We start from the raw sequence: 55788 nt of genomic DNA, 5'->3' as shown, positions 1-55788 counted from the left end.
TCTGGTTCCTCAATGGCGACACCAACACCGCCTACCTGAAAGAGCACGGCGTCAGCATCTGGGACGAGTGGGCCGACGAGCACGGCGATCTGGGCCCTGTCTACGGTGCCCAGTGGCGCTCCTGGCCGGCGGCCGATGGCGCCGTCATCGACCAGATCCAGAAGGCGGTGGATGACATCAAGCACAACCCGGACTCGCGTCGCATCATAGTCTCCGCCTGGAACGTGGGTGAGCTGGACAAGATGGCGCTCGCCCCTTGTCACGCCTTCTTCCAGTTCTACGTGGCAGACGGCAAGCTCTCTTGCCAGCTCTATCAGCGCAGTTGCGACGTCTTCCTCGGCCTGCCGTTCAACATCGCGAGCTACGCCCTGCTGACCCACATGATGGCCCAGCAGTGCGATCTGGCGGTGGGGGACTTCGTCTGGACCGGTGGCGACGTGCACCTCTACTCCAACCACATGGAGCAAACGGCGCTGCAGCTCTCCCGCGAGCCGCGTCCCTTGCCGCAGCTGGTGATCAAGCGCAAGCCGGACTCCATCTTCGACTACAGGTTCGAGGACTTCGAGATCCAGGGTTATGATCCCCATCCGGGTATCAAGGCCCCTGTCGCCATCTGATCCCGTATCCGCCGTGATGGCGCGCGGCACTCGGCGGGATCTCCCGCGTGGCGGTATTACGTTATTCCATCTGTTCGAAAGGCGCCTGCGGGCGCCTTTTTCATGCCTGAAAAGAATAAATATGCAAAAAAAAGAATGCTCCGTGGGCTCATGAAGGCGGGGTAAAACGTGCTTATAGCAGGCATGATTCATTTTGCCTTCGGTTTTTCCGTTGTTATTGGCAGTTAGAAACGATTTTTCATTAACTCACTCGGCCCCTAGACTGAAAAAGTACAATTTTATGGATAGTTAGACCATGAGCGATGTGTTCAAGCGATTTCTCAAACTGGAGTCAGCCTCCGGAATAATTCTGATCCTGGCCGCCCTGGTGGCCATCGGTCTGGCCAACTCTGCCCTGGCGGAGCACTATCAGAGTTTCCTCAATACCCAGGTACAGGTGCGCATTGCCGCCCTCGACATCAACAAGCCGCTGCTGCTCTGGATCAACGACGGCTTCATGGCGATCTTCTTCCTGCTGGTCGGGCTGGAAGTAAAGCGTGAGATGCTGGAGGGGGCGCTCTCATCACGGGTGCAGGCCACCTTCCCGGCCATCGCCGCCGTGGGCGGCATGCTGGCCCCTGCGCTCATCTATGCCTTCTTCAACTACGAAGACGAAGTGACCCGGGCCGGCTGGGCCATTCCGGCCGCAACCGACATCGCCTTCGCCCTCGGGGTGATGGCGCTGCTTGGCAAGCGGGTACCGACCAGCCTCAAGGTATTCCTGCTGGCCCTGGCCATCATGGATGACCTTGGGGTCATCATCATCATCGCCCTCTTCTATACCCAGCAGCTGTCGCTGACCGCACTGGCGGTCGGCATAGTGGCGACCCTCACTCTGCTGTGGATGAATCGCCGCGGTGAGGACAGGATCGGCCTCTACATGCTGGTGGGTCTGGTGCTCTGGGTTGCAGTGCTCAAGTCCGGCGTCCATGCGACCCTGGCCGGCGTCATCGTTGGCTTCATGATCCCTATCTCCGGGAAGCGCTATGCCTCGCCGCTCAAGCATCTGGAGCATGTGCTGCACCCCTGGAGTGCGTACCTGATACTGCCGTTGTTTGCCTTTGCCAACGCCGGGGTCTCCCTCGACGGGATCCAGCTGTCGGATCTGCTCAGCCCGGTGCCCATGGGCATCATACTGGGGCTCTTCATCGGCAAACCCCTCGGCATCTTCACCATCAGCTGGCTGTCGGTGAAACTCGGCATCGCCCAGCTGCCGAGCGGCGTCAACTTCAAGCAGATCTTTGCGGTCAGCATCCTGTGTGGCATCGGCTTTACCATGTCGATGTTCATCGCATCGCTGGCATTCGAGCATGGCGGACTGGACTACGGCAGCTACTCACGCCTCGGGATCCTGGTGGGATCCACCCTGGCGGCCGTGATCGGTTTTATCGCCCTGCGGATATCGCTGCCCAATCGGGAGGCGAATCAAAGCACGGAGGGGTTATGAGAAGACTCGGATGGTTAGTCATGCTGGCGAGCCCGGCAGTCTGGGCGAATAGCCTGGCGGAGTGCCAGCAGGATGCGATGTCGGCCAGTTGCTCGGCCTATCTCAATGGGGTGGTGGACAGCGCCCTCATGCTGGGGGACAAGCAGGCCAAGGCCCGATTCGGTGAGACCTTCACCGAGCGGGCCCTCAGCAGCCGGGCCGGCGAGCGAGTCAAGCAGTCGAACAAGCGTTATTGCGGGGAGCGGATGCCGGATCCGGCCCGCCTCAAGCTGACCCTGCAAGAGCAGTTCGGCGCAAACAAGGTTGACTCGATCAGCGACATGTATGACATTCTGGCGGTTGAACTCAGCTGCTACCGGAGCCCGCGCAGCGCGGGAACCCCATCGGATGTCACACCTTAATTACAACCATCTCTACTATTTTTGGATGACTCAGAAGAAGGGCTCCGTCACCCAGGCGGCGGAAGCCCTCTTCCTCACTCCCCAGACAGTCACCGGTCAGATCAAATTGCTGGAGCAGCGTCTCGGCGGCAAGCTATTGATTCGAAAGGGTCGTTCCCTCGAGGCCACCGAACTGGGCCAGCTGGTATTTCGCTATGCCGACAAGATGTTCAGCCTCTCCTACGAGATGCTGGATATCGTCAACTACCGCAAGGAGAGCCAGATCCTGTTCGACGTCGGCATCGCCGATGCACTCTCCAAGCGCCTCGCCAGCCGGGTGCTGCTCTCCGTCATCCCTAACGACGGCTCAATCCACCTGCGCTGTTTCGAGTCGACCCACGAGCTGCTGCTGGAGCAACTGAGCGAGCACAAGCTCGACATGATCCTCTCCGATTGCCCGGTGGATTCCAGCCAGCACGCCGGCCTGCTCTCCAAGCGGCTGGGGGGCTGCGGCGTCAGCTTCTTCTGCAAGGCACCGCTGCCCGAAAAGCCTTTTCCTGCCTGTCTCGAGGAGCGCAAACTGCTCATCCCTGGTCGTCGTACCGCCATGGGGCGCCAGCTGACCCAATGGTTCGAGCAGCAGGGCATCTCTCCCAGCATCCTGGGGGAATTCGACGATGCGGCCCTGATGAAGGCATTTGGCTTCTTCAATCAGGGGATCTTCATGGCGCCGACCATCTATCGGGAGGAGATCCTGGAGGGGGAGGAGGTGATGCTGATCGGGGAGACCCAGGATCTGATGGAGGAGTACTACGTCATCTTTGCCGAGCGGATGATCCAGCATCCGGCGGTGAAGCGGGTGTGCGAGAGTGATTTCTCCTTCCTCTTTGCCGGTCAGGAGGACTTCACCACCATTCAGCCGGCGACCCTGTCATTTTAAATCGACGGGGCAGGAGGTATGATTCCTGTCTTGCAGGGGAGGGAATGCGATGCAGTTGGAAGAGATGGAGGCGAATGCCGGACGTGCGGTCACCCTGCTCAAGGCGCTGGCCAATGAACGGCGCTTGTTCATTCTGTGCCAGTTATTGGAGAGAGAGCTGTCGGTGGGGGAACTCAACGAGGTGCTTGGACTGAGTCAATCGGCCCTGTCACAACACCTTGCTGTGCTGCGGCGCGATGAGCTGGTGGCGACGCGAAAAGAGGCCCAGACGGTCTACTATTCGCTGCGCAGCCATGAGGTACGCGAGATGATTGGATTGTTGCACAGGCTGTATTGCAGCGAACCAAAATAAAAAACCGGCACTAAGGCCGGTTTTTTAGCTTTGTTCAGCCAAAGCTGATTAAGCCATAGCTTTGATCTGGGCAGACAGGCGGCTCTTGTGACGAGCAGCTTTGTTCTTGTGGATCAGGCCTTTGGTCGCCATACGATCCATGATCGGCTGAGCAACAGCGAAAGCGGCAGTGGCAGCAGCTTTGTCGCCAGAAGCGATGGCAGCAATTACTTTCTTCAGATAGGTACGGGTCATTGAACGACGGCTGGCGTTGTGTTGACGACGTTTCTCTGACTGAATCGCGCGCTTCTTAGCAGATTTGATATTAGCCAAGGTAAAACTCCTAAAACTGTCTTAGCGAGTGTATTGAAAAGGCCCGGAAATATGCCTTCTCAACCACATATTGTCAAATGATTTGTGCAAATAAACACCGCCCCCCGGTGGTGTGTCAGTTGGGAGGCGGTTAAACTGTCGGCCGATTCTAGCAGCATTCTTTCCATTCTGACAGTTCCAGAGGCCTCGTCTTGAGTAAGAAATTGATCAAATCCGGCATGATAGTGTCCGCAATGACGCTGGTGTCCCGTGTGATGGGCTTGGTGCGCGATGTGGTCATCGCCAATCTGCTCGGTGCCGGGGTGGCCGCAGACGTCTTCTTCTTCGCCAACCGCATTCCCAACTTCTTGCGCCGGCTGTTCGCCGAAGGGGCTTTCAACCAGGCCTTCGTGCCGGTGATGACGGAGTACAAGAAAAACGGTGACGAGCAGGCCGTGCGTGAACTGCTGGCCGCGGTGGCGGGCACCCTTGGGGGCATAGTCACCATAGTCACCCTGCTCGGTGTGCTGGGCTCGGGGGTGCTGACGGCCCTGTTTGGCTGGGGGTGGTTCTGGGACTGGCTGCACGGCGGCCCGGCGGCCGAGAAGTTCGAGCTGGCCAGCCTGATGCTCAAGATTACCTTCCCCTATCTCTGGTTCATCACCTTCACCGCCATGGCCGGGGCTATTCTCAACACCTTTGGTCGCTTCGCCGTCTCCTCCTTCACGCCGGTGTTCCTCAACCTCACCATGATAGCGGCGGCCTGGTGGATAGCCCCGTTGCTGGAGCGGCCCGAGATCGCGCTGGCGATCGGCGTCTTCCTCGGCGGCTTGGTGCAGTTTCTGTTCCAGTACCCCTTCCTGCGCCAGATCAACATGCTGGTGTGGCCCAAGTGGGGTTGGCACCATCCTGGTGTGGTGAAGATCCGCACCCTGATGATACCGGCGCTGTTCGGCGTCTCGGTCAGCCAGATCAATCTGCTGATCAACACCATGCTGGCCTCCTTCCTGGCGACCGGTGCCATCAGCTATCTCTACTACTCGGATCGCCTGCTGGAGTTCCCCCTCGGCCTGTTCGCGGTCGCCATCAGCACAGTGATCCTGCCGGCGCTGGCCAAGAAGCATGTGGATGCGGATCCGGCCGACTTCTCCCGTACCATGGACTGGGGGGTGCGCATGGTGATGCTGCTCGGCCTGCCCGCCATGGTGGGGATTGCCGTATTGCGCGAGCCCATACTGCGGGTGCTCTTCATGCGCGGTGAGTTCGGCATGCACGAGGTGGCAATGTCCAGCGCCAGCCTGCTGGCATCCACCACAGGGCTGCTCTCCCTGATGCTGATCAAGGTGCTGGCCCCCGGCTACTATGCCCGCCAGGACACCAGGACCCCGGTACGGATCGGCATCATGGCCATGGTGGCCAACATGGTGTGCAACCTCATCTTCATCTATCCGCTTGGCTATGTGGGGCTGGCGCTCGCCACCGCCTGCTCCGGCACCCTGAATGCGGCCCTGCTGTTCAAGGGGTTGTATCAGCAGGCGGTCTATCGCCCTTCCCGCAACACGGGCGTGTTCTGCCTCAAGCTGCTGGTGGCGACTGTGCTGATGGGGGGCGTGCTTGGCTATCTGTCACCGGATCTCGCCCAGTGGGGGGACTGGAGCATGGGCAAAGCCAGTCTGGAGCTGACCTTGCTGCTCTGCCTGGGGGGCGCCTTGTATGGAATAGTCCTGTTGGTGCTGGGGGTCAGGCCAAGACACCTGAAATCGGGCCAGCAATGAGGCTGATGATGCCCGGGTTCCGGGTCAGATACCTGAAATCGGCTCAACAGCAGGGCTGACCCTGCCTGCTGCCTGATATATAATCCGCCGATTTCCATGGCAGCAACGCACAAGGCACTGATGGAACTCATTCGCGGCATTCACAATATCAAGCCCCGTCATCGGGGCTGCGTATTGACCATAGGCAACTTCGATGGGGTTCATCAGGGCCACCATGCGGTGCTGGCCCGACTGCAGGAGAAAGCCGCCCAGCTTGGCCTGCCCGCCTGCGTCATGCTGTTCGAGCCACAGCCCCTTGAGCTGTTTGCGGGGGACGCCGCTCCTGCCCGTCTCAGCCGTTGGCGGGAGAAGTACGAAGCCCTCAAGGGGATGCAGATAGATCGCATGCTCTGTGTACGGTTTACACACCGCTTCGCCGAGCAGGCCGCCAGCAGCTTCATCGAGCAGTTGCTGGTGGAGAAACTCGGCGTGCACTACCTGGTGGTGGGCGATGATTTTCGCTTCGGCAAGGGGCGGGAGGGGGACTTCCACCTGCTGGAGGAGGCGGGTCATCGCTTCGGTTTCGAGGTGATCAGCACCCAGAGCTTCCAGGTCGAGCGCCAGCGGGTCAGCAGCACGCTAGTGCGCGAGGCCTTGAAGGCGGGGCGTATGGCCGAGGTGGAGCTGATGCTCGGCCGTCCCTATGCCATCAGTGGTCGGGTGGCCCACGGCGACAAGCTGGGGCGTACCATAGGTTTTCCTACCGCCAATCTCGCGCTCAAACGGCAGGTGATCCCGGTCGGTGGCGTGTTCGCGGTGGAAGTGTTATGTTCCGGCAAGACCTTCCCCGGTGTCGCCAATGTGGGTGTACGGCCGACCTTGAGCGGTACACAAGCCAGATTGGAAGTACATCTATTTGATTTTTCTGGTGATCTATACGGTCAGCAGGTCAAGGTGCTGCTTCGCCACAAGCTGCGCGAAGAGCAGAAGTTTGCCTCTTTCACCGCCTTGAAAGAGCAGATCGAACGAGATGCCCTGGCGGCCCGAGCCTGGTTCGGGCTGCCACCATTCAATTTACCCAGCACTCTTTTAGAAAAGAAGGGAACCCAGGACTGATGAGCGACTATAAACACACCCTGAATCTGCCGGAAACCGAGTTTCCGATGCGTGGCGATCTGGCCAAGCGCGAACCCAACATGCTCAAGCGTTGGTACGATCAGGATCTTTACGGCGCCATTCGCCGCGCCAAAGCGGGCAAGCCTTCTTTCATTCTGCATGATGGCCCCCCCTACGCGAACGGCAGCATTCACATCGGTCACTCGGTCAACAAGATCCTCAAAGACATCATCATCAAGTCCAAGGGCCTCTCCGGCTTCGATTCCCCCTATGTGCCGGGCTGGGATTGCCACGGTCTGCCCATAGAGCTGAAGGTGGAAGGCATGGTCGGCAAGCCGGGGGAGAAGGTTTCCGCCGCCGAGTTCCGCGCCGAGTGCCGCAAATACGCCAAGACCCAGATCGAAGCGCAGAAGACCGACTTCATCCGTCTGGGCGTGCTGGGTGACTGGGAACACCCCTACCTGACCATGGACTTTGGCACCGAAGCCAACATCATCCGCTCCATGGCCAAGATCGTCGCCAATGGTCACCTGCACAAGGGTTCCAAGCCGGTACATTGGTGTACCGACTGCGGCTCCGCCCTGGCGGAAGCCGAAGTGGAGTACTACGACAAGAATTCCCCCTCCATCGATGTGCGCTTCAAGGCCGTCGACGAGGCGACAGTGGCAGCCAAGTTCGACTGCCCCGAAGGTCACACCGGCAAGGGCCCGCTCTCTGCCGTGATCTGGACCACCACCCCCTGGACCCTGCCGGCCAACCGTGCCATCGCCATGCACGCCGATCTGGACTACGCCCTGGTACAGGTGGAGGGTGACAACCCCGAGCGCCTGATCCTGGCCGCCGAGCTGGTCAAGGATGTGATGGACAGAGCCGGTATCGAGAAATTCCACAACCTGGGCTATGCCAAGGGTGCGGCGCTCGAGCTGCTGCGCTTCAACCATCCCTTCTACAGCTTCGACGTGCCTGTCGTACTGGGTGACCACGTCACCCTGGATGCCGGTACCGGCGCCGTGCACACAGCCCCTGGCCACGGTCAGGAAGACTTCGTGGTCGGTCAGAAGTACGGTCTGGAAGTGGCCAACCCGGTTGGCAGCAACGGCGTTTACCTGCCGGATACCGAGTTGTTTGCCGGCCAGCACGTGTTCAAGGCCAATGCGGCCGTGGTCGAGGTGCTGACCGAGCGCGGCGCCCTGCTGCATCACAAGGTGTTCAACCACTCCTACCCCCATTGCTGGCGTCACAAGACCCCGATCATCTTCCGTGCCACCCCCCAGTGGTTCATCAGCATGGAGCAGAAGGGGTTGCGCAAGCGCGCGCTGGAAGAGATAGAGCGCATCGAGAAAGATGGCATTGCCCAGCACGGCCAGAGCGGCTGGGTACCGGCATGGGGCAAGAACCGCATCCAGGCCATGGTCGAGAACCGTCCTGACTGGTGCATCTCCCGTCAGCGTACCTGGGGTGTGCCCATCTCCCTGTTCGTCCACAAGGAGACTCAGGCGCTGCACCCTGAATCCGTGCGCCTGATGGAAGAGGTGGCCAAGCGGGTCGAGCAGTCCGGCATTCAGGCCTGGTGGGATCTGGACAAGGCCGAGCTGCTGGGCAGCGACGCCGACATGTACGACAAGGTGCCCGACACCCTGGACGTCTGGTTCGACTCAGGATCGACCCACTCCTCAGTGGTCGATGCCCGTCCCGAGTTCAACGGCAACCCGGCCGACATGTATCTGGAAGGCTCTGACCAGCACCGCGGCTGGTTCATGTCCTCCCTGATGATCGGCGTGGCCATGAAAGACAAGGCTCCCTACAACCAGGTGCTGACTCACGGCTTCACCGTGGATGGTCAGGGCCGCAAGATGTCCAAGTCCATCGGCAACGTGGTCAGCCCGCAGGACGTGATGAACAAGCTGGGCGCCGACATCCTGCGTCTGTGGGTAGCGAGCACCGACTACACCGGCGAGATGACAGTCTCCGACGAGATCCTCAAGCGCTCCGCCGATGCCTATCGCCGTATCCGCAACACAGCCCGCTTCCTGCTGGCCAACCTGAACGGCTTCAATCCGGCGACCGATATGGTGGCGCCTGCCGACATGGTGGTGGTGGATCGTTGGGCCGTGGGCCGTGCCAAGGCGGTACAGGCCGAGATCATGGCGGCGTTCGATGAGTACAACTTCCACGGCGTGACCCAGAAGCTGATGCAGTTCTGCTCCATCGAGATGGGCTCCTTCTACCTGGATGTGATCAAGGACAGGCAGTACACCGCCAAGGCGGACAGCCTGGCTCGTCGCTCCTGCCAGACCGCCCTCTATCACATCGCCGAGGCCATGGTGCGCTGGATGGCGCCCATCATGAGCTTCACCGCCGACGAAATCTGGGCTCTGCTGCCGGGTGAGCGCGGTGAGTTCGTATTCACCGAAGAGTGGTACGACGGCCTGTTCGGTCTGGAAGCGGGCGAAGTGCTGAACGACGACTTCTGGGCCGAGATCCTCACAGTGCGTGGTGAAGTGAACAAGGCACTGGAAGCCGCCCGTGGCGAGAAGCGCATCGGTGGCTCCCTGCAGGCCGAACTGACCCTGTTCGCCAAGCCCGAGCTGGCTAAGCGTCTGAATGCTTTGGCCGATGAGCTGCGCTTCGTACTCCTCACCTCCAAGGCCAAGGTGGTGGTAGCTGACACAGCACCGGAAGGTGCCGTTGCGACCGAGCGCGATGATCTGTGGCTGAACGTGGCCCAGTCTGCTGCCGCCAAGTGCGACCGCTGCTGGCACCATGTGGAAGACGTGGGCACCATAGCCGGTCACGAAGAGATCTGTGGCCGCTGCGTCACCAACGTCGAGGGTGACGGCGAAACGCGTCAATTTGCCTGATGAACATGACCAATAACGCTCTTCATAACAAAACGGGCCTGCGTTGGCTGTGGCTGGCGGTGCTGGCTTTCGTACTGGACCAGGCGAGCAAGCTCGCCGTGGTCAAGTTGCTGCCGTTTGGCTATCCGGGGGTGGAGATCACCCCCTTCTTCAACCTGGTGCATGTCTACAACAAGGGCGCAGCGTTCAGCTTCCTGGCCGATCAGGGGGGCTGGCAGCGCTGGTTCTTCGCGGTCTTGGCGTTTGCCATCTGTGGGCTGCTGACGCACTGGTTGCGAAAGCAGTCGGTCACCCAGCGCTGGAGCGGCATCGCCTATTCCCTCATCATCGGCGGAGCCCTTGGCAACGTCTTTGATCGCCTGGTGTTGGGCCACGTGGTCGATTTTCTCGACTTCTACTGGCAGCGCTCCCATTGGCCTGCATTCAACCTGGCGGACAGCTTCATTTTCATCGGCGCAGCCATGATAGTGCTGGAAGGTTTTCGCTCCGAAAAACAGAAGGAGACGGCATGAGCCAGGCCATAGGCGCTGACAGCAGCGTACTGTTCCACTTCTCCATCAAGCTGGAAGATGGCTCGGTTGCCGATAGCACTGCGCTGCACGGCAAACCGGCCCGCCTGCGGATGGGGGACGGCAGCCTGACATCGAGCTTCGAGCAGTGTCTGCTGGGGCTGCAACAGGGGGAGGCCAAGAGCTTCACGCTGGCGCCTGAGCAGGCGTTCGGTCACTCCAATCCCGACAACATCTACCATCTGGACAGAGCCAAGTTCGGCGCCGAGGTGGAGCCCAAGGTCGGTACAATCATGATCTTCGATCAGCCCAATGGCAGCGAGCTGCCCGGCATCATACGGGCGGTGGAAGGGATGTCGGTGACGGTCGACTTCAACCACCCGCTGGCGGGTCACACCGTCACCTTCGAGGTGGAGATCCTGGGCGTGGATGACGAGGAAAAGGTGCACTGATGGATATTTTGCTGGCTAACCCACGTGGTTTCTGTCGTGTTGATGTCGATTGTGCCATCGGCATGAGTGAGGTGCTCTGATGGATATACTGCTGGCTAATCCTCGTGGTTTTTGCGCCGGTGTCGATCGTGCCATCAGCATAGTCGAGAGCGCGCTTGAGAAGTTCGGGGCCCCCATCTATGTCCGTCACGAGGTGGTACACAACCGCTATGTGGTGAACAAGCTGAAAGAGGCGGGGGCCGTGTTCGTCGAGGAGCTCGACGAGGTGCCGGACGACAGCATCGTCATCTTCTCCGCCCACGGCGTTGCCAAGACGGTGCGCGAGATGGCCAAGTCCCGTGCCCTCAAGGTGTTCGATGCCACCTGTCCGCTGGTGACCAAGGTGCACATGGAGGTCCATCGTGCCAGCCGCAAGGGATCCGAGGCCGTGCTCATCGGTCACGCCGGTCACCCCGAGGTGATTGGCACCATGGGGCAGTACGAGAATCCGGAAGGGGGTATGTATCTGGTGGAAACGCCGGAGGACGTGGCCAGGCTCAAGGTGAAGAACCCGGACGATCTCTGCTTCGTTACTCAGACTACGCTCAGCGTGGATGAGACCTCGGACGTTATCGATGCCTTGCGCCAACACTTCCCGAAAATTCAGGGACCGCGCAAGGATGACATCTGTTATGCCACCCAGAACCGTCAGGATGCGGTGCGGGAGATGGCGGGGCTGGTGGATGCCATGCTGGTAGTCGGTTCTCGCAACTCCTCCAACTCCAACCGCCTGCGAGAGCTGGCCGAGAAGGTGGGGGCGCGAGCCTACCTCATCGACGATGCCACCATGATCGAACCGGGCTGGCTGGACGGTGTTGAACGTATCGGGGTGACTGCGGGGGCCTCTGCTCCCGATGTGCTGGTTCAGAATGTCATCGCCCGTCTGCGTGAGCTGGGGGGCAAGATAGTGACCGAACACCCGGGTCGCGAAGAGAACGTGGTCTTCGAGGTGCCGCCAGAGCTTAGAATCATTTGAATGTGGCCAGGATGGCCTAAGAATAAAGAGTGATGTTCCTGATGCCGGATTTGTTGTTGCGACCTATCCGGCATTAGACTAACAAGACCGCCAGTCACCAAGGATGGGATATGATTGGGTTCTATCGAGGCTTTTCCCTCATTGAATTGATGATTGTCGTCGCCATAGTGGCGATTCTTGGCACCATTGCTTATCCCTCATATCAGCGCTATCTGCTGGCCAGCCACCGTATTGATGCCAAAAAGATGCTGTTGGATGCCGCCAACAGACAAGAAACCTATTTTATGGACTTCAATAGGTACGCCTCCTCCGCTGCCGACCTGAATATCACTGACAACTCCGAATCCGGCTTCTACCATCTGGTCATCTCTGCCGGCACCAATACGTTCATCCTGTTTGCCACGGCTTCTGGTGCACAAGGCTCCGATAGCGACTGCATCATCTTCTCCATCGATCAGGATGGCACCAGAAGCGCTACCCGACTCGGTGATACCGCCAACGACGCCTGCTGGGACTAGCGGATGAAACTTCAACGCCGTCGCCAGATGACCGGATTCAGCCTGCTGGAGGTGATGATAGCCGCAGTGGTGCTCTCCTTTGGTCTGCTGGGGCTGGTTGGCATGCAGGCCACGGCCAAATTCTCCGGCTATGAGGCTCGACAGCGCACCATTGCCAACTGGCTGGCAAATGACCTCGTTGAACGTGCCAGGATCAACCAGGACAGCTGGACTGCCCAGGGCACGACCGTCGTATCAGGCAACACTATCCTGAACATGCCGAGTTGTGCCAACAGCAATGGCACCATGTCGGATTGCAGCAGGACCGAACGGCAGGCGCTGGATCTCTTCTATTGGCAACAGTCCCTGCTGGGTTCTGCCGTGTCCGGTGCAGCCTCATCTCTGCAGGCTCCGGTCGGATGCGTGATCCGCGGGGCCAACAACAGCCTGACGGTGGGGATCTTCTGGCGCGGCCGGGAGTCTCTGTCTGATGGCGCCGATGCGGTTACCGCCGTGCGCAACAGCTGTGGACTTGGGAATGCCGCAGATCGGCAGAGGCGTCAGTTCGTGCTGACGACCACCCTATGAACGCCCGTGGCTTTACCCTGGTCGAGTGGCTGATCGCCATGCTGATCGGAGTATTTCTGATCGGTGGTGGCCTGAGTATCTTCGTAGCCTCTCGGGCCACCACTGAGGATGCCTTCGATCAGAGCGAGCTGCAGGAAAATGGCCGTATCGCCATGCGCCTGCTCACTCAGGACCTGAAATGGGCTGGCTTTTGGGGGGACTATACGGGTTCTCCCATGGCCGTGGGGCAGGGGGTTACGCTGAGTGCTGGGTCTAGTGTGCTTGCCGCAAATGATTGTCTGGACAATCTTGGGCGAGGCAGCCTGCCACCCAGTGTGGGAACAAATCGGGGGATCTGGGTCGCAGGGGTGGACAACAGCAGGGCGATTACGGGAGGGGCTTTTGCCTGTATCCCTGTGGCTTCGCGTGTCGCCAATTCGGATGTCATCAGCATCAAGCGGCTGATTGGTCTTCCGCTGGCGGATACCGCCGCGACTGGCAATCGCTTTTATCTCGCCACAACGACCCAGGCTGCCCAGATGTTCAAGGGGGGAGAAACGGTCCCCACCACGGCAGCCATGCCGGCACGTCAGCTCTGGGAGTATCAGCACTTTATCTATTACCTTTCTCCCAATGCAGCAGGCAACCCTGAATTGAGAAAGCGTTACCTGACCGCAAATGGCGGATCGGTATTGATCTCCGGCCCCATGGCCGAAGGAATTGAACGGATGACGGTGCTGTTTGGTGTCGACGACAGCCCGGTGCCGGATGGTGAAATTGACCGTTATGTTGCGACTGCGAATGTCACCGAACAGGAGTGGAGCGAAGGACGGGTCGTGGCGGCACGTATCTTTATTCTGGTTCGCTCACTGCAAGCGTCCAGCAGTTATGTAAATAACAACATCTATCAGGTTGGCAGCGTCAGTGTCCCAGGTAATGGAGATGGTTTCCGCCGTCTGTTACTGGAAACCAGTGTATCGCTGCGTAATCCTGCGGTAATAGTGGGAGGTGGAGCATGAGATCCCAGCGCGGTGTGGCTCTGATCGTCGCCCTGATCATTCTGCTGCCCCTTACCCTGATTGCCGTGGTGGTGATGCAATCTTCGGGGCAAGACCTCAAGATGGCTGGCTCGTCCGCCAGCTTCCGACAGGCGGAGCATCGGCTCGAAGGCATCATCGAAGCGGCGATGCAGAGCAACAACATATCGACTGTGATTGCCGGCATGGGCGCCACTCTGGGGGCCAGTGCGGCGATCAGCGTCAATAGCAGCAATGCTTCGGCGGCTGTCGCTCTTACTAATCGTATCGAAACCGTGTGCAAGCGAAAGATTGACGCCAGCAGCAGCAATGTGATTCCTGCGTGCAAGTATGTCGAGCTGCAGGCCAATGTGAATTATGGAAAATATGTTCGCCCGTTGACTTGGATTGCGGGTGTAGAACAACCACTGCTCACAGAATAGGAGCGAAGGATATGTGGCTACGACGACTTGGAGTGATTTTATGCTGGTGTAGCCTTGTGTTTGGCATTACATCGACGAGAGCCGATGACACCGAGCTGTTTATTTATGACTTCAACAAGGCGGGGGACTTTCGCCCCAAGGTGCTGCTGATATTCGATAACTCAGGCAGTATGGCTGATACCATGGAGCAGATCAAAGAGGTCTATAATCCTGCCACAGTGTATCCTGTATTGAGTAATGATCCGGACTCTAACAATAGTAAAAAGTACATTTACTTTTCAACTGATGGCAGTATTCCTGCTATCAACACCAGCAGGCGATTCTCCGACAAGCTGAATGCTTGTGCGACTTCAAAAACGCCATTGTCGAATATTGGTTATTTTCAGTCGCAAATGTGGAGTTATGAGGTTACGAATGGTAACCCACCAGGAAGAGGGCGGGGTGAATGGAATTCGCTCAGCGGTGATCAAGAGAACAATATCAATCTGGTAGATTGCAAGCAGGATATTACAGCAAGCAACCCGGCCAACCCCTACAGCGGAAGCTGGACGGTTGGGGCTGGTTATCCAGTAGATAAAGACAGTACTAGAAGCGGCGAGTGGTTTTATACGGCCAATAAAAATAATGCCGTCAATGCCAGTAATACTGCTGTGACCATTTATTCTGCCAATTATATTCGCTGGTATCATGGCCCAACCGGATATTCAGAGGAATCTCGACTCCGCATTGCCAAGGATGCAGTGAAAGGTTTGATATCATCCACACCTGGGGTGGACTTTGGTCTGGCGGTATTTAATAGAAACAATGACACTGATAATAATGGCGGGCGTATTGTCAGAGACATATTAGGCAGTGAGGTCACACTGGCAAATGGCAAGACGGGGGAGCAGGATCTGTTGGACCGGGTCGAAGCCCTGACTGCCAGTACCAATACCCCATTGTGTGAAACATTGAGAGAGGCATATCAATTCTTTGGGGGGAAGGCTGTTGTATATGGACTGCAAGGCAGCCCGCGTGATACTGCAGCCGAGAGCCCAGCTGGTACCTATGAGGCTCCCTATGATAATTGTTCAAACAACGGTTATGTTATTTATATCACCGATGGTGAGCCGACTCAGGATACCTCTTCAGATACCTTTGTGCAGGGGTTGATTAATACCCTGAGCACGGATGAAAAAGCGGCCTATGGGACTGTGGTTTCTTATGGTTCTGGAAGAAACAGAGAAAACAGCTATCTGGCTGCCTTGGCCGGTTATATGAAGCACAAGGATGTCAATGCTGTTTCACCAGGGACCCAGACTGTGACCACCTTTACTGTCGGATTCGGTGATGAGGCTATCTCGGGGGCGGGTAATCTGCTGGCGGAGACGGCCAGGCGGGGAGGTGGTGAGTATTACCCGGCGACCGATGCCTCAGCCTTGACCGATGCGCTAAAGGCCTCTTTGCTAGCGATCCTGCGCATCAATACCTCGTTGGTGTCCCCTGCCATTGCCAGCAACAATTTCGACCGGACCCGTAGTCTCAATAACATCTATTACGCCATGTTTGAGCCGGATGACGGACCCAGATGGCGAGGAAATCTGAAGAAATTGGTATTTTCCCCGGACGGTTATGTTGCGGATAGTCGAGGGCTGCCCGCTATCAAGTTTGATGGCACCATCATCGACAGCGCCCAGACCTTCTGGTCATCAGGTCGTGATGGCAACAAGGTGGCTGAAGGCGGTGCCCAAGAAATGCTGGCGGCAAAAAGCAATCGAAACCTCTATGTCATCAATAATGCCCAGAATCGGCTCGATGCGCTCACCAAGACAAATCTGGTGACGCAGGCGGGCAGTGAGGCGGCACTCATGACTTTCATGCAGGCAGGCAGTACGACAGAACTCGATTCCCTGATCGACTGGACCAAGGGGTTGGATGTCGACGACGAAGATTTTGATACGTCGACCCTGATACGCAGCCACATCATGGGAGACCCTCTGCATTCTCGGCCGCTGGTGTTGAACTATGGCCCTCAATCCGGCAACCCGGCCGATGCGCCTGATTTGCGGATCTTGTTTGGGACCAATGCGGGCTTCCTTCATATGTTCAAGGATATGGGCAGCACCATAGATGAGAGTTGGGCCGCCATTCCCTATGAGTTCTTGCCCAACCAGAGGGCATTGCGTATCAACGCCGAATCTGCGGACCATATTTATGGTGTTGACTCCTCTCCTGTCGCCCTCATCAAAGATGCCAATCGAAATGGGGTGTTGAAATCGTCCGAGAATGACTTCGTTTGGGTATTCACTGGATTGAGAAGCGGTGGAAAGGCCTATTACGCCTTTGATATCTCCAGCCCCAATACGCCGACGCTGAAATGGCGCCTGAACTCCCAAACGACGGGCTTCGGCGAGCTGGGTTTGACCTGGTCGGTGCCTGAGGTTGCCTTTGTGCCAGGGGTCACCACACCAGTCCTGATCTTTGCTGGCGGCTATGACGTGAACAAGAGTGCCCAGGGGCTGGGGGCGAATGACAGCATGGGTAGGGGGATCTATATCGTCAACGCCGAGACAGGGGCCCTGGTGTTCAGTGCGACCCCGGCAGCCACCTCAACCACCAATCTCCAGGTAACGGGGATGGCTGACAGCATGCCTGGCTCGGTGGCGACTCTGGATAGCGATGGTGATGGCAAGACCGACCGCATCTATGCAGGGGATACCGGAGGTAATATCTGGCGGATGGATCTCCCGAATGCCACCAAATCAGATTGGCGGGTATTCAAATTTGCCAGTCTGGGATCTGACAGCACTCAGGCCGCCGATCGCCGCTTCTTTACGCAACCTATAGTGGTGCGCACCATCAACAAGGAAGTGACACGTACAGTGGTGGGGGGAAATACAGTCTATTCCTACCAGGATCGCCCCTTTGATGCGGTGCTGATCGGCAGTGGTGATCGCAATCGGCCCTCCTCGGAAGCGACAGTCCGCAATGGTTATTTCATGTTGCGTGACTATGACGTCATGCCCCGTGCAACTACTGCGCAGGCCAGAAATCCCATCCTGATTACCGATCTCTACGACGTGACCTCAGACCCCCTGTCGGCACAGACGACCAGTGATGATGTTCTGGCGACCAAGGCGGGGATCACCACCGCCAAAGGTTGGGTCAACTGGTTGAACGAACCCGGCGAGAAGTCCATGGGGGCGGGTGTGGTGTTGCAGGGCAAACTTTACTTCACCTCGTTCCTGCCGCAGGTGCAGTCCTTCCAGCAATGCACCATTCAGTCTATAGGTGCGGCGCGTCAGTACATGGTGGACATGCACTATGGCAGCTCCTTCCGTTACGTGGTCGATCTCGATGGCAATGAAACGCCGGAACGCTACGTGGAAGTGCAAAACAAGGTGGCGGATGATCTGGTGGTGCATGCAGGGGATGATGCCAAGGTCCGTATCATCGGAGGAGGTGTTGGGGAAGAGGTGATTCTCAAGGACGAGGGTGACGGTGAGCCGGAGCGTTGTACTGGTGCCGGGGAGTGCAACCAGGGCGCGGAAGAGGCGGAAATGGACATGTCGCCCAAGAAAATTTACCTGTATGAAGGAGAGGCGCAATGAAACCACTGAGTACGGTGTTGGGCCTGAGCCTGTTGTTATCGGGAGCGGCGCAGGCGGAGGACATGAAGTGTTACGCCGAGCTGGCGAATGGACAGCGAGTCGTGTTGCATGGTCCTGTGACGGACAGTTCTCCTCAGGCTGTACACGAGAAATTCAAGAAGAGAGGGTATGAGGTCGACGGGGCAGTACAGCCGGTGAAGACACTGTTGGAGTGCCGCCCGCTGGGGGAGAAGTTTCAGTCAAAAGAGGGACAGCAGCAGGACGCAAGCCAGTTACGCTAGTGAGCCGACGTTTTCAGGGGCAGACGTTGGCCTGGGTTGACTGGCTGGAGCGCCCCGATTGGGCAATGACCAAGTTGACTTGGGCATTGCCTGAGCGGCAGAGGCTGATAGTGGCATTGCTGCCGAGGCTGGTGCCATCCGGGCTGAAGGTGGTGGAAATCCGGTTGTTGGAGATTGTCAATGTTCCGGCAAATGCAGCGGTTCTGGCCAGAAATTGATCGCTGTTATTCAAGATGTTGTCTGCCGGAGCATCATTATCGACGAATACAAGCAACTGAGTCGGGTTGGCAGTGACGCAGTTGTCGCTGGCATTGGCCAGGCAGGCGGTGACTGATTGCTGGTTGTCGATGGCTTGGCTGCGGGCAAAGCGCAGGTATTTCAGGAGCGTGCGTGATTCAAATCGCAAGCTGTTCTCACTGAGCAGGCTCGACATGGCCGGCGCCCCAATCCCGAGCAAGATGACCCCGAGACTGACCGCTATCATCAGTTCCAGCAGAGTGAATCCTTTCACATCCTTGATCATGGCAAATATCTCCCTCGATTAGTTACATCTTATCTCCAGACAGCCAGAACACCAGCGCAAAGGCCAAGTGTTGAGCTGGCACAGCCAGCCCCTTTTCTTTATCATTCCCCATCATTTTCGAATTCAAGATGCATCGCCATGGCAAAAGCCCTCTCTCTGATGCTTGCCCAGTTAAATCTGACGGTAGGCGCTATCGAAGATAACTGTGACAAGGTGCTGGCTGCCGCCGCAGAGGCCGACCAGCAAGGAGCCGATCTGCTGGTCTGCTCCGAGCTGGCGCTGACCGGCTACCCGCCTGAAGATCTGCTGCTGCGCAGCGATCTGATGATCCGTGTGGAGGCGGCCCTGGCTCGTGTCGCGGCCTGGCAGGGTCGTTGCGCCATTCTGGTGGGCCACCCCTGGCGTGAAGGAGAGGCGCTCTACAACGCAGCTTCCCTCTATGAGCAGGGCAAGCTCATCGCCCGCTACTTCAAGCAGGATCTGCCCAACTACGGGGTGTTCGACGAGAAGCGTTACTTCACCGCGGCGAGCGATACCTGCGTGGTGTCGTTCCGTGGCCACCAGTTGGGGCTGCTTATCTGCGAAGATCTGTGGCAACCGGGCCCGGCACTCGCGGCAAAGGCGGCCGGTGCCGAGCTGCTGCTCACCATCAATGCCTCCCCTTATGATCAGGAGAAACCCTGGATCCGCCGCGAGCTGATGGCCGAGCGCTGCGAGCAGACCGGTTTGCCACTGGTTTACCTCAATCAGGTCTGTGGTCAGGATGAACTGATCTTCGATGGTTGCTCCAAGGTGTTCAACGGTCAGAGCGAGCTTACTCACAAGCTGGCTCCCTTTGCCGAAGAGCTTGCTCTGGTGCGCTTTGTCGACGGCCAGCCGTTGAAAGAACGGGAACCCGCAGCGCCACTGGAGCCCTTGGCCGAGACCTATCAGGCGCTGGTGCTGGCGGTGCATGACTACGTCACCAAGAACGGCTTCCAGGGGGCAGTGCTGGGCCTCTCCGGTGGCATAGACTCCGCTCTGACGCTCGCTATCGCGGCCGATGCCATAGGTGCGGACAAGGTGCAGGCTGTGATGATGCCGTTCCGCTACACAGCCCAGATGAGCGTGGAGGATGCCAAGGAGCAGGCTGAACGGATGGGGGTCGAGTTCAACATCATCTCCATCGAACCCATGTTCGAAGGTTTCATGACCCAGCTGGCGCCGCTGTTTGAAGGGACGGCCCGGGATACCACCGAAGAGAACCTGCAGGCTCGCTGCCGTGGCGTGCTCTTGATGGCGCTCTCCAACAAGCGTCGCCGCATCGTATTGACCACCGGCAACAAGAGCGAGATGGCGGTCGGCTATGCCACCCTGTATGGTGACATGGCGGGCGGCTTTGACGTGCTCAAGGACGTACCCAAGACGCTGGTCTTCAAGCTGTGCGAATATCGCAACTCGGTCGACTACGTGATCCCGCAGCGGGTTATCGATCGTCCCCCTTCGGCAGAGCTGGCACCGGATCAGGTGGATCAGGACAGCCTGCCTCCCTACGACATTCTGGACGCCATCCTCAAACGCTATGTGGAAGAAGACGCCTCGGTCGCCGACATGGTGGCGGAGGGCTTCGAAGAAGCCGTGGTGCGCAAGGTGATCCGTCTGGTGGATCTCAACGAGTACAAGCGCCGTCAGGCTGCCGTCGGGCCCCGTATCACGGCTCGCAACTTTGGTAAGGATCGCCGCTACCCCATTACGTCCGGGTTCGGTAAACAGAACTGGTAAGGAGTCACCATGAAGAAGATTGAAGCCATCATCAAACCGTTCAAGCTGGACGATGTGCGCGAAGCCCTGGCCGAGATCGGCATCAACGGCATGACGGTATCCGAAGTCAAAGGCTTCGGCCGCCAGAAGGGCCACACCGAGCTCTACCGCGGTGCCGAGTACATGGTCGACTTCCTGCCCAAGGTGAAAGTAGAGCTGGTGGTGCAGGACGAAGAGCTCGACGCCTGTCTGGAGGCGATCCAGAACACCGCCCGCACCGGCAAGATCGGTGATGGCAAGATCTTCGTCTGCGAGGTGGAGCGTGTGATCCGCATCCGTACCGGCGAAGAGAACGAAGACGCGATTTGATGTGATGGATGTGCCTCGAAACGACCAAGAGCACGAAGATGCAAGCCCCTTGATGTCAGGGACGCGTCTCGTGGTGGCGGCAGGCCTGCTGATGGCGCTGACGGCTTGCAGCTCCCGGCCACCGGCTCAGCCGGAAAACCTGTGCCAGATCTTTCGGGAAAAGCCGGAATGGCACAAGGCGGCACTCAAGATGAACGAGAAGTGGGGGACCCCGGTGCACGTGGTGATGGCCATGATGTATCAGGAGTCTTCCTTCGTGCACGATGCCCAGCCGCCGATGCAATACTTCCTCTTCATCCCGACCGGGCGTGCCAGCTCTGCCTATGGCTACGCCCAGGTCAAGGATGAGACTTGGGACGATTACCAGCGTGAGACAGGCAACGGCTGGAGCGATCGCGACGACTTCGCCGACGCCATCGATTTCATGGGCTGGTACACTAACAAGGCGCAGCGGCTCAACGGCACCTCCAAGTGGGATGCCTATGGCCAGTATCTCAACTATCACGAAGGCTGGGGTGGCTACCGGCGTGGCAGCTACCGCAGCAAGGGGTGGCTGATGAAGGTCTCCCGCAAGGTGGAGGCCCGTGCCCAACGCTACGGCGCCCAGTATCGACAATGCAAGGATCGGCTCCCCAGCGGGGGCTGGTTCTCGTAACCAATCAGGAGTCAGAAATGCCGTTATTGGACAGTTTTACCGTCGACCATACCCGCATGGCAGCCCCGGCAGTCCGGGTAGCCAAGACCATGCAAACCCCGAGCAAGGACACCATTACCGTGTTCGATCTGCGCTTCTGCGTGCCGAACCAGGAGATCCTCTCCGAGCGCGGCATCCACACCCTCGAGCATCTGTTTGCCGGTTTCATGCGTGATCATCTCAATGGCAACGGGGTCGAGATCATCGATATCTCCCCCATGGGCTGCCGTACCGGCTTCTACATGAGCCTGATCGGCGCGCCGGACGAGGCTCGCGTGGGTGCGGCCTGGCAGGCTGCCATGAGCGATGTGCTGACAGTGCAGGAGCAGGGGAAGATCCCCGAGCTGAACGAATACCAGTGCGGTACCTACAGCATGCACTCCCTGGAAGAGGCCCATGCCATCGCCCGCCACGTGCTGGAGCGCGGCATCGGCGTCAACCACAACGATGAGCTGGCGCTGCCGGAAGAGAAGCTGAAAAGCCTCTGAGCCGACGCGGGAAAGTTGAAAAGGCCGGTTATTGACCGGCCTTTTTTGTGTCTGATGTGCTCAGGAGGGAAGCGGCATCACCCGGTTGCGACCGAGCTCCTTGGCCTTGTAGAGCAGCTTGTCGGTGCGCTCTATCAGGGCGTCTGCCGTCTCCTGACCATTGTATTCCCCCACACCGAAGGATGCGGTGATGTTATCGATGCGCCGGCCCGATTTGCGATCCAGCAGCGACATCCGCTCTATGACCCGGCGCAGGCTCTCCGCCATCTGGCGGGTCAGTGCCAGAGCCCGGCCCGGCACCAGCAGGGCAAACTCTTCCCCCCCGAGCCGATAGGCAGTGATGCCCTCCTTGCTGACTTCCCGCAGCCGCTTGCCGACGATGCGCAGCACCTGATCCCCCAGCAAGTGGCCATATTCGTCGTTGAAATTCTTGAAACGATCGATGTCGGTCATGATCAACGAGAAAGGCTGCTTGTTGCGGATCAGGCTGTCCATCTCCAGATCGAAGGCGCGGCGGTTGAGCAGGGAAGTGAGCGCGTCCTCGGTGGCCATCTTGCGCGTCTCGTTCAGCGCCGCCTTTAGCTCCTTGATCTCCTTCTCGGCGCTGCTGAGCTGGTTGCGAAAGTGCAGGGTAGACATGCGCACGTCCCGCGACTCGCGCACCAGCTCCCGCAAGATAGCCATGGTGTCGTCCAGGCTCAGCCCCTCGTCATCGATGAGGCTCAACTTGTCGAAGCTCTTGTCGAGCATCGCCTGGAACTGGCCGGTGTCGACCAGCGCATCCTGCATGGAGTGGCCGAGCTCGTTGGCCATGGCGACCAGATTGAGCTTCATGGTCTCCATCTGCTGTTCGTCCTGGCTGGCCAGATGCTGGTGATAGAGACGCTCACAGGTGGTGAGGGAGAAGGTGCCCTGCAGTTTTATGGCGTGATCGACGGCATTGTTCAGCTCGGGCATGGCGCCGGAGACGTAGTTGTACCAAAGATGGTAATTGTTCGGGGTGGTGGGGATTTGATACTTGATCATCAGGGGGACCGCCTGTTTCAAATAGGCGGCCGATTGGGCGAACGAGTCCTTGCTCATGAGTTCCGAGTCTCACATACCTGCAAACTTTGCCCAGTATGACAGAGAGATTGGGCAAAAGGCAGTCGATGGATGCCATTAGCTCCCCCCTTCGATATAATGTCTGCGTTACTACCTACCCTAAGGCCTGCTTATGTCTCAAAAAGATCCTTTCCTCCAACGCGAGGCCGAAAAATACGATAACCCCATCGCCAGCCGCGAGATGCTGCTGGAGCTTATCCGTGGTCATGAGAAACCCATGTCCCGGGAGGAGTTGGCCAAGGTCCTCAAGCTGACCGACGAAGAGCCGTTGGAAGCCTTGCGCCGTCGTCTCCGCGCCATGGAGCGCGATGGGCAACTGGTATTCACTCGCAACCAATGTTACGCCCTGCCGGATCGTCTGAATCTGGTGAAAGGCTATGTGCTCGGCCACAAAGATGGATTCGGTTTTCTGCGCCCCGAGGGTGGCGGATCGGATCTCTTCCTGAACAACCGCGAGATGCAGCGACTGATGCACGGCGACTACGTGCTGGTGCAGCCCACCGAGATCGACCGCAAGGGTCGTCAGGAAGCGCGTCTGGTGCGTCTGCTCAAGGCCCGCGAGGCTGACATCGTCGGTCGTTACTTCGTCGAGAACGGCGTTGGCTTCGTGGTGCCGGATGACAGCCGCATCGGTCAGGACATCATAATCCCGGAAGGGGAAAACAAGGGCGCTCGCCAGAGCCAGGTGGTGGTCGTTCGCATCACCCAGCGCGCCACCTCCCGCATCAATGCGGTCGGTACCGTGCTGGACGTGCTGGGCGAGAACATGGCCCCAGGCATGGAGATCGAGATCGCCCTGCGCACCCACGGCATCCCGCACACCTGGCCGGAAGAGGTGACCAAGGAGGTTGCCGGTCTGGGCGAGCAGGTGCCGGAGAAGGCCAAAGAGGGTCGCATCGATCTGCGCGCCCTGCCGCTGGTCACCATAGACGGGGAAGATGCCCGCGACTTCGATGACGCCGTCTTCTGTGAAGCCAAGCGCGGTGGCGGCTGGCGCCTGTGGGTAGCCATCGCAGACGTGTCCGCCTATGTGAAGCCCGGTACGGCGCTGGATGCCGAAGCCTATCAGCGCGGCAACTCCGTCTACTTCCCCGAGTTCGTGGTGCCCATGCTGCCGGAGGTGCTCTCCAACGGCCTCTGCTCCCTGAACCCGCAGGTTGACCGCCTCTGCATGGTGTGCGAGATGACCATCTCCGCCGCCGGCCGCATGTCCGGTTACAAGTTCTACGAAGCCGTGATGAACTCCCACGCCCGCATGACCTACAGCAAGGTGGCGGGGATCCTGGATGGCGAGCCCAAGCTGCGTCAGCAGTACGAGCCGCTGGTGGGTCACATCGAGGAGCTGAACAACCTCTACAAGGCGCTCAAGCACGCCCGTCACCAGCGTGGCGCCGTGGAGTTCGAGAGCGAGGAAACCCGCTTCATCTTCAACGCCCAGCGCAAGATCGATCAGATAGTGCCGCTGGTGCGCAACGACGCCCACAAGATCATCGAAGAGTGCATGATCCAGGCGAACGTGGCGGCCGCCCGCTACATCGAGAAGAACGAAGCCTCTGCCCTGTTCCGGGTGCACGACCGTCCGGGCGAAGAGCGTCTGACCGGTTTCCGTGACTTCCTGGCCGAACTGGGTCTGGAGCTCAAGGGGGGCCTCGAGCCAGAGCCGAAAGACTTCGCCGAGCTGGCCGCCAAGTTTGAAGGGCGCCCCGATGCGGAGCTGCTCTCTACCATGTTGCTGCGCTCCATGCGCCAGGCGGTCTATCAGGCTGACAACATAGGTCACTTCGGTCTGGCCCTGAAGTCTTACGCCCACTTCACCTCGCCGATCCGTCGTTACCCCGACCTCATTCTGCACCGCGCCATCAAGTACCAGACGGCCAAGGAGCAGCAGGGCAACCTGCGCCACAAGTGGACGCCGAGCGGTGGTTACCACTACCAGCTGGAAGAAGTGGATCCCATGGGCGAGCACTGCTCCATGACAGAGCGCCGTGCCGACGATGCAACCCGCGACGTGGCCGACTGGCTCAAGTGCGAGTACATGCTGGATCACGTGGGTGACGACTTCGACGGCGTCATCGCCAGCGTCACCGGCTTTGGCTTCTTCGTGCGCCTGGCGGATATCCACATCGACGGTCTGGTGCACGTCAGCACCCTCACCAACGACTACTACCAGTTTGATCCCCTGCACATGCAGCTGATCGGCGAGAACTTCCGCCGTCGCTACCGTCTGGGTGACAAGGTGCGCGTCAAGGTGATGGGCGTGAACCTGGACGATCGCAAGATCGACTTCGTGATGGTGGAAGCGCCGCTGACCGGCAAGGATGGCAAAGAGGTGGTGCGCAAGCCAGCCAAGGGTGGACAGCGTCACGATAAACGTAAAGAGAGCAAGGATAGCGGCAAATCCGACAAGGGTGGCCGTGCCAAGCCCAGCAACAGACGACCGAGCAAGAAGGCTCGCGACAAGACCAAGAGCACTAAATGAGTACAGAACTGATCTACGGCATTCACGCTGTATCCGCGCTGCTTGAGCGCACCCCGGAGCGTTTCATCGAGGTGTGGGCCCTCAAGGGCCGTGATGACGACCGGCTGCAACCCTTGCTGACCGAGCTGGAATCCCTCGGCATCAAGGTGCAGAGCGTGAACCGCAAGACGCTCGATGATAAAGCGGAAGGCAACAATCACCAGGGCATCATGGCCAAGGTGATAGAGGCGCCCAAGCTGGCCGAGCACGATCTGGCCAGCCTGCTGGACAGCCTGGCCGATCAAAAGGCCCAGCCTTTCCTGCTGGTGCTCGATGGGGTGACTGACCCGCACAACCTCGGCGCCTGCCTGCGCAGCGCCGATGCGGCCGGGGTCCATGCGGTGATAGTGCCGCGGGACAAGGCCACCGGCCTGACCTCTATAGTGCGCAAGGTCGCCTGTGGCGCCGCCGAAGTTGTGCCGCTCATTCAGGTCACCAACCTGGCCCGCACCCTGCGTGAGTTGCAGGAGCGCGGCGTCTGGATCGTCGGCACCGCCGGCGAGGCGGACCACGACCTCTATCAGGCCAAGCTGACCGGCCCCATGGCGCTGGTGATGGGCGCCGAGGGCAAGGGGATGCGTCGCCTGACCCGCGAACATTGCGACGAACTGGTGAGCATCCCGATGGCGGGGGCCGTATCCAGCCTCAACGTCTCGGTGGCGAGCGGTGTCTGCCTGTTCGAAGCCGTGCGTCAGCGCCGCAGCTAACGCAGTGATGACGGACAGACCTCCCTTTTGTTGGGATAGGGTCACAGATGAGCAGGAGGCCACGCGCCTCCTCTCTTTTGCCCGGCCGCTGCGGCTGGCCCCAAAAAGCTGTCTCTGGCACGCCGGTGACAACCCGGATCTGCTGGTCAGGGTGGAGCAGGGGTTGCTGCGGGCCAAGGTGGTGCTGGCGGATGGGCGTGAGTACGTCAAGGAGTTCTACTGGGAGGGGGACGAGTTTCTCGACTTCCATCACCTGCTCAGTGGTGAACCCGCCCGCTACAGCGTGGAGGCGCTGGAGCCCTGCCGGTTGCAGCTGTTCCAGCTGGCCGACCTGCGCCAGCTCTCCTGCTGGTCCGCCTGGTATCAGCACCTGCTGGCGGTGCAGCTGCGTATCAAGGAGGAGAAGGAGTTGCTGCTGTTGACCGAGAGCCCCCAGGCCCGCTACCAGCACTTCCTGCAGTGCTTCCCGGCCCTGGATGCCAGGGTGCCGGATCACCAGATCGCCGCCTATCTGGGGATCACCCCTATCAGCTTGAGCCGCATTCGCAAACGGCTTAAAAGTCTTAACCAAGGTTAATGCCGCCCTGGCGGTGCTCACCTATGCTGGCGGGCCTAACCGATAAGGAGTCGCCCATGAACTGGATCCTGAAACCCTGGTCTGAACTGACCACGGACGAGTTGTACGAGTTGCTGGCCCTGCGGGCCGAGGTGTTCGTGGTGGAGCAGACTTGCCCTTTCCAGGATCTGGATGGGCTGGATCGCCGCGAAGGGGTGCTGCACCTGCTCGGCTACGAGGGAGAGCATCTGGCGGCCTATGCCAGGATCATGGCCCCCGGCATCGGCGACGACAATGGCGCCGCCATAGGCCGGGTGGTCACCTCCCCCCAGTCGAGAGGGGGCGGTCTGGGTCACAGCTTGATCGGCGAGGCGGTGACCGCCTGCACGGCCCGCTGGCCGGCGCACAGCATCTGGCTCGGTGCCCAGGCTCACCTGCAGGGCTTCTATGGCCAGCACGGCTTCGCGCCGGAAGGGGAGGGTTATGTGGAGGACGACATCCCCCACGTCGGCATGCGCAAGCTGCCGGGCTGACCCTCAGTGCTGAGAGGGGATAGCGGGCTGGCATGATCTGGCTCCCACATTGCTGCGACGCAAACGGGTATGATCTCACTCCCTTGTTGATTGGAACCCCGTCGTGACCCTCTCCATCTTCGCGGCCATCTTGCTGGCCGCCTTGTTGCACGCCCTGTGGAATGCGCTGGCCAAGCGCCAGGCCGAGGGGCGTGTCAGCGTGCTGCTGGTCTCTCTCTGCTCCGGCCTCTTCTCCCTGCCTTTCCTGCCGCTGGTAGGGTGGCCGGCCTCGGTCGAATATCCCTGGTTGGCGCTTTCCATCCTGTTGCACTGCGGTTATTGCCTCTTTCTCGGCCGGGCCTACCGCTTGGGGGAGTTTGGCCAGATCTATCCGCTGGCCCGTGGCAGCGCCCCTCTGGTGACACTGCTGCTCGGTGCCTTGCTGCTGGGGGAGGTGCCAGGTGTCGTGGCTGTGGCGGGGGCCATGGTGCTGGTGGGCGGAGTCTTGTTGATGGCCTGGCGTGGCGGCATCAGGCTGGCGCCTGCGGCCCTGTGCGCCGTGCTGATCACGGCGCTGTTTACCGCCGCCTATACCCTGTCTGACGGGGTCGGGGCCCGCTCGGCGGGGGAGCCGATACGCTACACCCTCTGGCTCTTTACCCTGACGGCCCTGGTGATGCCGCTGCTGATGAGATGCCAAAGCCGCACCGCCTTGCGCAGCCTGACCCGGGCAGAGTGGTACTCGGGCGCCCTGGGTGGCGCCCTCTCGCTGCTCGCCTATGGGATCGTCATCTGGGCCATGACCCGGGCCCCTATCGGGCTGGTGGCGGCGCTGCGCGAGAGCAGCGTGCTGTTTGCCGTCTTGCTCTCCTGGCTCTGGCTGGGGGAGCGGCTGGGGCGGGTCAGGCTGATGGCGGCCTTGGTGATCCTCTGCGGCATACTGTTGATCCGGCTTGGCTGATGAGGCGAAGCCGGCTCGGCCGTTGACTCAGGGGGTGACTTCGGAGAGCAGGCTGACCCCCTCCTCTGCGGGGATGAGCCGCACCCTGACCTGACCCAGCTCCGCCAGAGTACCGGCATGGGTGCCGCCGCAAGGGATGGTCAGCTCTTGCCCTTCCAGGGTGCAGTGCCAGTAACGAGAATCGATGATGGCCTCACCTGCTCGCGAGCGGCGGATCTCGCCCCCCGCAGCCAGCCAGTCGGCGAGTTGCAGGTTGACCTTTTCTTCTATCAGCGCCAGATCCGCCAGCAGGGCCTCGCCGTTGACCCCCTTCTTGCGCAGGCTCTTGCCGATGCGGTATTGCTCCCGGGAGCCCATGGGCTCGACGCGCGAGCTCTGGATGGCGAGGCGGTCGAAGTCGGGCTGATCCAGCGCGTCTCGCTCGCTCACCTCCTTGCGCCAGTAAGGGACGAGCGCCCGGTTAAGGGCCAGCGCCACCAGATGGCAGCCGCTGTGGCCCAGACTCAGGGCATGGCGGGCATCCTTGTCCACCTGCAGCTCCACCCGGCTGCCAAGGGTCAGGGGGTGGCCGTCTGCCAGCGGATGCACCACCACGAAGGCCCAGCCCTCGGCGCCCCGCTTGACCGGAATATCCTGATCCACGAACAGCCTGCCTTCCGGGCTGATGGCCCCCATCCGGCAGGGGCCCACGGCCGCCTCGCCACCATCCCAGCGCACAGTGCCCACATCCCCCGGCTGATCGGGCCAGAGGTGGCTCTGGGGGTGGAAGGGGGTGAGGTCGGTGACCAGCAGGCTGGGTTGCCCCTGCTCGTAATAGACGACGCTGGCCTGTTCCTGATGATGGCCCAGCACGAAGCTGACTCGGGTATGTTCCATGGCAAGGCTCCCGCAACGAGAAAAAGAGAAGGGAAAGCGGCAGCATACGCCAAAGCGGGGGCCGGCTCATTAACCTCTGTTAACGAGCCGGCCCCAAGATGGCGGGGTGAGCACTAGATCATGGTGACCAGCAGATAGGCGTTGAGGCCGATCACCAGGGCGACTATGAGGCGACCTGTTGCCTGGGTCAGAGGATGGTTGCGATGCTCCCCCATCAGGGCGCGATCGCCGGTCAGGATCAGCAGCGGAATCAGTGCCAGCGCTATGCCAAAGCTCAGAATGACCTGGCTCAGCACCAGGATCTCGGTGGTGTTGAGCCCCATGGCGATCACCACGAAGGCGGGGGCCATGGTGATGGCCCGGCGCAGCCAGAGCGGTATGGTGAAGCGCACGAAGCCCTGCATCACCACCTGGCCTGCCAGGGTCCCGACCACTGTGGAGCTGATGCCGGACGCGACCAGGGAGAGGCCGAACAGGGTGGCGGCAGCCTGACCCAGCAAGGGAGTGAGTGTCTGGTAGGCCGTTTCCAGCTCAGCCACCTGCTGGTGGCCCGAATCGTGGAAGGCCGCGGCGGCCATGGCCATCATGGCCAGGTTGACGAAGCCGGCTATGGTCATGGCGATGGCCACATCGACTCGGGTGCTGTGCAGCCGCTGGGAAAGGGTTCCCTGATCCTGGGTGTGCTGGGTCAGCGCTGAGTGGAGGTAGATGACGTGGGGCATCACTGTCGCCCCCAGCACGCCGGCGGCGAGATAGACGGCATCGCCGTTGGGCAGGCCGGGGAAGAGGGCGCCTTCCAGCAGGCTGGGCAGATGGGGGCGGGAGAAGACCAGTTCGACTATGTAGGCGGCGGCCACGAACAGCAGCAGACCGCCCACCACGAATTCCAGCGGCTTCTGGCCGCGGGATTGCAGCATGAGAATGCCCCAGGTGACCACGGCCGTGATGCAGGCCCCTTCCAGCAAAGTTACCCCGAATAGCAGTTTGAAACCCACCGCAGCGCCGATGAACTCGGCGAGATCCGTGGCCATGGCGATGATCTCCGCCTGCACCCAGTAGGCCCAGACTGCCGGTTTGGGCAGCCGGTCGCGGATGTGCTCCGCCAGATTCTTGCCGGTGGCGATGCCGAGCTTGGCGGAGAGAGTCTGCACCACCATGGCCATCAGGTTGGCCCAGACCACCACCCACAGCAGTTGATAACCGAAGGTGGATCCGGCCTGGATGTTGGTGGCGAAGTTGCCCGGATCTATGTAGCCGATGGCGGCGATGAAGGCGGGGCCAAGCAGGGTCAGCTTGAATTTGCGGGCCGGGATGGCCGTGGTCAATGCGGGTTGCATGGTGTCACCCTCCATAAGAGCATGGAGATAGCATAGATCTAAATGATAATTGTTATCAATTGAAGTTTTGCATCAGGGTCATCGACAAAAACATCTGTCGACGCCAGTTGCAGTGGGAGATGTGATTTCGTACAATACGCCGCCCTAGAAAGCAGCGTCTAAACACCACTATGTTCCTTGCCTCCGAGGTCTGGCTGCACCTGGGCGGAGGCTGAATTAATCCGTAAGGAGCTAAAATGCGTCATTACGAAATCGTCTTCATGGTTCATCCGGACCAGAGCGAGCAAGTACCTGGCATGATCGAGCGTTACACCGGCGCTATCACCACCGCTGGTGGCACCATTCATCGCCTGGAAGATTGGGGCCGTCGTCAACTGGCTTACCCGATCGACAAGCTGCACAAGGCTCACTATGTTCTGATGAACGTAGAAGCTGAGCAGGCCGTTATCGACGAACTGGAAACCAACTTCCGCTTCAACGATGCCGTTATCCGCAACATGATCATGCGCACCAAGCACGCCGTGACTGAAGTTTCTCCGATGGCCAAGGCCAAGGAAGAGCGCTTCACCCGTCGTGACGACGAGCGCCGCGAAGATGCTGTTGAAGCGTCTTCCGAAGAGTAATTCTTAGATCACCGCATTAGAGGATAAAGGCCATGGCACGTTATTTCCGTCGTCGTAAGTTCTGCCGCTTCACCGCCGAGAACGTTACCGAGATCGACTACAAAGATATCGTTACTCTGAAAAACTACGTCACTGAATCTGGCAAGATCGTACCGAGCCGTATCACCGGTACCCGCGCCAAGTATCAGCGTCAGCTGGCACGCGCCATCAAGCGTGCTCGTTACCTGGCTCTGCTGCCGTACACCGATCTGCACAACAAGTAAGAATCGGTCCGGCACTTAAGCCTAACTCAACTTTTATAGAGGAAAGGTAATGCAAGTTATCCTGCTCGACAAAATCGCCAAACTGGGCGGTCTGGGTGATCAAGTCGCTGTTAAAGCTGGCTACGCCCGTAACTATCTGATCCCGCAAGGCAAAGCCGTTATGGCTACCAAGGCCAACATCGAGACCTTCGATGCTCGCCGTGCTGAACTGGAAGCCAAACTGGCTGCCGGTAAAGCTGCCGCTGAAGAGCGCGCTGCCAAGCTGGGTGAACTGGCTGCCGTTGTCATCGCCTCCAAGTCTGGCGACGAAGGCAAGCTGTTCGGTTCCATCGGTACCCGTGACGTGGCTGAAGCCATCACTGCTGCCGGCGTCGCCGTTGCCAAGAGCGAAGTCCGTATGGGCAACGTTCTGCGTAACACCGGCGAGTACGAAGTTGTTGTTCAGCTGCACGCTGACGTCAAGGCAACCGTACAGATCCAGGTTGTTGCTCTGTAATAGCGATTCGCTTTGCAGAAAAAACCCGCGCACATGCGCGGGTTTTTTTCTTTTTGAATCAAGAGGGGATCAAGGGGTAGAGTGAGGTTCTGTTCTTTTGGAGGAGAACCTGTATGGCAGCCTGGGTCGAAGGTCGGGTACTCGAGCGCATCGAGTGGACGCCCACCCTGTTTTCCTTGCGCATAGCGGCGGATCTCGCCCCCTACAAGGCGGGGCAATTTACCAAGCTGGCCCTGCAACGGGGCGAGCAGCGGATCCAGCGCGCCTATTCCTTCGTCAATCCCCCCTCAGCCCCCTATCACGAATTCTATCTGGTGGAGATCCCGGACGGCGAACTGACTCCCGCCCTCGGAGCCTTGCAATTGGGGGATACCTTGCTGGTTCAGTCCCAGGCCACGGGTTTCCTGACCCTGGACGAGCTCCCGCCGGGACGGGATCTCTGGCTGCTCTCCACCGGCACGGCCATAGGCCCCTTCCTCGCCATGCTGGCGGAGGGGGAGGCATTCGAGCGTTTCGAGAATCTGGTGCTGGTACAGGGGGTGCGCAAGGGGGAGGAGCTCACCTATCAGGGCCTGATTACCAGCCTGGTCGAGCAGTATGGACCCCGTTTTCACTATGTGCCCTTCGTCAGCCGCGAACCCTGGCCCGGTGCGCTGCCCGGTCGGATCCCGGCGGCCATCGCCAGCGGCGAGCTGCAGGCCAGGGTCGGGCTCGCCTTCTCGGCCGAGCACAGCCAGGTGATGATCTGCGGCAACCCCGCCATGGTGAAGGAGACGCAGCTAACCCTGCTGGAGCTTGGTCTTGCCAAGAACCTGCGCCGGGCCCCCGGCAACATCAGCGTGGAAAATTACTGGTAGACGCCAGCAGGGGCGGTCAGCGGCCGACCTTGTCACCGTCGCGCTTGCCAGAGCTCTCGGTGCAGGCGTTATTGCCCTGTGGCGGCCGTCTCGCTCCCTGTGCTTCCTGGCGGGCACCGGGATCCTGGGCGGCGCTGCGCCGGGCAAGAGGGGCTTCAAATGCGGCGCCGCTGTTCAGTAACCGGGCGAGCAGATGGGAGACGGTGTTGCGCATGATGGCCTCGATGACGGCTGGAGGAGAGGCAGTCTATCGCCGCCAACCTTAACCGGGGCGGAACAGGATCCTGGCATCATTGTTGTGAATATTGTCATAAATGGGCGGTGAACGTTCGTGAAATGGCCTGGTTCATACATTTTTGCCAAGGGTATCAAGGTGTTCCATTGAGCCTGGGTTGGCAGAATGGCAGTTGCCTGTTCCCGGGGCTCGTGAGCCGAGCGTAGGATATGGCGGCCACCGCCTGCACAGGTGGCCGCATTCAGGGGCCGGGGCCCCTGAACCATCACTTATTTTTGCCTTTCCCGTTTCCCTTATCCTTGTTCTTCCCGTTGCCGTGATTGTCCCAGTCGTCCTTGTCGTGGCCCTTGCCCGGGTTGTTGCCGCTGTGGATGCTGCGGTTGTAGTGATCGCGATACTTGCCATCCATGTTGTCACAGTTGAGCTTGATGCGGCTGCTGCGGGTGCTGACATCCAGGCAGTTGTCCTGCCACCAGCCATACTCCTTGTCGTCCCAATCCAGGCTGATCTGGCCTCGATCGGTGGAGATCCTGACGTCGTCGTTGTTCTTGGAGGGAGGGGCCGCAAAGGCGACGCCCTGGGCCATCAGCAGAGCGCACAGCAGGGTGCTCCTGTGCATGATGGCACTGCGCTTGAAGTGGGTCATATCAGAGATGCTCCTGGGGGGACGGGTTACTCTTCCTGGCTGGTCGGGATCTGGTTGCTGCTGGGGGGCTGGTTGCGGAGCGCCTCATCATCCAGGTTGAGCTTCACTCCCTTGCAATCGGGTGAGGTCTCCTCACCGACCCCAAGATCCAGACAGCCGGTCTGCGACCAGTCAAATTGCGTGTCATTCCAGTCCAGTTTGAAGGTGAGCTCGTCAACGGAGAAAGTTTGATTCCCCTGCTCCTGAGCCTGGACCGATGAGGTGGAGGTGCCGGCAACCAGAAGAAGGGAGAGCAGCAGCTTAGTCGTTCTGTTCATGATGGCCTCGGATAATGGCAATAGGGAGTCAGTGTAGCGCGCCGGGCTGAACCCGGGCACAACGAAACATGCCCTTCAAGTCTGAGCTGGATTGTAGCGGTTTTCTGCTGCCGATTTGTCCGTTTTGGTCGCACTATGGACAGCTGGTTATCCATATGAAGGAATTCAGGTATTTGCCCTTCTCTCCGACCGCCCGGTGACTATAATCGGCAGCCAACTTTTCCTGCACGGCACTCCCTCTTCATCATGACCACACAGGCTCCTGCCGCATTGCGCTATCCCAAGGGCTGGTTCGCACTGACCACGGTGTACAGTTTTACCGGGTTGGCCATTCTGGCCTCCATCGTCTTCTCCCTGCTGCTGTTTCTCTCCATCGACGACAACCCGCTGATGAAGTGGCTGTTTGGCGGCCTGGCCATCATCTTCGAGCTGGGCAAGTTCTATGTCTGGTATGAATACGGCGAGTGCAAGGCGCGTCGCGATCTCGGCGGTGCCTTCTGGTCGCTGCTGTTCTACAGCGTGCTGGCCGCCATCTCCATAGGGGGCAGCATAGGCGGCATCAACAGCGCCACCAACACCATACTGAGCCAGCAGGCACGCCACGAGCGGGAGATAGCCCGTTTCGACGAGCAGATCGCCAGCATAGAGCGGCAGATCCAGCTCAACGAGGAGGCGGCGCGCAAGTACATAGAGATGGCGCGGATCTCCAGCGGCGTGAGCGGATTGCAGCAGGCCAACACCCGGCTCAGGTTGAAGCAGGATGAGCTGCGCCAGGAGCGCGACGCCAAGCCTGTCAATGAGCAGTCCTCCATGCTGGGGCTGATGAGCAGCCTGGCGGATGGGGTGGGCATGAGCATCAGCCAGGTGCAGTTCCTGCTGGTCTGCTTCCTCTCGGTGTTGCTGGATGCGTTCGGTGCCTTTTTCGTCAGCCTGATCGGCGAGGAGAACCGCTTCCGCCGTCAATGGCAGTGGCTGCGGGCGCGAGAGCAGGCCGAAGCGCGCCAGATCGAATCAGCCGCCGCCGCGCCCATGGTGGTGAGCAGACCCGAGCCCGCACCGGCCGTGGTGGCCCAGGTGCGCAGCGCGCTGGAGAGCGGCGAGCTCAAGTGCAGCAAGCGCAAGGTGGCTGAGGCCCTCTCCCTGTCGCTGGAAGAGGTGGACAGTGTGTTCCACCATCTGCTGGCAGAGGGGGTGCTGGGGCAGGGCAGCAATCGCCACTACCACCTCAGTTCACAGGCGGGTTGAGATCCGGGCCACCTCAGGGTGGCCTTTTTGTTGCCGCAGGCGGCGTCAGTGGGTGAGCACCATCATCAGGCTGAAGAAGGCGGCGAGCCCCCCACCTATGCCGATGATCCAGTAAAACCCCTTGGCCCCCTGCTTGAGCGGGATGCGGAAGTAGAGCAGAAACGCCCACCACCCCAGGGCCAGTAACAGAGGAATAAGAAACATTCGAGCCATGGTGTCCTCGCTGTTATTCTGTTGATCCTTGATCAATCAACAGGATGGATTGTGCAATGACGCAGCTACAGATTACCGCATTCGGCGACCCCTCGGTACTTCGGCTCAACCCCTCCCTAGACAAGGTGCCCGCAGAGGGGGAAGTGCGGGTGCGCATCTGCTTTGCGGGGGTCAACCCCATAGATGCCAAGACCCGGGCCGGCCTTGGCTGGGCGGCGGCCCAGAACAAGGACAAGCTGCCCTGGACCCCGGGCTATGACGTTTCCGGCGTGGTGGAGAAGGTCGGTCCCAATGTCACCACCCTGGTGGAAGGGGATAAGGTGTGCGGCATGGTGGGCTTTCCCCTGACGGCCGGTGGCTATGCAGAATCTGTGGTGGCGCGCGAAGACGAGCTGGTCAAGCTCGACGGGGTCAGCCTCAAGCAGGGGGCGGCACTGCCGCTGGCGGGGCTCACCGCCTGGCAGGGACTGTTCGAGCACGGAGCCCTCAAGGGCGGTCAGCGGGTGCTGATCCTGGCCGGTGCCGGTGGTGTGGGCCATCTGGCGGTGCAGTTTGCCGCAGCCTACGGGACCCAGGTGGTGGTCACGGCAGGGCCTGACAACCACAGCTTCCTGCACGGGCTCGGGGCCAGCCAGATGGTGGATTACCACGACGCCGACTGGCCTTCACAGGTGGTGGCTGGCGGCCCGGTGGATCTGGTGCTGGATCTGGTGGGCGGCGAGAGCGGCAAGGCGGCGCTGGCCTGCGTCAAACCGGGTGGCCGCCTGGTGACTGTGCCCACCATCACGGCCCAGCAGATCAAGGAGGCGGGGGCCGAGGCGGGCATAGAGGTGCTCGGCATGCTGGTGCATCCCGACAGCAAGCAGCTGACCCAGGTGCTGATGCTGCTGCGTCAGGGGGATGTGCATATCACCATCTCCGGCGAGTACCCGCTGTGGGAAGGGGCGCTGGCCCATCAGGCCATCGAGGGCGGCCATGTGCGGGGCAAGCTGCTGCTGCGCATGCCTGCCGCCGACGGCCAGCCCGGATGAACGACATTGCCGAGATGGGGCTGGGCTGGCTGTTTCTGAGCGCCTTCACCTCGGCCACCCTGCTGCCCGGCAGCTCGGAAGTGCTGCTGGGGGCCATGGCCACCCGGGGAGAGTGGAGCATGGCCAGTCTGCTGCTCTGGGCGACGCTGGGCAACACCCTCGGCTCCATGACCACCTGGTGGCTCGGCCGACTCGCCACATCGAAGAAAAAACCGGAAGATTTTCAAGGCCGTGGGGAACAAAAGGCGCTCACCTGGCTCAAACAACATGGTCACTGGTGCCTGCTGCTCGCCTGGACGCCGGTGATCGGCGATGGCCTCTGCCTGCTGGCCGGTTGGCTTCGCTTCTCCTTCTGGCGCTCTCTCATCCTGATCGGGCTCGGCAAATTGTTTCGTTATGCCCTGGTGTTTCTGCTGGCCAGCCAGATCTTCTAGCCCATTTTTGTCACTCACGAGGTAACCGTGAACAAACTCATTCCATTAAGCATTCTCCTGGGATTTTCCCTGCCCGCACTGGCAGCGCCCACCCTGGTGTCCGAGCAGGTCAAGCAGGAAGGCAAGCTCGGCATTCCCTATCAGATGTACAAGCTGGACAACGGCCTGACCGTGATCCTGGCGCCGGACAAGTCTGACCCTCTGGTGCACCTGGATGTCACCTATCACGTGGGATCCTCCCGCGAAACGGTCGGCAAGTCGGGGTTTGCCCACTTCTTCGAGCACATGATGTTCCAGGGCTCCAAGCACGTTGGCGATCAGGAGCACATGCGGATCATCAACGAGGCCGGTGGCGAGATGAACGGCACCACCAACAAGGACAGGACCAACTATTTCGAGACGGTACCGGCCAACCAGCTGGAGAAGGTGCTCTGGTTGGAGGCGGATCGCATGGGCTTCCTGCTCGATGCGGTGAGCCAGAAGAAGTTCGAGATCCAGCGCGCCACCGTCAAGAACGAGCGGGCCCAGCGCATCGACAACCAGCCCTACGGCCTGCTGAGCGAGAAGGTGGGGGAGGCGCTCTATCCACGCACCCATCCCTACTCCTGGCAGCCCATCGGCTATGTGGAGGATCTGGACAGGGTCGATGTGAACGACCTCAAGCAGTTCTTCCTGCGCTGGTATGGTCCGAACAACGCCACCCTCACCCTGGGCGGCGATTTCGACACCAAGCAGGCGCTGGCCTGGATTGAGCAGTACTTCGGCCCCATCCCCCGTGGCCCCGAGGTGGCCGAGCCGACGCCGGAGCCTGCGACCCTGCCCGAGACCCGCTATGTGACGCTGGAAGACAAGGTGCACCTGCCGCTGCTCTACATCAGCTATCCGACCGTCTCCCTCGGCGACCCCCAGGAGCCGGCGCTGGACATCTTTGCCGACGTGCTCGGCGGCTCCGCCAGCTCCATGCTCTATCAGTCCCTGGTCAAGACCGGCAAGGCCATCGAGGTGGGGGCCTCCCACTCCTGCGAGGAGCTGGCCTGTACCCTGGCGGTCTACGCCTATCCGAACCCGGCGGTGGATGGCAGCCTCAAGACCCTCAAGGGGGAAGTGGACAAGGTGATCGGCGAGTTTGCCGGTCGCGGCATCAAGCCAGAGGATCTGGAGAAGGCCATCAGCAGCTATCGCGCCTCGGCCATCTGGGGGCTGGACAGCGTGTCCGGCAAGGTGAGTCAGCTCGCCATGGGTCAGGTGCTGGCCCAGGATCCCAACTATGTGTTCAAGAACCTGGATGCCATAGGTCAGGTGAACGCCCAGCAGGTCAAGGCGGCCTACGACAAGTTCATCGCGAAAAAGCCCTCGGTGGTGTTGAGCGTGGTGCCCAAGGGCAAGACCCAGTGGCAGGCGGGCACGCCGAACTTCACCCCGGCCAAGCGCGAGCTGCCGGATTACAGCCAGCATGGGGAGCCGCTGGCCCAGCAAACGGTCAAGGATAGCTTCGATCGCAGCGTGGAGCCCAAGACGGCGGAAGCGGTCAGCGTCAAGGTGCCGGCCATCTGGCATGGCAAGCTGGACAAGGGCATCGAGATCATCGGCACCCAGAGTGACGAGATCCCGGCCGTCTCCATCATGATTGCCCTGCCGGGCGGCATCCGGGCCGAGGGCAAGGGCGAGTTGGGGCTGGCCAGTCTCACCGCCGCCATGCTGGGGCAGGGGACGGCGCGCCTCTCCGAGGCCGAGCTCAGCGACGAGCTGCAAAAGCTCGGCGCCAGCATCAGCGTCTCGACCGCCCAGTACAACAACCTCATCACTATCAGCAGCCTGACCGACAAGCTGCCCCAGACGCTGGCACTGGTGCGCGAGGTACTGCTGCAACCCGGCCTGCGGGAGGCGGACTTCGAGCGGCTCAAGGCGCAGATGCTGCAAGGCATGAAGCAGAACGAGCAGCAGCCGGAGTGGCTGGCGGGGCAGGCGTTCCGTGAGCTGGTCTACGGCGAGCAGAACCGCCTCGGTCAGCCGACCGACGGGGTGCTGACCGATGTCGAGAAACTGACCCTGGCGGACGTTAAGCGCTTCTATCACACCTACTACAACCCGACCAATGCCAAGGTGGTGGTGACCGGGGATGTGACCCAGCAACAGGTCGAACAGCAGCTCGGCTTCCTCACCCAGTGGCAGGGGCCTGCCCCTACCCTGGGGGATCTCAAGCTCAAGGGGGAGCAGGCCAAGCCGGGCATCTATCTGGTGGACAAGCCGGGGGCGCCCCAGTCGGTGATCCGCATCGGCCGCCGTGCCATGCCGTTTGACACCACCGGGGACTACTTCGTCGCCAACCTGATGAACTTCAACCTGGGGGGCAACTTCAACAGCCGCATCAACCTCAACCTGCGGGAAGACAAGGGCTACACCTATGGTGCCAGCTCGGGCTTCCAGGCGAACCGCGAGGCCGGCATTTTCGCCACCGGCGCCAACGTGCGCACCGATGCCACCGCAGATGCCATCCGCCAGTTCCTCAAGGAGATGGATGGCTACCGGGCGAGCGGGCCCACCCCGGTGGAGCTGGCCTACATGCGCAGCGCCGTCTCCCAGCAGGATGCGCTCTCCTACGAGACCCTCGGTCAGAAGGCGGGCTTCCTGCTGCAGATGATCATGTATGGGCTGAAGCCGGACTATGTGCAGGCCCAGAACCAGCTTATCAAAACGGTGTCGCCTGAGACGCTAAAAGCCAGTGCGGCGCGCTGGCTCGACCCGGCCGACATGGTGATTGTGGTGGTGGGGGACAAGCAAAAGCTTGAAAAACCCTTGAGCGAGCTTCATCTTCCCATCTATCCGCTGCAACTGCCCTGAGGGGCGTTGCAAAAAAATGAGCGCCGCCCCAGGTGGGGCGGCCATACATGAGCCGTGAATATGACTACTACTAGCTTGTCGCTCACCGAGTTGCTGACCGCGCTGGGCACCCCTGATCGGGTGGCCGCCCTCAAGGGGATCCGGCGCGGGATCGAACGTGAATGTCTGCGCATCACCCCGGAAGGGACCCTGGCCCAGACCGATCACCCCAGAGGCCTGGGGTCGGCCCTGACCCATGCCAACATCACCACCGACTACTCCGAGAGCCTGCTGGAGTTCATCACCCCGGCGACCGACTCCATCGAGAGCCTGATCGAGCAGCTTGGCGACATCCATCGCCACGCCATTCATCACCTGGGGGATGAGCGGATCTGGCCCCTCTCCATGCCCTGCTTCGTCGGTGACGAGGAGAGCATCCGCCTGGCCCAGTACGGCAGCTCCAACATAGGGCGGATGAAGACCCTCTATCGCCAAGGCCTGAAGAACCGCTACGGCAGCCTGATGCAGGTGATTGCCGGGGTGCACTTCAACTTCTCCATGCCGGACAGCTTCTGGTGCGAGTGGCAGGATCTGGTGGGCGAGGGGTGCTGCAGCCAGCGCTTCATCTCCGACAAGTACATGGGACTGATCCGCAACGTCTATCGCTTCGGCTGGCTGGTGCCTTATCTGTTCGGCGCCTCCCCGGCCATCTGCGACTCCTTCCTCAAGGGGCGCAAGAGCAGCCTGCCGTTCCAGAAGATTGGCAAGGGGACCCTCTATCTGCCCTATGCCACCGCCCTGCGTCTGTCCGATCTCGGTTATACCAACAGCGCCCAGGCGGGGCTCAAGATCAGCCACGACAACCTGCCCGCTTACGTGAGCAGCCTGCGCCGCGCCATCAACACCCATGATCCCGAGTTTGCCAAGATAGGGGTCAAGGTGAACGGCGAGTACCGCCAGCTCAACGACAACGTGCTGCAGCTGGAGAACGAGCTGTACGCCCCGATCCGGCCCAAGCGCACCCCGCGCAGCGGCGAGAAGCCCTCGGATGCGCTGGAGCAGCGCGGCATCGAATACATAGAGCTGCGCACCGTGGACGTCAATCCCTTCACGCCGTTCGGCATAGAGGTGGATCAGATCCGCTTCTTCGATCTCTTCCTGGTCTGGTGCCTGCTGCGCCCGTCTCCCGTGCTGGATGACGAGGAGATAGCCCGCAATCGTCGCAACCAGAACAAGGTGGTGCTGGAAGGGCGCCGCCCCGGCCTCGAGCTGGAAGACGAGCAGGGCAATGCCATCGGTCTCAAGGAGTACGGGCTCAAGCTGTTCGACGAGCTGGCCCAGGTCGCCGAACTGCTGGATCGTTGCTGCGGCCGCAACCGTTACCGGGAAACCCTAGCCATGCACAGGGAGAAGCTGCTCAACCCCGAGCTGACCTACTCCGCCCGCCTGCTCAAGCAGTTGCTGGAGAGCGGCCAGGACAACGGCTGCTTCGGCGACGCTCTGGCGAGCCGTTACCGGGAAGAGATGCTGAGCGGTGAGCTGCAGTACTGGGATGAGGCCTACTTCGCCGGTGAGGCGCGTGACTCCCTGGCCAAGCAGCGGGAGCGGGAGCGCGGTGACAGCCTCTCCTTCGATGACTTCCTCGCCGACTATTTCGGTACCCGGCAGACCAGCTGAGGATCTTGCCCCTGATGACGAGAGCCGCTCCCTTGAGCGGCTTTTTTCATGGGCATTCGGGGGCCATTCGCGGTGGCCGGATATAAAAAAACGGCCCCGAAGGGCCGTTTGGCAAGGAGTTGCTCGCTATCAGAGGATGAGACCGCCGAAGAAGAAGCCCAGCGCCACTGCCATGGCGATGGTGGCCACGCCCGGGATGAAGAAGGGGTGGTTGAACACCGCCTTGCCAATCCGGGTGGAGCCGGTGTCGTCCATCTCGACCGCCGCCAACAGGGTCGGGTAGGTCGGCAGCACGAACAGGGCGCTCACGGCGGCGAAGGAGGCGATGGCCGCCAGCGGGCTGACGCCCAGTGCCAGCGCGGCCGGCATCAGTGCCTTGGTGGTGGCACCCTGGGAGTAGAGCAGCATGGAGGAGAAGAACAGCACCACGGCCAGCAGCCAGCTGTACTGGCTCAGCAGATCGCCGGCGAACGCCTGGATCTCGACCATGTTGCCCTTCACGAAGACGTTGCCGAGCCAGGCCACACCCAGTACGCAGATACAGGCGGACATACCGGACTTGAAGGTCGGCATGTTGGTGATCTGGGCGGCGTCCAGCTTGCAGAACAGCACCATCAGGGTGGCGGCGGAGAGCATGATGCCCATGATGGCGCCATCGCGGGGGATGGGCGGGCTGGCGATCAGGCCCACGTTGCCGGAGATGGCGGTGGCATAGGCCATCACTGCCACTATGGCGACGACGAAGATGCCGACGGAGAGCTTGGCGTAAGGCTTGAGCTCCACCTTGCTGGTGCCGCGCAGCTTGATCAGGCCCTTGGCCTTGCGCTCCAGGTAGACTTCATCCTGCTCCAGCGGCTTGCCCAGCATGTTGGCCACGAAGGCCCCCAGCAGACAGGCGATGAAGCTGGACGGGATGCAGATGGCCAGCAGGGTCAGGTAGTCGACACCGAGCGGCTCCAGCATGCCGGAGAAGGCTACCACGGCTGCCGAGATGGGCGAGGCTGTGATGGCGATCTGGGAGGCAACGACCGCGATGGAGAGCGGACGGGAGGGGCGAATGCCCTGCTCCTTGGCCACTTCTGCTATCACCGGCAGGGTGGAGAAGGCGGTGTGGCCGGTACCGGCCAGCATGGTCATCAGGTAGGTGACGACGGGGGCGGCGAAGGTGATGTGCTTGGGATTCTTGCGCAGTGCCTTCTCTGCCAGGTGCACCAGGTAGTCCATCCCGCCAGCGAGCTGCATGCAGGCGATGGCGCAGATGACGGACGCGATGATCATGATCACGTCCCAGGGGAGGTAGGCAACCAGCTGATCGCTCGGGATGGGCATGCCCAGACCCCAGGTCAGTACCAGCACCCCCAGACCACCGGCAAAGCCGATGCCGATGCTGCCTATCCGGGCCCCCAGATAGATAGCGGCGAGCACCACAAGTAACTCGATTCCAATCATAGCGAACACTCCATTTTCCAGTTTTTTTAGGTTTTATTAGGCAGAAAGCCAATTCCCGACGGGACTAGCAGGAGGCCGCTCGGGAACTGACTCTATGGGGCCGGGATATACCCGGCCCAGGATTCCGGTTATACGGTGGCTTCGCGGGTGTAACGCTTGGCCTTGTATTGCGGATTCATCAGGTTCTCGATGGAGAGGATCTCGTCCAGTTGCTCGGCGGTCAGCAGGCCGCGCTCAAGCACGACTTCGCGGACGTTCTTGCCGGTCTGGGCACAGATCTTGCCGACGATGTCACCTTCGTGGTGACCGATGAAGGGGTTCAGGTAGGTCACGATGCCGATAGAGTTCAGCACGTGGTTCATGCAGATTTCCGGGTTGGCGGTGATGCCTTCCACGCACTTCTCGCGCAGGGAGATGCAGGCTTTTTCCATCAGGCTCAGGGATTCGAACATGGCCTGACCAATCACCGGCTCCATGACGTTCAGCTGCAGCTGACCGGCTTCGGCGGCGAAGGTGATGGTGACATCGTTACCGAACACCTTGAAGCAGGACTGGTTGACCACTTCCGGGATGACGGGGTTGACCTTGGCCGGCATGATGGAAGAGCCAGCCTGCATTTCCGGCAGGTTGATCTCTTTGAGCGCGGTACGCGGGCCGGAGGAGAGCAGACGCAGGTCATTACAGATCTTGGACATTTTCATGGCCAGACGCTTGATGGCGCCGTGCAGCATGACGTAGGCGCCGCAGTCGGAGGTCGCTTCGATCAGATCCTCTGCCGGCACATAGGCACGACCTGTGATCTCGGCCAGGCGCTTGATGGCCAGGGCGGAGTACTCGGGCGGGGTGTTCAGGCCGGTACCTATGGCGGTGGCGCCCAGGTTCACTTCCAGCAGCAGCTCCTGGCAACGCTTGATGGACTTGATCTCTTCGCGCAGGGTGACGGCGAAGGCGTGGAACTCCTGACCCAGGGTCATGGGGACAGCATCCTGCAGCTGGGTACGACCCATCTTCAGGATGCTCTTGAATTCGGCAGCCTTGGCATCGAAGGCAGCGATCAGCGCTTCCAGGGCATGGAGGGTGGTGTCGGTGCTGTTGACCACGGCCACGCGGAAACCGGTCGGGTAGGCGTCGTTGGTGGACTGGCACTTGTTGACGTGATCGTTGGGGTTGATGACGTCGTAACGGCCCTTCTCCAGACCCATCAACTCGAGTGCTATGTTGGCCAGCACTTCGTTGGTGTTCATGTTGACGGAGGTACCGGCGCCGCCCTGATAGACATCGACCGGGAACTGGTCGAAGCACTTGCCGGTGTTCAGCATCAGGTCACAGGCTTCGATGATCTTGTCAGCGATTTCGGGACGTATGGTGCCCAGCTCACCGTTGGCCAGTGCGGCGGCCTTCTTGGTCAGCACCATGCCACGGACAAATTCGGGAACGTCAGAAATCTTCTGAGTGCTGATCTTGAAGTTCTCGACGGCGCGCAGGGTATGCACACCGTAATAGAGATCGTTGGAAACTTCTTTGGTGCCCAGCAGGTCTTCTTCAATGCGGACGTTCTTGATGTCGCTCATTGTAATGCCTCAGAAATCAGATAAATGGAAACGATCCTCACCGAGTGGTCGCGACTTCCTTACGCACATTTCATCCTGAAGCACCACACATCGGGTGGGGCAGTGGGGAACCTGTGGCTCCCCTGTGCAATGACTGGGATAGATCTTACCTCAATTGAGGTATCTGATATTAGACTTGGATCACTAAATTTGAGGCAACCCCAAATATCTTGTGGTCATTAAACAGATATTGCAATTGAGCGATTAACTTTGACAGAACAATCACTTCAATCACAGTTGGGCGACTAAATATTTCTCCCGAACCCGGGTTGTCTGACGCCGCGGACTTGAAAAACCGCCAGGGCTCCCCATTTTAGTGACAAGAGACCTGCGCGATGACGAGTTGGCATGGGCCATACTCCGCTGACTGCGCGATGGCAGGTTCATTTATTCACCGCACTGAGGTTGCTATGGGCAAGTTGTTACTGTTGTTGGTTGGCCTGGTATTGCTGGAGCTCACCGTGATGATAGAGGTGGGCTCGGTAATTGGTGCCTTGCCGACCGTGGGCCTGCTGGTGCTGACCGCGGTGCTGGGCTCTTCCCTGGTGCGCAGCGAGGGGATCAAGACCCTGTTCAGCGCCCAGCAGAAGATGCAGCAGGGCGAGATGCCGGGCCGCGAGGTGATGGGAGGCATGATGCTGGCGCTGGCCGGTCTGCTGCTGATCATTCCGGGTTTTGTGACCGACTTCTTCGGCATCCTGCTGCTGCAGCCCTGGCTGCGCAACCGGCTGGCCGACAAGCTGGTGGGCAGCAGCCAGTTCAGGATGCAGATGGGGGGCTTCCAGGGGCAGCAACCGCCGTTCGAGGCGCGCCCTGGCGAGGGGCAGCCGGATCGGGCCAAGGGTGGCGGAACCACAATCGAAGGCGAATTTGAACGCAAAGAGTGAGTGAACGGCGTCGGCCGCCATATCGGGGCCCTCGCCGTCAGGGGTGGACCTGATGGCAGAGCCCCTCAAACCTGCGGTGGGCATAACCCCAGGCCAGCAGCCCCGCCGCCAGGTTTGCCAGTAATATCCCCAGATAGATCCCCTGCTCTCCCCCCAGCTTTGCACCCAGCCAGGCCCCTGGCAGCAAGAAGACAAACAGCCGCATGCCGTTGAAGACGAATGACACCGTCGAGGCTCTGACCCCGTTGAGGGCCGAGGCCAGCAACATCACCATGCCCTGAAAACCGTAGCCGATGGGCACCAGATGCAGGTAGAGCACGATCAGCCGAACTACCTGAGGGTGATCGCTGAACAGGTTGGCGATGAGGGGGGCCAGCAGCCAGACGAGGCCGTAGATGGCGAGCTGGAACAGCAGGGCGAACCGCATGCAGAGCAGCAGGGCTGCCCTGGCTCTCGCCGGATTGCCCGCCCCGCAGTTCTGCGAGACGAAGGGGGCCAGCACGGAAGAGAGCGCCATCATCACGATCAGCAGCAGCGCCTCCACCCTGGAGGCGGCCCCATAGGCAGCCACCACCTCGGTACCCAGGCCGGCGAAGATGACCATCAGCACGGCGTTGGCCAGCGGATTGAGCATGTTGGTGAAGGAAGCGGGCACCGCCACCTGCAGCAGGGCGCGCCAGTGGGCCAGCAGCCGCGGGCGAGGGGAGAGGCGCCATGACAGCAGTTGCTCCCGCTTGCGCAGTATGTGCAGGCTGACCAGCATGGCCATCAGCCAGGAGATCGAGGTAGCGATGGCGGCGCCGCGAATGCCCCATTCGGGGAAAGGGCCGGGCCCGAAGATGAGCAGGGGATCCAGCACCCCGTTGACCAGACCGGCCACCCCCATCACCAGGCTGGGGGTCTTGGTATCCCCTGTGGTCCGGATGGCGGCATTGCCGACCATGGGGATGACCAGCATGGGCACGGTCAGATACCAGATCAGCATGTAGTCATGGATGAGGGAAATGAGCTCGGCGCTGGCGCCCAGCAAGGTAAAGAGGGGCTCTATGGTCAAGGCCCCCAGCACGGCGAGCAGGGTCACCAGGATGACGGCGAGGAACAGGCAGTCGGTGGTGATGCGGGCGGCCTCGTCGTGACGGCCCTGGCCCAGGGCATGACCAAGCAGGGCGCACAGTCCCGCTCCCAGCCCCATGGTGAGGGAGGTGACCACGAAGGTGACCGGAAAGGTGAAGCTGATGGCGGCCAGCGCCTGGGTGCCCAGCATGCCGATGAAGAAGGTATCGACCAGATTGAATGCCAGTATGGCGATGATGCCGAGGATCATGGGGCCCGTCATGCGCAGCAGCACTGGCGTCATGGGCTCGGTCAGCATGGGATTGGGTCGGCTCAAGGCAGGGTCTCTATGTGCTCTGGGCCTAAATGCTGGCCGCGTCCATCCGCCTTCCTGATTGGGGGTGGGTGATCCATCGAAGATACTCATAGTACGTGAAAATATTTTTTTTGTATTTGCCCTTGAAGGGCTACCCAAATTGCCCCAGATCAGGGGCATAACAAATTTGGCCGACTGCGGCCATTCCTCAAGCAACACAGAGACTCATTTTGGGAGAGTTATCGATGAAAATTCGTCCACTGCACGACCGCGTCATCATCAAGCGCATCGAAGCTGAAGCCAAATCCGCTGGCGGCATCGTCTTGACTGGCACTGCGGCCCAGAAGTCCACCCGTGGTGAAGTTCTTGCCGTGGGGACTGGCCGAATTCTGGACAATGGCGATGTCAAAGCCCTCGCCGTCAAGGTGGGTGACAAGGTGATCTTCAACGAAGGCTACGGCGTGAAGACCGAGAAGCTGGATGGCCAGGACGTGCTGATCCTGTCCGAGACCGACATCCTGGCGATTGTCGAAGCGTAATCACTTCCCCCCTTTTCCCGAATTGATTTAAGGACTGAAGAACATGGCAGCTAAAGAAGTTAAGTTTGGCAACGAAGCCCGCATCAAGATGCTGGAAGGCGTCAACATCCTGGCCGACGCCGTCAAGGTGACCCTGGGCCCGAAAGGCCGCAACGTGGTACTGGACAAGTCCTTTGGTGCCCCGACCATCACCAAGGATGGCGTTTCCGTTGCCCGCGAGATCGAGCTGGAAGACAAGTTCCAGAACATGGGCGCCCAGATGGTCAAGGAAGTCGCTTCCAAGGCCAACGACGCCGCCGGTGACGGTACCACCACTGCCACCGTACTGGCGCAAGCCATCGTCAACGAAGGCCTGAAGGCCGTCGCTGCCGGCATGAACCCCATGGATCTGAAGCGCGGTATCGACAAGGCCGTCGTGGCCGCCGTCGCCGAGCTGCAGGCCCTGTCCCAGCCCTGCGCCGACAACAACGCCATCGCTCAGGTCGGTACCATCTCCGCCAACTCCGACGAGAAAGTGGGTGCACTGATCGCCGAAGCCATGGACAAGGTCGGCCGTGACGGCGTGATCACCGTAGAAGACGGTCAGGGTCTGGAAGACGAGCTGGCTGTCGTCGAAGGCATGCAGTTCGACCGTGGCTACCTCTCCCCCTACTTCATCAACAAGCCGGAAACCGGCTCCGTCGAGCTGGACGACCCCTTCATCCTGCTGGTGGACAAGAAGATCTCCAACATCCGCGAAATGCTGCCGGTGCTGGAAGGCGTGGCCAAGGCGGGCAAACCGCTGATCATCGTGGCCGAAGACGTGGAAGGTGAAGCGCTGGCGACCCTGGTGGTCAACACCATGCGCGGCATCGTGAAAGTCGCCGCCGTCAAGGCGCCGGGCTTCGGCGACCGTCGCAAGGCCATGCTGCAGGATATCGCCATCCTGACCGGTGGTACCGTGATCTCCGAAGAAGTGGGCATGGAGCTGGAAAAAGCGACCCTGGAAGATCTGGGCCGTGCCAAGCGCATCGTCATCACCAAAGAGAACACCACCATCATCGATGGCGTGGGTGATGCCGCCTTGATCGAGAGCCGCGTGGCTCAGATCCGTCAGCAGATCGAAGATACCTCTTCTGACTATGACCGTGAGAAGCTGCAAGAGCGCGTGGCCAAGCTGGCCGGCGGTGTTGCCGTGATCAAGGTTGGCGCTGCCACCGAAGTCGAGATGAAAGAGAAGAAAGCCCGTGTTGACGATGCCCTGCACGCCACTCGCGCTGCCGTAGAAGAGGGTGTGGTTGCCGGTGGTGGTGTGGCGCTGGTGCGCGTAGCCGCCAAGCTGGCCTCCCTGCGTGGTGACAACGAAGACCAGAACGTGGGTATCAAGGTCGCCCTGCGCGCCATGGAAGCGCCGCTGCGTCAGATCGTCATCAACGCCGGTGAAGAAGCCTCCGTCATTGCCAACGCCGTGAAGAACGGTGAAGGTAACTTCGGCTACAACGCCTACACCGAACAGTACGGTGACATGCTGGCCATGGGCATCCTGGATCCGACCAAGGTGACCCGTTCTGCCCTGCAGTTCGCCTCTTCCATCGCCGGCCTGATGATCACCACAGAGTGCATGATCTCCGAGCTGCCGAAGAAAGATACCCCGGCCATGCCTGATATGGGTGGCATGGGCGGTATGGGTATGATGTAATTCCGTCATAGTCATCAAACGGCTCGCTTTTGCGGGCCGTTTTTTTTAGTGCTACTAAGCTGAAGTTGTTGATAGTGAAATGATCTGAGGTAAGCATGCGAACATTAGGCCTGATCCCATTACTGTTTTCCCTTGTCGTCCCCACCATGGCATTGGCCGCTCCCGAAGGGCCCGTGATCCTCAAGGTGACGGGGAATCTGGATCCCGCCGACCCGAGTGATGGTGAGGTTGCCTTCGACATGGCCATGATCCAGGCCCTGCCACAGCATGAGATAGTGACGAGCAATCCCTGGGTGGACAAACCGCACAAATACGTGGGACCCAAGCTGGCGGATGTGCTGACGGCGGTGAAGGCCAACGGCAAGAGCATCACGCTCACCGCCTTGAATAGTTTCCAGATCCGGATCAACTGGGATAAGGTCAGGCAATACGATCCCATCTTGGCCTGGCAGGATGATGGGGTGACCATGCGGGTACGTGACAAAGGGCCGCTCTGGTTTATCCTGCCGCTGGATCAGCATCCCGAACTCAAGCGATCCGAGTTCACCGACATGATGATCTGGCAACTGAGCGCAATCGATATTCAGCAGTAAAGACGGTGACTTGCGGGAGTACTGGGTGAAAGCGAAGACCAGGGCCTGGCCCTTACTCGGCGTTCTTTATCTATCCATTCTGTTATTCACGGGTAGCACGCTGTATTGCCTGGTGCAGATACAAAATGCGACCCGGGTGATGGAAAAGTATACCTATGACGTCTCCTGGGCATTGATGCAGTTGCAGCTCGAGCTGGGGCGCTTTATCAATGCCGTCGAGATTTACCACTACGGCGGCATCGACCATGAAACCCTGCTGCTGCGCTATGACATCCTGTGGAGCCGCACCCCCATACTGCTGAGCGGCCAATTGCGCAAGAGTCTGGCGGACAATCCGAAGACGCTGCGGCTGGTCCAGCTGACCGAAAGCAATATCCGCAAGCTGGAGCCGGAGCTGACCAGGCTGAAGCCGGGGATGCCGGACTACCAGCAGATCATGATGACCCTTGCGCCCTTGCAGGAGCCGCTCTCTTACTCTCTCGCCTCCATGATGCAGAAGAACATCAACGTCTATTCGGGCAATGACAAGCGCTTCGGCCAGCTGCGCGATGCCCTGTTGTTCATGGTGTTGGGCTTGGTGATCTCCGTCATTCTGCTCAGCGCTCTGTTGGTGCGTGAAGCCAGGCGTCATTTCAGAACGGCCCGGGTCGATCCGCTGACCGGTCTGGCCAACAGGCTGGCCCTGCTGGAGAAGATGGAGTCCTATGTCAGCCGTGATACTCCCTTTGGTCTGATACTGATCGACATCAACGATTTTCGGGACATCAACAGCAAGTTTGGCTACAGCACAGGGGACATACTGCTGCAGGAGCTGGCCAAGCGGCTGCGTGCCCTGTGTGAAAACGGCGAGTGGGTGGCGCGTCTCGGGGGCGATCAGCTCGCCATGCTGCAACGGGACAGCAGCGACCTGCGCCAGGTCAGGGAGCTGGTGGCAAGAGTGCTCCACGCCATCAAGCAAGACATCATCATCGACAGCTACCCCTTCCGGCTGGAGGTGGGCATAGGCATCGCCTTCTTCCCCACGGACAGCAACCAGACCCAGGAGCTGCTGAGCCGGGCGGAGCAGGCGCTGTTCCACAGCCGCAAGACCCATGTGCCTTATGTCATCTATGACAGCTCCCTGCTCAACGAAACCGCCAGGCGCAAGCACCTCGCCTCCGACATGGTGATGGCGCTGGAACACAATGCCCTGGAGCTCTATTACCAACCCATAGTCAATCTGGAGAGCGGTCGCTGCGAGGCGGTGGAGGCGCTGCTGAGGTGGCGTCATCCCGAGCTTGGCTTCATACCACCCAACGAGGTGATCCAAGTGGCGGAAGAGTTCCAGCTTGCCGAGAAGCTGGGGAGCTGGGTGCTGAACACGGCGTGCGAGCAGCTCCACCAGTGGCAGCACCTGGGCTTGGTCGATCTGCAGATGTGCGTCAACATCTCCCCTGGCATGTATCAGCGCAACCTGTTGAAGCTGGTGGCCAAGGCGCTGATGGAACACCATATTCCCGCATCCTGTCTGGTACTGGAGGTGACGGAAGACACCACAATGCGCGAGGTGAAGAACTCGCTGCAGCTGATGCAGGATCTCAGCCAGCAGGGGGTTCACCTGGCGTTGGATGACTTCGGGACCGGTTACTCATCTCTTAGCTATCTGCAGAAGCTGCCGGTGAGCAAGGTGAAGATAGACAGATCCTTCATCCAGGGCATAGACACCTCCATAGAGGCGGCCGAGCTGGTGGCCAACATCTGCCGCATGGGCTCCATGCTGGGCAAGAAGCTGGTGTGTGAAGGTATAGAGACCCAGGGCCAGCTCGACGTGCTGCGTTCATTGACCGACATCCATCTCTACGGACAAGGCTATCTGTTCAGTCGCCCGGAGCAGGCGTCCAAGGCCTATCAGACCCTGCTGGAGATGGAGGAGCGCTGGCTGGCACGGCGTGCGCCGAACAAGGCATACCTGCTCTGAACGATATGGCTCATGTCTCGCGGAGCCCGGCCGATAGTGTTTAGGCAGGAGGTACACAATGGATATTTCTAGCTCTGCAAATGCGTCGTTTGGTTCTGCACTGATGGTGGCCAGCCTGGCCAAGAAGCAGCAGACCCAGGAGGGCGAATCGGCTTTGAAACTGCTGGCAACGGCAGCGCAGTCCGCTCCGGTAGCGCCGACATCGGCCAGCGCTTCCCTCGGAAGCAGGATCGATATTCGCGTCTGACCCTAATGAAAAAGCCCCCATCTCGCGATGGGGGCTTTTTTATCTCTGCGATTTGCTTCGCATCCCTTCGGATCAGAGCTGGAAGGGGGCCGGGGCTTCGAAGGTCATCCGCTCGCCGCTGCGAGGGTGGCTGATGGTCAGCATGGCCGCATGCAGGTAGAGATGGGGCGCCGCCGCCAGTGCATCCGGATGGGCATAGAGGTTGTCACCCAGAATCGGGTGCCCCAGCTCCAGCATATGGACGCGCAGCTGATGGGAGCGACCCGTGATAGGGGTCAGCTTGATCAGGCTGTTGCCGTTCTCCACCTTCAGTTTTTCCCACAGGGTCAGGGCGTGGCGTCCTTCTTCATGATCCACCTTCTGCTTCGGGCGATTGGGCCAGTCGACGCAGAGCGGCAGGTCGACCTGACCCGAGTCTGCCTCCGGCTCGCCCCACACCCAGGCGAGGTAGTGCTTCTCGGTTTCCCGCTCGCGAAATTGTCGGCTCAGCTCCCGATGGGAATTGGGATTGAGGGGAATGACAATGACGCCAGTGGTGGACATGTCGAGGCGATGAGCTGCCGCCGCCTTGGGGTGCTGCTGTTTCACCCGATGCAGGACGCTGTCTTCATTCTCGGGGCCGCGCCCGGGGACGCTCAGCAGGCCAGTGGGCTTGTTGACCACCATGATGTCCTTGTCCTTGAACAGGATATCGAGCCAGGGTTCCAGAGGCGGTGAGTATTCAAACATAAATGTCTCGCATCAGAAGGTGGGGGCAAGCCCCCATCAGTTATGGGTGACCACGATAAAGCGGCATTGGGTATCCAGCTTGAGCTGGGTCTGGCCGCTGTCGGTCGGTACCTTGTCAGTTATGGGTGACCACGATAAAGCGGATTGCGTCCAGCTTGAGTTGGGTCTGATCGATCAGGTGGTGCAATTCTGCCTGCAGATTGCGCAGATAATCCAGTTCGCTGTCGCGCACGTTCGGGTTGACCGCCTTGAGCGCTTCCAGACGATCCAGATCCTGCTGCAGAGTCTGCGCCATCTGGGCGCGGGCCTTGTCGACAATCCCGGCTTTCAGCTCGTCGGCAATGACCTGCCCCTTGCCAATCAGGCCGTGGATCACCGGCTGTGACGCGGTGACCAGCTTGCTGCCGAGGTGGCGGTTGACCGGGGTCAGCTGGCGGTTGAAGGCATCGAACGCCACTTTTTCGCCCAGATTCTGGCCGTTCTTGTCCATCAGCAGACGGATCGGGGTCGGCGGCATGAAGCGGTAGAGCTGGGGATGGGCCGCAGACTCGGCAACGAAGATCAGCTCAAGCAGGATGGAGCCGATGGGCAGCGCCTTGTTCTTGAGCAGTGCGACCGAGGTAGCACCGATCTCGGAGCCCAGGATCAGGTCGATACCGCCGCGCATCATGGGGTGATCCCAGGAGAGCAGCGCCATGTCATCCCGCGACAGGGCGGTGTTGCGATCGAAGGTGATGGTCATGCCGTCTTGCGGCAAGCCCGGGAAGCTGGAGACCAGCATGTGATCCCCGGGCGTCAGCACCAGTGCGTTCTCGCCCCTGTCATCCTGATTGACGCCGATCTCGTCGAACATCTTGAGGGCGAAGGAGATCATGCCGGTGTCGTCATCTTCGGCGGCCAGCTTGTCGACCAGCTGCTGGGCGGCGGCGCCACCGCTGGAGTGGATCTCCAGCAGGCGATCGCGACCCTGCTCCATGCGGGATTTGAGCGGCTCGTGGATCTCCCGTGTCCTGGCCAGCAGGGTATCCAGAGCGGCTTGATCACCCGTATTGGCGGCAAGCAGTTCGAACAGCTCGTCACGCACCGCTTCGAATACCGGGCGGGCAGTCGGACAGGTCTGCTCGAACGCGTCCAGGCCGTCGTGATACCACAGCTGCAGGGCGCGCTGGGCAGTCCCTTCCAGATAGGGAACGTGGATCTCGACGGTATTCTGCTGACCGATACGGTCCAGTCGGCCGATACGCTGTTCCAGCAGGTCCGGGTTGAGAGGCAGATCGAACAGCACCAGATGGCTGGCAAACTGGAAGTTGCGACCCTCTGAGCCGATCTCGGAGCAGAGTAGCACCTGGGCGCCGCCATCCTCTTGCGCGAAATAGGCTGAGGCCTTGTCCCGCTCGAGGATGGACATCCCTTCATGGAACACTGTGCCGCGGATCCCTTCACGGGTACGCAGCGCCTCTTCCAGCGTGATGGCGGTGGCAGCTTCGGAGCAGATCACCAGCACCTTCTGTTGACGGGCAGAGAGCAGCAGCTCCAGCAACCATTCGACGCGGGGGTCGAACTGGGTCCAGGTGGCGTTGTCGCCTTCGAACTGCTGGAAGATCTTCTCGGGGTAGAGGTAGCGCAGGGCGCGGGTCTGCAGATCGCCACCATTGCCACCCATCATGCCCATCACCTTGATGGCGGTCTTGTACTGCTCCGGCAGCGGCATGGGGTAGACGTTGAGGTGACGCTCGGGGAAGCCCTGAATATTGGCGCGGCTGTTGCGGAACAGCACCCGGCCGGTGCCATGCTGATCCAACAGCTTGGTGACCGCTTGTTGGCGGGCGGCAGCATCGCTCAAGTCCAGCCCTTCCAGCTGGCTGGCGAGGGTCTGCCTGGCTTCATCGCTCAGGGTCTCGCCATCCAGCAGCTCTTGCGCCGCGCTGGCGACCTGACCGTAGGCCTGTTCCTCGGCGAGGAAGGCCTCGTAGTCGTAGAAACGCTCGGGGTCGAGCAGGCGCAGACGGGCAAAGTGGCTCTGGTGGCCCAGCTGATCCGGGGTCGCGGTCAGCAGCAGCACACCAGGCACCTGTTCGGCCAGCGCCTCCACCATTTCGTAGGCACGGCTCGGCGCCTCCTCGCTCCACTCCAGATGGTGCGCTTCGTCGACAACCAGCAGATCCCACTCGGCTTCCAGCACCTGCTCGAAGCGACGACGCTTCTTGCGCAGGAAGTCGAGGCTGCAGATCACCAGCTGCTCGGTTTCGAAGGGGTTCTCCGCATCGGCGAATGCCTCGATACAGCGCTCCTCGTCAAACAGGGAGAAGTGCAGGTTGAAGCGGCGCAGCATCTCGACCAGCCACTGGTGCTGCAAGGTTTCGGGCAGCAGGATGAGCACCCTATGGGCGCGACCGGAGAGCAGCTGCTGATGGATGATCATGCCCGCTTCTATGGTCTTGCCCAGGCCCACCTCATCGGCCAGCAATACACGCGGGGCGTAGCGGTGACCCACTTCATGGGCGATATAGAGCTGGTGCGGGATCAGGCTGACCCGGCCACCGGCCAGACCACGAGTCGGGTTGCGACGGCGTTGGTGCTGGTTGATCAGCGCCTCGTAGCGCAGGGTAAAGCGGGACATGCGGTCAATCTGACCGGCGAACAGGCGATCCTGCGGCTTGTTGAACTTGATAAAGTTGCTGAGAAACACTTCCTTGAGGGCAACGGGCTCATCGTTGTCGGTGCGTACACCTACATATATAAGCAGGCCGTCTTTTTCCTGCACTTCTTCGACCGTCATGGTCCAGTCTTCGTGAGTGACAATCTGATCGCCCACATTGAAGCTGACCCGGGTCACCGGCGCCTCTTCTTTGGCATACATGCGGTTTTCACCGGTAGCCGGAAACAACAGGGTAACCATGCGTCCTTCAACAGCAACGACAGTCCCCAACCCCAGATCCGTCTCTGTATCACTAATCCAACGCTGGCCAAGTGCAAAAGGCATTAAACTCTCCAAAGCCCAAGAGTGTGAGAATCGCAAAGGGGCGCTATGTTACCCGAAGGCCGGATCCCGATCACCATGGTTATGGTGTTCGGGAAAGGCAATTCGATACAACCTTGATCTACTGACACCCTTGACCCGGCAAGGGGTAGAAAGTGCCTGCATACGGAACCCTGCTTGAGCATTAAAACACCGCCTTGGTTGATTGGTGAGCGGTTGAGCTGGAAATGCGAATTTTATGCGAAATCACCCTTGCCAATCCGAGCCAGCTCCCTATAATGCGCATCCATCGACAGGGCAAGCGGCAACGCAAACAACCCAGTCGGTAACCTCGAAAAGCC

Annotated in this window: 55 protein-coding genes (1 of these 55 only partly in view); 41 read left to right on the top strand and 14 right to left on the bottom strand. The window is 60.2% G+C overall.

Annotated elements, in window-relative coordinates; all coding sequences use genetic code 11:
* The 5 genes from thyA to G4923_RS03855 form a co-directional block, all read left to right on the top strand.
* A protein-coding gene (gene thyA, locus G4923_RS03875) for a thymidylate synthase (RefSeq protein ID WP_111913475.1) crosses the window boundary here: on the top strand, positions 1–617 show its 3' portion. The gene continues 178 nt to the left of window position 1, outside the view; 617 of the gene's 795 nt are visible here — the last part of the coding sequence; its start codon lies off the left edge, out of view; the stop codon is at positions 615–617.
* Positions 618–912: 295 nt separating this feature from the next.
* Positions 913–2103 (top strand): Na+/H+ antiporter NhaA, encoded by a 1191-nt coding sequence (gene nhaA / locus G4923_RS03870; RefSeq protein WP_106884995.1) that lies wholly within the window; start codon positions 913–915, stop codon positions 2101–2103.
* A gap of 20 nt (positions 2104–2123) precedes the next feature.
* On the top strand, positions 2124–2504 hold the full coding sequence (locus G4923_RS03865) for a hypothetical protein (protein WP_193353991.1): 381 nt from the start codon (positions 2124–2126) through the stop codon (positions 2502–2504).
* Positions 2491–3423: a transcriptional activator NhaR gene (gene nhaR, locus G4923_RS03860; RefSeq protein WP_005332358.1), complete on the top strand. Its 933-nt coding sequence runs from the start codon at positions 2491–2493 to the stop codon at positions 3421–3423. The genes G4923_RS03865 and nhaR overlap by 14 nt, the downstream gene beginning before the upstream one ends.
* A gap of 49 nt (positions 3424–3472) precedes the next feature.
* Positions 3473–3775, top strand: a complete 303-nt coding sequence (locus G4923_RS03855; RefSeq protein WP_106884992.1) for an ArsR/SmtB family transcription factor — start codon at positions 3473–3475, stop codon at positions 3773–3775.
* A 48-nt stretch (positions 3776–3823) separates the two neighbouring features.
* Here the strand turns inward: G4923_RS03855 and rpsT are convergent, their stop codons facing one another.
* Positions 3824–4087: a 30S ribosomal protein S20 gene (gene rpsT, locus G4923_RS03850; RefSeq protein WP_033129187.1), complete on the bottom strand. Its 264-nt coding sequence runs from the start codon at positions 4085–4087 to the stop codon at positions 3824–3826.
* Positions 4088–4278: 191 nt separating this feature from the next.
* On the opposite strand from rpsT, the gene murJ reads away from it, so the two are divergent.
* The 12 genes from murJ to G4923_RS03790 all read left to right on the top strand — a co-directional run bounded on the left by murJ (position 4279) and on the right by G4923_RS03790 (position 18167).
* On the top strand, positions 4279–5841 hold the full coding sequence (gene murJ, locus G4923_RS03845) for a murein biosynthesis integral membrane protein MurJ (protein ID WP_163135580.1): 1563 nt from the start codon (positions 4279–4281) through the stop codon (positions 5839–5841).
* A gap of 120 nt (positions 5842–5961) precedes the next feature.
* Entirely contained in the window at positions 5962–6936 is a 975-nt protein-coding gene (gene ribF, locus G4923_RS03840) for a bifunctional riboflavin kinase/FAD synthetase (RefSeq protein WP_111913483.1), read from the top strand.
* Entirely contained in the window at positions 6936–9797 is a 2862-nt protein-coding gene (gene ileS / locus G4923_RS03835; protein WP_163135578.1) for an isoleucine--tRNA ligase, read from the top strand. Before ribF ends, ileS begins: the two co-directional genes overlap by 1 nt.
* Entirely contained in the window at positions 9797–10309 is a 513-nt protein-coding gene (gene lspA / locus G4923_RS03830) for a signal peptidase II (protein WP_139743717.1), read from the top strand. The genes ileS and lspA overlap by 1 nt, the downstream gene beginning before the upstream one ends.
* On the top strand, positions 10306–10758 hold the full coding sequence (gene fkpB / locus G4923_RS03825) for an FKBP-type peptidyl-prolyl cis-trans isomerase (protein WP_163135576.1): 453 nt from the start codon (positions 10306–10308) through the stop codon (positions 10756–10758). The genes lspA and fkpB overlap by 4 nt, the downstream gene beginning before the upstream one ends.
* Positions 10759–10837: 79 nt before the next feature.
* Positions 10838–11773 (top strand): 4-hydroxy-3-methylbut-2-enyl diphosphate reductase, encoded by a 936-nt coding sequence (gene ispH / locus G4923_RS03820; RefSeq protein WP_163135574.1) that lies wholly within the window; start codon positions 10838–10840, stop codon positions 11771–11773.
* 110 nt (positions 11774–11883) lie between these two features.
* On the top strand, positions 11884–12291 hold the full coding sequence (tppA, locus tag G4923_RS03815; protein WP_163135572.1) for a type IVa pilus pseudopilin TppA: 408 nt from the start codon (positions 11884–11886) through the stop codon (positions 12289–12291).
* 3 nt (positions 12292–12294) lie between these two features.
* The gene (gene pilV / locus G4923_RS03810; protein ID WP_163135571.1) at positions 12295–12858 is read left to right on the top strand and encodes a type IV pilus modification protein PilV; all 564 of its coding nucleotides are present in this window, start codon (positions 12295–12297) and stop codon (positions 12856–12858) included.
* Complete coding sequence (locus G4923_RS03805) at positions 12855–13856, top strand: PilW family protein (protein WP_163135569.1); 1002 nt, start codon at positions 12855–12857, stop codon at positions 13854–13856. The genes pilV and G4923_RS03805 overlap by 4 nt, the downstream gene beginning before the upstream one ends.
* Positions 13853–14296, top strand: a complete 444-nt coding sequence (tppD, locus tag G4923_RS03800) for a type IVa pilus pseudopilin TppD (protein ID WP_106884984.1) — start codon at positions 13853–13855, stop codon at positions 14294–14296. The genes G4923_RS03805 and tppD overlap by 4 nt, the downstream gene beginning before the upstream one ends.
* 11 nt (positions 14297–14307) lie before the next feature.
* On the top strand, positions 14308–17886 hold the full coding sequence (locus tag G4923_RS03795) for a pilus assembly protein (protein ID WP_420884896.1): 3579 nt from the start codon (positions 14308–14310) through the stop codon (positions 17884–17886).
* Positions 17883–18167, top strand: coding sequence for a TapY2 family type IVa secretion system protein (locus G4923_RS03790; RefSeq protein WP_111913145.1), 285 nt, complete (start codon positions 17883–17885; stop codon positions 18165–18167). The genes G4923_RS03795 and G4923_RS03790 overlap by 4 nt, the downstream gene beginning before the upstream one ends.
* A gap of 13 nt (positions 18168–18180) precedes the next feature.
* Here the strand turns inward: G4923_RS03790 and G4923_RS03785 are convergent, their stop codons facing one another.
* Entirely contained in the window at positions 18181–18690 is a 510-nt protein-coding gene (locus G4923_RS03785; protein WP_106884981.1) for a GspH/FimT family pseudopilin, read from the bottom strand.
* Positions 18691–18828: 138 nt separating this feature from the next.
* On the opposite strand from G4923_RS03785, the gene G4923_RS03780 reads away from it, so the two are divergent.
* The 4 genes from G4923_RS03780 to luxS are packed head-to-tail and all read left to right on the top strand — an operon-like array spanning position 18829 to position 21981.
* Positions 18829–20451: an NAD+ synthase gene (locus tag G4923_RS03780; protein WP_106884980.1), complete on the top strand. Its 1623-nt coding sequence runs from the start codon at positions 18829–18831 to the stop codon at positions 20449–20451.
* A gap of 9 nt (positions 20452–20460) precedes the next feature.
* Entirely contained in the window at positions 20461–20799 is a 339-nt protein-coding gene (gene glnB, locus G4923_RS03775; protein WP_025325723.1) for a nitrogen regulatory protein P-II, read from the top strand.
* A gap of 52 nt (positions 20800–20851) precedes the next feature.
* Positions 20852–21454: a transglycosylase SLT domain-containing protein gene (locus G4923_RS03770; RefSeq protein WP_162627390.1), complete on the top strand. Its 603-nt coding sequence runs from the start codon at positions 20852–20854 to the stop codon at positions 21452–21454.
* A gap of 17 nt (positions 21455–21471) precedes the next feature.
* The gene (gene luxS, locus G4923_RS03765; RefSeq protein WP_106884978.1) at positions 21472–21981 is read left to right on the top strand and encodes an S-ribosylhomocysteine lyase; all 510 of its coding nucleotides are present in this window, start codon (positions 21472–21474) and stop codon (positions 21979–21981) included.
* A gap of 60 nt (positions 21982–22041) precedes the next feature.
* On the opposite strand, the gene G4923_RS03760 is transcribed toward luxS, so the two are convergent.
* Entirely contained in the window at positions 22042–23064 is a 1023-nt protein-coding gene (locus tag G4923_RS03760; protein WP_163135567.1) for a GGDEF domain-containing protein, read from the bottom strand.
* Positions 23065–23197: 133 nt separating this feature from the next.
* On the opposite strand from G4923_RS03760, the gene rnr reads away from it, so the two are divergent.
* The 5 genes from rnr to G4923_RS03735 all read left to right on the top strand — a co-directional run bounded on the left by rnr (position 23198) and on the right by G4923_RS03735 (position 28339).
* Entirely contained in the window at positions 23198–25564 is a 2367-nt protein-coding gene (gene rnr, locus G4923_RS03755; RefSeq protein ID WP_106884977.1) for a ribonuclease R, read from the top strand.
* Positions 25561–26310, top strand: a complete 750-nt coding sequence (rlmB, locus tag G4923_RS03750; protein ID WP_111913152.1) for a 23S rRNA (guanosine(2251)-2'-O)-methyltransferase RlmB — start codon at positions 25561–25563, stop codon at positions 26308–26310. Before rnr ends, rlmB begins: the two co-directional genes overlap by 4 nt.
* 7 nt (positions 26311–26317) lie before the next feature.
* Entirely contained in the window at positions 26318–26887 is a 570-nt protein-coding gene (locus G4923_RS03745; protein ID WP_163135565.1) for a Crp/Fnr family transcriptional regulator, read from the top strand.
* A 56-nt stretch (positions 26888–26943) separates the two neighbouring features.
* Positions 26944–27399: a GNAT family N-acetyltransferase gene (locus tag G4923_RS03740; RefSeq protein ID WP_163135563.1), complete on the top strand. Its 456-nt coding sequence runs from the start codon at positions 26944–26946 to the stop codon at positions 27397–27399.
* A gap of 103 nt (positions 27400–27502) precedes the next feature.
* Positions 27503–28339 carry a DMT family transporter gene (locus G4923_RS03735; protein WP_163135561.1) on the top strand — a complete coding sequence of 279 codons (837 nt, stop codon included), beginning with the start codon at positions 27503–27505 and terminating at the stop codon, positions 28337–28339.
* A 27-nt stretch (positions 28340–28366) separates the two neighbouring features.
* Here G4923_RS03735 and G4923_RS03730 read toward each other — a convergent pair whose 3' ends face one another.
* Together G4923_RS03730 and G4923_RS03725 are read right to left on the bottom strand one after the other, a co-directional pair.
* Positions 28367–29215, bottom strand: a complete 849-nt coding sequence (locus tag G4923_RS03730; RefSeq protein WP_111913162.1) for an alanyl-tRNA editing protein — start codon at positions 29213–29215, stop codon at positions 28367–28369.
* A 113-nt stretch (positions 29216–29328) separates the two neighbouring features.
* Positions 29329–30552, bottom strand: a complete 1224-nt coding sequence (locus G4923_RS03725) for an Nramp family divalent metal transporter (RefSeq protein WP_162627392.1) — start codon at positions 30550–30552, stop codon at positions 29329–29331.
* Positions 30553–30788: 236 nt separating this feature from the next.
* On the opposite strand from G4923_RS03725, the gene rpsF reads away from it, so the two are divergent.
* From rpsF to G4923_RS03705, 4 genes are all read left to right on the top strand, one after another.
* Complete coding sequence (gene rpsF, locus G4923_RS03720) at positions 30789–31175, top strand: 30S ribosomal protein S6 (RefSeq protein WP_005331771.1); 387 nt, start codon at positions 30789–30791, stop codon at positions 31173–31175.
* A gap of 32 nt (positions 31176–31207) precedes the next feature.
* Entirely contained in the window at positions 31208–31438 is a 231-nt protein-coding gene (gene rpsR / locus G4923_RS03715) for a 30S ribosomal protein S18 (RefSeq protein ID WP_005313392.1), read from the top strand.
* Positions 31439–31487: 49 nt separating this feature from the next.
* Positions 31488–31934 (top strand): 50S ribosomal protein L9, encoded by a 447-nt coding sequence (rplI, locus tag G4923_RS03710; RefSeq protein WP_005331773.1) that lies wholly within the window; start codon positions 31488–31490, stop codon positions 31932–31934.
* A 113-nt stretch (positions 31935–32047) separates the two neighbouring features.
* The gene (locus G4923_RS03705; protein ID WP_163135559.1) at positions 32048–32791 is read left to right on the top strand and encodes a ferredoxin--NADP reductase; all 744 of its coding nucleotides are present in this window, start codon (positions 32048–32050) and stop codon (positions 32789–32791) included.
* Positions 32792–32807: 16 nt separating this feature from the next.
* Here G4923_RS03705 and G4923_RS03700 read toward each other — a convergent pair whose 3' ends face one another.
* The 3 genes from G4923_RS03700 to G4923_RS03690 all read right to left on the bottom strand — a co-directional run bounded on the left by G4923_RS03700 (position 32808) and on the right by G4923_RS03690 (position 33989).
* Positions 32808–33005, bottom strand: coding sequence for a hypothetical protein (locus tag G4923_RS03700; RefSeq protein WP_163135557.1), 198 nt, complete (start codon positions 33003–33005; stop codon positions 32808–32810).
* A gap of 286 nt (positions 33006–33291) precedes the next feature.
* Positions 33292–33672: a hypothetical protein gene (locus G4923_RS03695; RefSeq protein WP_111913168.1), complete on the bottom strand. Its 381-nt coding sequence runs from the start codon at positions 33670–33672 to the stop codon at positions 33292–33294.
* A gap of 26 nt (positions 33673–33698) precedes the next feature.
* A complete protein-coding gene (locus tag G4923_RS03690) occupies positions 33699–33989 on the bottom strand; it encodes a hypothetical protein (protein ID WP_171275434.1) in 291 nt (96 codons plus the stop codon).
* Between the two features lie 246 nt (positions 33990–34235).
* Between G4923_RS03690 and G4923_RS03685 the strand changes: the two genes are divergently transcribed.
* Positions 34236–35234, top strand: coding sequence for a Preprotein translocase subunit SecY (locus G4923_RS03685; protein ID WP_163135555.1), 999 nt, complete (start codon positions 34236–34238; stop codon positions 35232–35234).
* A 45-nt stretch (positions 35235–35279) separates the two neighbouring features.
* Here G4923_RS03685 and G4923_RS03680 read toward each other — a convergent pair whose 3' ends face one another.
* Positions 35280–35447 carry a hypothetical protein gene (locus tag G4923_RS03680; protein ID WP_162472074.1) on the bottom strand — a complete coding sequence of 56 codons (168 nt, stop codon included), beginning with the start codon at positions 35445–35447 and terminating at the stop codon, positions 35280–35282.
* Between the two features lie 56 nt (positions 35448–35503).
* Here G4923_RS03680 and G4923_RS03675 point away from each other — a divergent pair, with 56 nt between their 5' ends.
* The 4 genes from G4923_RS03675 to gshA are packed head-to-tail and all read left to right on the top strand — an operon-like array spanning position 35504 to position 41409.
* Positions 35504–36478, top strand: a complete 975-nt coding sequence (locus G4923_RS03675) for an NADP-dependent oxidoreductase (RefSeq protein ID WP_163135554.1) — start codon at positions 35504–35506, stop codon at positions 36476–36478.
* Positions 36475–36912 (top strand): YqaA family protein, encoded by a 438-nt coding sequence (locus G4923_RS03670; RefSeq protein ID WP_106884967.1) that lies wholly within the window; start codon positions 36475–36477, stop codon positions 36910–36912. The genes G4923_RS03675 and G4923_RS03670 overlap by 4 nt, the downstream gene beginning before the upstream one ends.
* A gap of 27 nt (positions 36913–36939) precedes the next feature.
* Positions 36940–39753, top strand: coding sequence for an insulinase family protein (locus G4923_RS03665; RefSeq protein WP_163135553.1), 2814 nt, complete (start codon positions 36940–36942; stop codon positions 39751–39753).
* A 60-nt stretch (positions 39754–39813) separates the two neighbouring features.
* The gene (gene gshA / locus G4923_RS03660) at positions 39814–41409 is read left to right on the top strand and encodes a glutamate--cysteine ligase (protein ID WP_163135552.1); all 1596 of its coding nucleotides are present in this window, start codon (positions 39814–39816) and stop codon (positions 41407–41409) included.
* Between the two features lie 129 nt (positions 41410–41538).
* On the opposite strand, the gene G4923_RS03655 is transcribed toward gshA, so the two are convergent.
* Both G4923_RS03655 and aspA read right to left on the bottom strand, forming a co-directional pair.
* Positions 41539–42858, bottom strand: a complete 1320-nt coding sequence (locus G4923_RS03655; RefSeq protein ID WP_106884965.1) for an anaerobic C4-dicarboxylate transporter — start codon at positions 42856–42858, stop codon at positions 41539–41541.
* Positions 42859–42986: 128 nt separating this feature from the next.
* Positions 42987–44429 (bottom strand): aspartate ammonia-lyase, encoded by a 1443-nt coding sequence (gene aspA / locus G4923_RS03650; RefSeq protein ID WP_106884964.1) that lies wholly within the window; start codon positions 44427–44429, stop codon positions 42987–42989.
* Positions 44430–44878: 449 nt separating this feature from the next.
* Here aspA and G4923_RS03645 point away from each other — a divergent pair, with 449 nt between their 5' ends.
* Entirely contained in the window at positions 44879–45355 is a 477-nt protein-coding gene (locus tag G4923_RS03645) for an FxsA family protein (RefSeq protein ID WP_163135551.1), read from the top strand.
* Positions 45356–45392: 37 nt separating this feature from the next.
* Here G4923_RS03645 and G4923_RS03640 read toward each other — a convergent pair whose 3' ends face one another.
* Complete coding sequence (locus G4923_RS03640; RefSeq protein WP_240455260.1) at positions 45393–46727, bottom strand: MATE family efflux transporter; 1335 nt, start codon at positions 46725–46727, stop codon at positions 45393–45395.
* Between the two features lie 242 nt (positions 46728–46969).
* On the opposite strand from G4923_RS03640, the gene G4923_RS03635 reads away from it, so the two are divergent.
* The 5 genes from G4923_RS03635 (at position 46970) to G4923_RS03615 (ending at position 51738) form a co-directional block, all read left to right on the top strand.
* On the top strand, positions 46970–47263 hold the full coding sequence (locus G4923_RS03635) for a co-chaperone GroES (protein ID WP_005318973.1): 294 nt from the start codon (positions 46970–46972) through the stop codon (positions 47261–47263).
* Between the two features lie 43 nt (positions 47264–47306).
* Complete coding sequence (gene groL, locus G4923_RS03630) at positions 47307–48941, top strand: chaperonin GroEL (protein ID WP_025325745.1); 1635 nt, start codon at positions 47307–47309, stop codon at positions 48939–48941.
* A 95-nt stretch (positions 48942–49036) separates the two neighbouring features.
* Positions 49037–49534 (top strand): putative pterin-binding protein, encoded by a 498-nt coding sequence (locus G4923_RS03625; RefSeq protein ID WP_163135549.1) that lies wholly within the window; start codon positions 49037–49039, stop codon positions 49532–49534.
* A gap of 25 nt (positions 49535–49559) precedes the next feature.
* Positions 49560–51491: an EAL domain-containing protein gene (locus G4923_RS03620; RefSeq protein ID WP_163135547.1), complete on the top strand. Its 1932-nt coding sequence runs from the start codon at positions 49560–49562 to the stop codon at positions 51489–51491.
* Between the two features lie 58 nt (positions 51492–51549).
* Positions 51550–51738 (top strand): hypothetical protein, encoded by a 189-nt coding sequence (locus G4923_RS03615; protein WP_163135545.1) that lies wholly within the window; start codon positions 51550–51552, stop codon positions 51736–51738.
* A 72-nt stretch (positions 51739–51810) separates the two neighbouring features.
* Here the strand turns inward: G4923_RS03615 and rluA are convergent, their stop codons facing one another.
* Both rluA and rapA read right to left on the bottom strand, forming a co-directional pair.
* Positions 51811–52467 carry a bifunctional tRNA pseudouridine(32) synthase/23S rRNA pseudouridine(746) synthase RluA gene (gene rluA / locus G4923_RS03610; RefSeq protein ID WP_163135543.1) on the bottom strand — a complete coding sequence of 219 codons (657 nt, stop codon included), beginning with the start codon at positions 52465–52467 and terminating at the stop codon, positions 51811–51813.
* Between the two features lie 115 nt (positions 52468–52582).
* On the bottom strand, positions 52583–55450 hold the full coding sequence (gene rapA / locus G4923_RS03605) for an RNA polymerase-associated protein RapA (RefSeq protein WP_163135541.1): 2868 nt from the start codon (positions 55448–55450) through the stop codon (positions 52583–52585).
* Between the last annotated feature and the right edge of the window lie 338 nt (positions 55451–55788).

Source organism: Aeromonas rivipollensis (genome assembly GCF_010974825.1).
GTDB classification, from domain to species: domain Bacteria; phylum Pseudomonadota; class Gammaproteobacteria; order Enterobacterales; family Aeromonadaceae; genus Aeromonas; species Aeromonas rivipollensis.
This window is presented reverse-complemented; position numbering and strand designations above follow the sequence as displayed.

What these genes read in the sequence shown, in the direction of transcription:
- nhaA (WP_106884995.1), top strand. Translation starts at nt 913, where the DNA reads ATGAGCGATGTGTTCAAGCGATTTCTCAAACTGGAGTCAGCCTCCGGA.
- G4923_RS03865 (WP_193353991.1), top strand. Translation starts at nt 2,124, where the DNA reads ATGCTGGCGAGCCCGGCAGTCTGGGCGAATAGCCTGGCGGAGTGCCAG.
- nhaR (WP_005332358.1), top strand. Translation starts at nt 2,491, where the DNA reads ATGTCACACCTTAATTACAACCATCTCTACTATTTTTGGATGACTCAG.
- G4923_RS03855 (WP_106884992.1), top strand. Translation starts at nt 3,473, where the DNA reads ATGCAGTTGGAAGAGATGGAGGCGAATGCCGGACGTGCGGTCACCCTG.
- ribF (WP_111913483.1), top strand. Translation starts at nt 5,962, where the DNA reads ATGGAACTCATTCGCGGCATTCACAATATCAAGCCCCGTCATCGGGGC.
- ileS (WP_163135578.1), top strand. Translation starts at nt 6,936, where the DNA reads ATGAGCGACTATAAACACACCCTGAATCTGCCGGAAACCGAGTTTCCG.
- lspA (WP_139743717.1), top strand. Translation starts at nt 9,797, where the DNA reads ATGAACATGACCAATAACGCTCTTCATAACAAAACGGGCCTGCGTTGG.
- fkpB (WP_163135576.1), top strand. Translation starts at nt 10,306, where the DNA reads ATGAGCCAGGCCATAGGCGCTGACAGCAGCGTACTGTTCCACTTCTCC.
- ispH (WP_163135574.1), top strand. Translation starts at nt 10,838, where the DNA reads ATGGATATACTGCTGGCTAATCCTCGTGGTTTTTGCGCCGGTGTCGAT.
- tppA (WP_163135572.1), top strand. Translation starts at nt 11,884, where the DNA reads ATGATTGGGTTCTATCGAGGCTTTTCCCTCATTGAATTGATGATTGTC.
- pilV (WP_163135571.1), top strand. Translation starts at nt 12,295, where the DNA reads ATGAAACTTCAACGCCGTCGCCAGATGACCGGATTCAGCCTGCTGGAG.
- G4923_RS03805 (WP_163135569.1), top strand. Translation starts at nt 12,855, where the DNA reads ATGAACGCCCGTGGCTTTACCCTGGTCGAGTGGCTGATCGCCATGCTG.
- tppD (WP_106884984.1), top strand. Translation starts at nt 13,853, where the DNA reads ATGAGATCCCAGCGCGGTGTGGCTCTGATCGTCGCCCTGATCATTCTG.
- G4923_RS03795 (WP_420884896.1), top strand. Translation starts at nt 14,308, where the DNA reads ATGTGGCTACGACGACTTGGAGTGATTTTATGCTGGTGTAGCCTTGTG.
- G4923_RS03790 (WP_111913145.1), top strand. Translation starts at nt 17,883, where the DNA reads ATGAAACCACTGAGTACGGTGTTGGGCCTGAGCCTGTTGTTATCGGGA.
- G4923_RS03785 (WP_106884981.1), bottom strand. Translation starts at nt 18,690, where the DNA reads ATGATCAAGGATGTGAAAGGATTCACTCTGCTGGAACTGATGATAGCG.
- G4923_RS03780 (WP_106884980.1), top strand. Translation starts at nt 18,829, where the DNA reads ATGGCAAAAGCCCTCTCTCTGATGCTTGCCCAGTTAAATCTGACGGTA.
- glnB (WP_025325723.1), top strand. Translation starts at nt 20,461, where the DNA reads ATGAAGAAGATTGAAGCCATCATCAAACCGTTCAAGCTGGACGATGTG.
- G4923_RS03770 (WP_162627390.1), top strand. Translation starts at nt 20,852, where the DNA reads ATGTCAGGGACGCGTCTCGTGGTGGCGGCAGGCCTGCTGATGGCGCTG.
- luxS (WP_106884978.1), top strand. Translation starts at nt 21,472, where the DNA reads ATGCCGTTATTGGACAGTTTTACCGTCGACCATACCCGCATGGCAGCC.
- G4923_RS03760 (WP_163135567.1), bottom strand. Translation starts at nt 23,064, where the DNA reads ATGAGCAAGGACTCGTTCGCCCAATCGGCCGCCTATTTGAAACAGGCG.
- rnr (WP_106884977.1), top strand. Translation starts at nt 23,198, where the DNA reads ATGTCTCAAAAAGATCCTTTCCTCCAACGCGAGGCCGAAAAATACGAT.
- rlmB (WP_111913152.1), top strand. Translation starts at nt 25,561, where the DNA reads ATGAGTACAGAACTGATCTACGGCATTCACGCTGTATCCGCGCTGCTT.
- G4923_RS03745 (WP_163135565.1), top strand. Translation starts at nt 26,318, where the DNA reads ATGACGGACAGACCTCCCTTTTGTTGGGATAGGGTCACAGATGAGCAG.
- G4923_RS03740 (WP_163135563.1), top strand. Translation starts at nt 26,944, where the DNA reads ATGAACTGGATCCTGAAACCCTGGTCTGAACTGACCACGGACGAGTTG.
- G4923_RS03730 (WP_111913162.1), bottom strand. Translation starts at nt 29,215, where the DNA reads ATGGAACATACCCGAGTCAGCTTCGTGCTGGGCCATCATCAGGAACAG.
- G4923_RS03725 (WP_162627392.1), bottom strand. Translation starts at nt 30,552, where the DNA reads ATGCAACCCGCATTGACCACGGCCATCCCGGCCCGCAAATTCAAGCTG.
- rpsF (WP_005331771.1), top strand. Translation starts at nt 30,789, where the DNA reads ATGCGTCATTACGAAATCGTCTTCATGGTTCATCCGGACCAGAGCGAG.
- rpsR (WP_005313392.1), top strand. Translation starts at nt 31,208, where the DNA reads ATGGCACGTTATTTCCGTCGTCGTAAGTTCTGCCGCTTCACCGCCGAG.
- rplI (WP_005331773.1), top strand. Translation starts at nt 31,488, where the DNA reads ATGCAAGTTATCCTGCTCGACAAAATCGCCAAACTGGGCGGTCTGGGT.
- G4923_RS03705 (WP_163135559.1), top strand. Translation starts at nt 32,048, where the DNA reads ATGGCAGCCTGGGTCGAAGGTCGGGTACTCGAGCGCATCGAGTGGACG.
- G4923_RS03700 (WP_163135557.1), bottom strand. Translation starts at nt 33,005, where the DNA reads ATGCGCAACACCGTCTCCCATCTGCTCGCCCGGTTACTGAACAGCGGC.
- G4923_RS03695 (WP_111913168.1), bottom strand. Translation starts at nt 33,672, where the DNA reads ATGACCCACTTCAAGCGCAGTGCCATCATGCACAGGAGCACCCTGCTG.
- G4923_RS03690 (WP_171275434.1), bottom strand. Translation starts at nt 33,989, where the DNA reads ATGAACAGAACGACTAAGCTGCTGCTCTCCCTTCTTCTGGTTGCCGGC.
- G4923_RS03685 (WP_163135555.1), top strand. Translation starts at nt 34,236, where the DNA reads ATGACCACACAGGCTCCTGCCGCATTGCGCTATCCCAAGGGCTGGTTC.
- G4923_RS03680 (WP_162472074.1), bottom strand. Translation starts at nt 35,447, where the DNA reads ATGGCTCGAATGTTTCTTATTCCTCTGTTACTGGCCCTGGGGTGGTGG.
- G4923_RS03675 (WP_163135554.1), top strand. Translation starts at nt 35,504, where the DNA reads ATGACGCAGCTACAGATTACCGCATTCGGCGACCCCTCGGTACTTCGG.
- G4923_RS03670 (WP_106884967.1), top strand. Translation starts at nt 36,475, where the DNA reads ATGAACGACATTGCCGAGATGGGGCTGGGCTGGCTGTTTCTGAGCGCC.
- gshA (WP_163135552.1), top strand. Translation starts at nt 39,814, where the DNA reads ATGACTACTACTAGCTTGTCGCTCACCGAGTTGCTGACCGCGCTGGGC.
- G4923_RS03655 (WP_106884965.1), bottom strand. Translation starts at nt 42,858, where the DNA reads ATGATTGGAATCGAGTTACTTGTGGTGCTCGCCGCTATCTATCTGGGG.
- aspA (WP_106884964.1), bottom strand. Translation starts at nt 44,429, where the DNA reads ATGAGCGACATCAAGAACGTCCGCATTGAAGAAGACCTGCTGGGCACC.
- G4923_RS03645 (WP_163135551.1), top strand. Translation starts at nt 44,879, where the DNA reads ATGGGCAAGTTGTTACTGTTGTTGGTTGGCCTGGTATTGCTGGAGCTC.
- G4923_RS03640 (WP_240455260.1), bottom strand. Translation starts at nt 46,727, where the DNA reads ATGCTGACCGAGCCCATGACGCCAGTGCTGCTGCGCATGACGGGCCCC.
- G4923_RS03635 (WP_005318973.1), top strand. Translation starts at nt 46,970, where the DNA reads ATGAAAATTCGTCCACTGCACGACCGCGTCATCATCAAGCGCATCGAA.
- groL (WP_025325745.1), top strand. Translation starts at nt 47,307, where the DNA reads ATGGCAGCTAAAGAAGTTAAGTTTGGCAACGAAGCCCGCATCAAGATG.
- G4923_RS03625 (WP_163135549.1), top strand. Translation starts at nt 49,037, where the DNA reads ATGCGAACATTAGGCCTGATCCCATTACTGTTTTCCCTTGTCGTCCCC.
- G4923_RS03615 (WP_163135545.1), top strand. Translation starts at nt 51,550, where the DNA reads ATGGATATTTCTAGCTCTGCAAATGCGTCGTTTGGTTCTGCACTGATG.
- rluA (WP_163135543.1), bottom strand. Translation starts at nt 52,467, where the DNA reads ATGTTTGAATACTCACCGCCTCTGGAACCCTGGCTCGATATCCTGTTC.
- rapA (WP_163135541.1), bottom strand. Translation starts at nt 55,450, where the DNA reads ATGCCTTTTGCACTTGGCCAGCGTTGGATTAGTGATACAGAGACGGAT.